Origin of the sequence: Paenibacillus tepidiphilus (assembly GCF_008635795.1) — a bacterium.
Lineage (GTDB): Bacteria > Bacillota > Bacilli > Paenibacillales > Paenibacillaceae > Paenibacillus_AQ > Paenibacillus_AQ tepidiphilus.
This window is the reverse complement of record NZ_VWRQ01000021.1, coordinates 1-56,144: the sequence shown is the minus strand read 5'-3', so window position 1 is coordinate 56,144 and position 56,144 is coordinate 1. Positions and strand designations below refer to the sequence as shown.

At 54.9% G+C, this 56,144-nt stretch carries 57 protein-coding genes and 1 riboswitch (1 of these 58 running past the window's edge); of the genes, 36 read left to right on the top strand and 21 right to left on the bottom strand.

What is annotated here, in order from left to right; all coding sequences use genetic code 11:
• Positions 1-2,373, top strand: the final stretch of a protein-coding gene (locus tag F1379_RS22930) for a rhamnogalacturonan lyase family protein (RefSeq protein ID WP_150274405.1). 4,020 nt of this gene lie to the left of the window's left edge; only the last 2,373 of its 6,393 coding nucleotides appear in the window; its start codon lies beyond the left edge, outside the window; its stop codon occupies positions 2,371-2,373.
• A 425-nt stretch (positions 2,374-2,798) separates the two neighbouring features.
• Here F1379_RS22930 and F1379_RS22925 read toward each other — a convergent pair whose 3' ends face one another.
• Positions 2,799-3,416, bottom strand: coding sequence for a hypothetical protein (locus F1379_RS22925; RefSeq protein WP_150274403.1), 618 nt, complete (start codon positions 3,414-3,416; stop codon positions 2,799-2,801).
• A gap of 412 nt (positions 3,417-3,828) precedes the next feature.
• On the opposite strand from F1379_RS22925, the gene F1379_RS22920 reads away from it, so the two are divergent.
• The 3 genes from F1379_RS22920 to F1379_RS22910 are packed head-to-tail and all read left to right on the top strand — an operon-like array spanning position 3,829 to position 5,317.
• Positions 3,829-4,419, top strand: coding sequence for a restriction endonuclease (locus F1379_RS22920; protein ID WP_150274401.1), 591 nt, complete (start codon positions 3,829-3,831; stop codon positions 4,417-4,419).
• 54 nt (positions 4,420-4,473) lie between these two features.
• Entirely contained in the window at positions 4,474-4,971 is a 498-nt protein-coding gene (locus F1379_RS22915; RefSeq protein ID WP_150274399.1) for a hypothetical protein, read from the top strand.
• A gap of 1 nt (position 4,972) precedes the next feature.
• Entirely contained in the window at positions 4,973-5,317 is a 345-nt protein-coding gene (locus F1379_RS22910; RefSeq protein WP_150274397.1) for a hypothetical protein, read from the top strand.
• Between the two features lie 222 nt (positions 5,318-5,539).
• Here the strand turns inward: F1379_RS22910 and F1379_RS22905 are convergent, their stop codons facing one another.
• Entirely contained in the window at positions 5,540-6,010 is a 471-nt protein-coding gene (locus F1379_RS22905) for a pyridoxamine 5'-phosphate oxidase family protein (protein ID WP_150274394.1), read from the bottom strand.
• Positions 6,011-6,145: 135 nt separating this feature from the next.
• Between F1379_RS22905 and F1379_RS22900 the strand changes: the two genes are divergently transcribed.
• Positions 6,146-6,508 carry a YciI family protein gene (locus tag F1379_RS22900; protein ID WP_150274391.1) on the top strand — a complete coding sequence of 121 codons (363 nt, stop codon included), beginning with the start codon at positions 6,146-6,148 and terminating at the stop codon, positions 6,506-6,508.
• Positions 6,509-6,600: 92 nt separating this feature from the next.
• Here the strand turns inward: F1379_RS22900 and F1379_RS22895 are convergent, their stop codons facing one another.
• Complete coding sequence (locus F1379_RS22895; protein ID WP_239004771.1) at positions 6,601-7,584, bottom strand: hypothetical protein; 984 nt, start codon at positions 7,582-7,584, stop codon at positions 6,601-6,603.
• Positions 7,581-8,078 carry an RNA polymerase sigma factor gene (locus F1379_RS22890; RefSeq protein WP_150274389.1) on the bottom strand — a complete coding sequence of 166 codons (498 nt, stop codon included), beginning with the start codon at positions 8,076-8,078 and terminating at the stop codon, positions 7,581-7,583. The genes F1379_RS22895 and F1379_RS22890 overlap by 4 nt, the downstream gene beginning before the upstream one ends.
• 243 nt (positions 8,079-8,321) lie before the next feature.
• On the opposite strand from F1379_RS22890, the gene F1379_RS22885 reads away from it, so the two are divergent.
• Together F1379_RS22885 and F1379_RS30580 are read left to right on the top strand one after the other, a co-directional pair.
• Positions 8,322-9,068 (top strand): CPBP family intramembrane glutamic endopeptidase, encoded by a 747-nt coding sequence (locus tag F1379_RS22885; protein ID WP_150274387.1) that lies wholly within the window; start codon positions 8,322-8,324, stop codon positions 9,066-9,068.
• Positions 9,069-9,276: 208 nt separating this feature from the next.
• A complete protein-coding gene (locus F1379_RS30580) occupies positions 9,277-9,864 on the top strand; it encodes a sugar O-acetyltransferase (RefSeq protein WP_162551259.1) in 588 nt (195 codons plus the stop codon).
• 86 nt (positions 9,865-9,950) lie between these two features.
• On the opposite strand, the gene F1379_RS22875 is transcribed toward F1379_RS30580, so the two are convergent.
• Entirely contained in the window at positions 9,951-11,078 is a 1,128-nt protein-coding gene (locus F1379_RS22875) for a glycoside hydrolase family 88/105 protein (protein WP_150274385.1), read from the bottom strand.
• A gap of 147 nt (positions 11,079-11,225) precedes the next feature.
• Between F1379_RS22875 and F1379_RS22870 the strand changes: the two genes are divergently transcribed.
• The 3 genes from F1379_RS22870 to F1379_RS22860 all read left to right on the top strand — a co-directional run bounded on the left by F1379_RS22870 (position 11,226) and on the right by F1379_RS22860 (position 13,997).
• A complete protein-coding gene (locus tag F1379_RS22870) occupies positions 11,226-12,065 on the top strand; it encodes an AraC family transcriptional regulator (protein WP_150274383.1) in 840 nt (279 codons plus the stop codon).
• A 212-nt stretch (positions 12,066-12,277) separates the two neighbouring features.
• Entirely contained in the window at positions 12,278-12,856 is a 579-nt protein-coding gene (locus F1379_RS22865) for a hypothetical protein (RefSeq protein ID WP_150274381.1), read from the top strand.
• 139 nt (positions 12,857-12,995) lie between these two features.
• Entirely contained in the window at positions 12,996-13,997 is a 1,002-nt protein-coding gene (locus F1379_RS22860) for a phosphotransferase enzyme family protein (RefSeq protein ID WP_150274379.1), read from the top strand.
• A gap of 148 nt (positions 13,998-14,145) precedes the next feature.
• Here the strand turns inward: F1379_RS22860 and F1379_RS22855 are convergent, their stop codons facing one another.
• Complete coding sequence (locus F1379_RS22855; RefSeq protein WP_150274378.1) at positions 14,146-17,634, bottom strand: glycoside hydrolase family 2 TIM barrel-domain containing protein; 3,489 nt, start codon at positions 17,632-17,634, stop codon at positions 14,146-14,148.
• A gap of 283 nt (positions 17,635-17,917) precedes the next feature.
• On the opposite strand from F1379_RS22855, the gene F1379_RS30575 reads away from it, so the two are divergent.
• From F1379_RS30575 to F1379_RS22840, 3 genes are all read left to right on the top strand, one after another.
• Complete coding sequence (locus F1379_RS30575) at positions 17,918-18,739, top strand: methyl-accepting chemotaxis protein (RefSeq protein ID WP_150274376.1); 822 nt, start codon at positions 17,918-17,920, stop codon at positions 18,737-18,739.
• A gap of 132 nt (positions 18,740-18,871) precedes the next feature.
• Positions 18,872-19,684 (top strand): helix-turn-helix domain-containing protein, encoded by an 813-nt coding sequence (locus tag F1379_RS22845; protein ID WP_150274374.1) that lies wholly within the window; start codon positions 18,872-18,874, stop codon positions 19,682-19,684.
• A 19-nt stretch (positions 19,685-19,703) separates the two neighbouring features.
• The gene (locus tag F1379_RS22840; RefSeq protein ID WP_150274372.1) at positions 19,704-20,624 is read left to right on the top strand and encodes a DMT family transporter; all 921 of its coding nucleotides are present in this window, start codon (positions 19,704-19,706) and stop codon (positions 20,622-20,624) included.
• An 83-nt stretch (positions 20,625-20,707) separates the two neighbouring features.
• Here the strand turns inward: F1379_RS22840 and F1379_RS22835 are convergent, their stop codons facing one another.
• Positions 20,708-23,065, bottom strand: coding sequence for an ABC transporter ATP-binding protein/permease (locus F1379_RS22835; RefSeq protein ID WP_150274370.1), 2,358 nt, complete (start codon positions 23,063-23,065; stop codon positions 20,708-20,710).
• A gap of 147 nt (positions 23,066-23,212) precedes the next feature.
• On the opposite strand from F1379_RS22835, the gene F1379_RS22830 reads away from it, so the two are divergent.
• Both F1379_RS22830 and F1379_RS22825 read left to right on the top strand, forming a co-directional pair.
• The gene (locus F1379_RS22830; RefSeq protein WP_150274505.1) at positions 23,213-23,887 is read left to right on the top strand and encodes a response regulator transcription factor; all 675 of its coding nucleotides are present in this window, start codon (positions 23,213-23,215) and stop codon (positions 23,885-23,887) included.
• Complete coding sequence (locus F1379_RS22825; RefSeq protein WP_150274368.1) at positions 23,884-24,936, top strand: sensor histidine kinase; 1,053 nt, start codon at positions 23,884-23,886, stop codon at positions 24,934-24,936. The genes F1379_RS22830 and F1379_RS22825 overlap by 4 nt, the downstream gene beginning before the upstream one ends.
• Before the next feature lie 153 nt (positions 24,937-25,089).
• Here F1379_RS22825 and F1379_RS22820 read toward each other — a convergent pair whose 3' ends face one another.
• Positions 25,090-26,211, bottom strand: a complete 1,122-nt coding sequence (locus F1379_RS22820; RefSeq protein WP_150274366.1) for a KamA family radical SAM protein — start codon at positions 26,209-26,211, stop codon at positions 25,090-25,092.
• A gap of 138 nt (positions 26,212-26,349) precedes the next feature.
• A riboswitch (cyclic di-AMP (ydaO/yuaA leader) is annotated at positions 26,350-26,496 on the bottom strand.
• 438 nt (positions 26,497-26,934) lie between these two features.
• On the opposite strand from F1379_RS22820, the gene F1379_RS22815 reads away from it, so the two are divergent.
• Together F1379_RS22815 and F1379_RS22810 are read left to right on the top strand one after the other, a co-directional pair.
• A complete protein-coding gene (locus F1379_RS22815; RefSeq protein ID WP_150274364.1) occupies positions 26,935-27,615 on the top strand; it encodes an HAD family hydrolase in 681 nt (226 codons plus the stop codon).
• A 99-nt stretch (positions 27,616-27,714) separates the two neighbouring features.
• A complete protein-coding gene (locus F1379_RS22810) occupies positions 27,715-29,181 on the top strand; it encodes a mannitol-1-phosphate 5-dehydrogenase (protein ID WP_150274362.1) in 1,467 nt (488 codons plus the stop codon).
• A gap of 1,042 nt (positions 29,182-30,223) precedes the next feature.
• Here the strand turns inward: F1379_RS22810 and F1379_RS22805 are convergent.
• Both F1379_RS22805 and F1379_RS22800 read right to left on the bottom strand, forming a co-directional pair.
• A complete protein-coding gene (locus F1379_RS22805) occupies positions 30,224-30,847 on the bottom strand; it encodes a YczE/YyaS/YitT family protein (RefSeq protein WP_150274360.1) in 624 nt (207 codons plus the stop codon).
• Complete coding sequence (locus F1379_RS22800; RefSeq protein WP_150274503.1) at positions 30,837-31,280, bottom strand: GNAT family N-acetyltransferase; 444 nt, start codon at positions 31,278-31,280, stop codon at positions 30,837-30,839. Before F1379_RS22800 ends, F1379_RS22805 begins: the two co-directional genes overlap by 11 nt.
• Positions 31,281-31,406: 126 nt before the next feature.
• On the opposite strand from F1379_RS22800, the gene F1379_RS22795 reads away from it, so the two are divergent.
• Positions 31,407-31,859 carry a MarR family winged helix-turn-helix transcriptional regulator gene (locus tag F1379_RS22795; protein ID WP_150274358.1) on the top strand — a complete coding sequence of 151 codons (453 nt, stop codon included), beginning with the start codon at positions 31,407-31,409 and terminating at the stop codon, positions 31,857-31,859.
• 418 nt (positions 31,860-32,277) lie between these two features.
• Here F1379_RS22795 and F1379_RS22790 read toward each other — a convergent pair whose 3' ends face one another.
• Positions 32,278-33,051 carry a DeoR/GlpR family DNA-binding transcription regulator gene (locus tag F1379_RS22790; protein ID WP_150274356.1) on the bottom strand — a complete coding sequence of 258 codons (774 nt, stop codon included), beginning with the start codon at positions 33,049-33,051 and terminating at the stop codon, positions 32,278-32,280.
• Between the two features lie 238 nt (positions 33,052-33,289).
• Here F1379_RS22790 and F1379_RS22785 point away from each other — a divergent pair, with 238 nt between their 5' ends.
• Genes F1379_RS22785 through fucU form a run of 4 tightly spaced genes read left to right on the top strand, consistent with a single transcriptional unit; the run spans position 33,290 to position 37,656 of the window.
• On the top strand, positions 33,290-35,056 hold the full coding sequence (locus tag F1379_RS22785; RefSeq protein WP_150274354.1) for an L-fucose isomerase: 1,767 nt from the start codon (positions 33,290-33,292) through the stop codon (positions 35,054-35,056).
• A 24-nt stretch (positions 35,057-35,080) separates the two neighbouring features.
• Positions 35,081-36,532, top strand: coding sequence for a rhamnulokinase (locus F1379_RS22780; RefSeq protein WP_150274352.1), 1,452 nt, complete (start codon positions 35,081-35,083; stop codon positions 36,530-36,532).
• 23 nt (positions 36,533-36,555) lie between these two features.
• A complete protein-coding gene (locus F1379_RS22775; RefSeq protein ID WP_150274350.1) occupies positions 36,556-37,206 on the top strand; it encodes a class II aldolase/adducin family protein in 651 nt (216 codons plus the stop codon).
• Between the two features lie 15 nt (positions 37,207-37,221).
• Positions 37,222-37,656 (top strand): L-fucose mutarotase, encoded by a 435-nt coding sequence (gene fucU, locus F1379_RS22770; RefSeq protein WP_150274348.1) that lies wholly within the window; start codon positions 37,222-37,224, stop codon positions 37,654-37,656.
• A 117-nt stretch (positions 37,657-37,773) separates the two neighbouring features.
• Here fucU and F1379_RS22765 read toward each other — a convergent pair whose 3' ends face one another.
• The gene (locus F1379_RS22765) at positions 37,774-38,016 is read right to left on the bottom strand and encodes a ferredoxin (protein ID WP_150274346.1); all 243 of its coding nucleotides are present in this window, start codon (positions 38,014-38,016) and stop codon (positions 37,774-37,776) included.
• 330 nt (positions 38,017-38,346) lie between these two features.
• Here F1379_RS22765 and F1379_RS22760 point away from each other — a divergent pair, with 330 nt between their 5' ends.
• Entirely contained in the window at positions 38,347-38,868 is a 522-nt protein-coding gene (locus F1379_RS22760) for a GNAT family N-acetyltransferase (RefSeq protein ID WP_239004770.1), read from the top strand.
• 134 nt (positions 38,869-39,002) lie between these two features.
• Positions 39,003-39,248 carry a hypothetical protein gene (locus F1379_RS22755; protein WP_150274344.1) on the top strand — a complete coding sequence of 82 codons (246 nt, stop codon included), beginning with the start codon at positions 39,003-39,005 and terminating at the stop codon, positions 39,246-39,248.
• Positions 39,249-39,258: 10 nt separating this feature from the next.
• Here the strand turns inward: F1379_RS22755 and F1379_RS22750 are convergent, their stop codons facing one another.
• Positions 39,259-40,086 carry a serine/threonine protein kinase gene (locus tag F1379_RS22750; RefSeq protein ID WP_150274341.1) on the bottom strand — a complete coding sequence of 276 codons (828 nt, stop codon included), beginning with the start codon at positions 40,084-40,086 and terminating at the stop codon, positions 39,259-39,261.
• A gap of 82 nt (positions 40,087-40,168) precedes the next feature.
• On the bottom strand, positions 40,169-41,002 hold the full coding sequence (locus F1379_RS22745) for a methyl-accepting chemotaxis protein (protein WP_150274339.1): 834 nt from the start codon (positions 41,000-41,002) through the stop codon (positions 40,169-40,171).
• 208 nt (positions 41,003-41,210) lie between these two features.
• Between F1379_RS22745 and F1379_RS22740 the strand changes: the two genes are divergently transcribed.
• Complete coding sequence (locus tag F1379_RS22740; RefSeq protein ID WP_150274337.1) at positions 41,211-42,122, top strand: hypothetical protein; 912 nt, start codon at positions 41,211-41,213, stop codon at positions 42,120-42,122.
• Between the two features lie 183 nt (positions 42,123-42,305).
• Here F1379_RS22740 and thiD read toward each other — a convergent pair whose 3' ends face one another.
• The 3 genes from thiD to F1379_RS22725 all read right to left on the bottom strand — a co-directional run bounded on the left by thiD (position 42,306) and on the right by F1379_RS22725 (position 44,764).
• On the bottom strand, positions 42,306-43,118 hold the full coding sequence (gene thiD, locus F1379_RS22735) for a bifunctional hydroxymethylpyrimidine kinase/phosphomethylpyrimidine kinase (protein ID WP_150274335.1): 813 nt from the start codon (positions 43,116-43,118) through the stop codon (positions 42,306-42,308).
• A gap of 118 nt (positions 43,119-43,236) precedes the next feature.
• Positions 43,237-44,232: a DUF4850 domain-containing protein gene (locus F1379_RS22730; protein ID WP_162551258.1), complete on the bottom strand. Its 996-nt coding sequence runs from the start codon at positions 44,230-44,232 to the stop codon at positions 43,237-43,239.
• On the bottom strand, positions 44,216-44,764 hold the full coding sequence (locus F1379_RS22725; protein ID WP_150274331.1) for an RNA polymerase sigma factor: 549 nt from the start codon (positions 44,762-44,764) through the stop codon (positions 44,216-44,218). The genes F1379_RS22730 and F1379_RS22725 overlap by 17 nt, the downstream gene beginning before the upstream one ends.
• A 194-nt stretch (positions 44,765-44,958) precedes the next feature.
• On the opposite strand from F1379_RS22725, the gene F1379_RS22720 reads away from it, so the two are divergent.
• Entirely contained in the window at positions 44,959-46,065 is a 1,107-nt protein-coding gene (locus F1379_RS22720) for a tetratricopeptide repeat-containing glycosyltransferase family 2 protein (protein WP_150274329.1), read from the top strand.
• A 112-nt stretch (positions 46,066-46,177) separates the two neighbouring features.
• Here the strand turns inward: F1379_RS22720 and F1379_RS22715 are convergent, their stop codons facing one another.
• On the bottom strand, positions 46,178-46,936 hold the full coding sequence (locus tag F1379_RS22715) for an SGNH/GDSL hydrolase family protein (protein WP_150274327.1): 759 nt from the start codon (positions 46,934-46,936) through the stop codon (positions 46,178-46,180).
• Positions 46,937-47,144: 208 nt separating this feature from the next.
• Here F1379_RS22715 and F1379_RS22710 point away from each other — a divergent pair, with 208 nt between their 5' ends.
• The 4 genes from F1379_RS22710 to F1379_RS22695 all read left to right on the top strand — a co-directional run bounded on the left by F1379_RS22710 (position 47,145) and on the right by F1379_RS22695 (position 49,781).
• Positions 47,145-47,549: a hypothetical protein gene (locus F1379_RS22710; protein WP_150274325.1), complete on the top strand. Its 405-nt coding sequence runs from the start codon at positions 47,145-47,147 to the stop codon at positions 47,547-47,549.
• Positions 47,550-47,556: 7 nt separating this feature from the next.
• Positions 47,557-47,964: a hypothetical protein gene (locus F1379_RS22705; protein ID WP_150274323.1), complete on the top strand. Its 408-nt coding sequence runs from the start codon at positions 47,557-47,559 to the stop codon at positions 47,962-47,964.
• Between the two features lie 196 nt (positions 47,965-48,160).
• Positions 48,161-48,532 (top strand): hypothetical protein, encoded by a 372-nt coding sequence (locus F1379_RS22700; RefSeq protein ID WP_150274321.1) that lies wholly within the window; start codon positions 48,161-48,163, stop codon positions 48,530-48,532.
• A gap of 16 nt (positions 48,533-48,548) precedes the next feature.
• The gene (locus tag F1379_RS22695) at positions 48,549-49,781 is read left to right on the top strand and encodes a sialidase family protein (protein ID WP_150274319.1); all 1,233 of its coding nucleotides are present in this window, start codon (positions 48,549-48,551) and stop codon (positions 49,779-49,781) included.
• An 81-nt stretch (positions 49,782-49,862) separates the two neighbouring features.
• Here the strand turns inward: F1379_RS22695 and F1379_RS22690 are convergent, their stop codons facing one another.
• Positions 49,863-50,966 (bottom strand): glycosyltransferase family 4 protein, encoded by a 1,104-nt coding sequence (locus tag F1379_RS22690; protein ID WP_150274317.1) that lies wholly within the window; start codon positions 50,964-50,966, stop codon positions 49,863-49,865.
• 87 nt (positions 50,967-51,053) lie between these two features.
• Here F1379_RS22690 and F1379_RS22685 point away from each other — a divergent pair, with 87 nt between their 5' ends.
• Positions 51,054-51,560, top strand: coding sequence for a DinB family protein (locus F1379_RS22685; protein ID WP_162551257.1), 507 nt, complete (start codon positions 51,054-51,056; stop codon positions 51,558-51,560).
• Between the two features lie 46 nt (positions 51,561-51,606).
• Here F1379_RS22685 and F1379_RS22680 read toward each other — a convergent pair whose 3' ends face one another.
• A complete protein-coding gene (locus F1379_RS22680) occupies positions 51,607-52,422 on the bottom strand; it encodes a sugar phosphate isomerase/epimerase family protein (protein WP_239004769.1) in 816 nt (271 codons plus the stop codon).
• Positions 52,423-52,670: 248 nt separating this feature from the next.
• Between F1379_RS22680 and F1379_RS22675 the strand changes: the two genes are divergently transcribed.
• Entirely contained in the window at positions 52,671-53,057 is a 387-nt protein-coding gene (locus F1379_RS22675; RefSeq protein ID WP_150274309.1) for a YkvA family protein, read from the top strand.
• On the opposite strand, the gene F1379_RS22670 is transcribed toward F1379_RS22675, so the two are convergent.
• On the bottom strand, positions 53,058-53,447 hold the full coding sequence (locus F1379_RS22670) for a winged helix-turn-helix transcriptional regulator (protein ID WP_150274307.1): 390 nt from the start codon (positions 53,445-53,447) through the stop codon (positions 53,058-53,060).
• Between the two features lie 149 nt (positions 53,448-53,596).
• On the opposite strand from F1379_RS22670, the gene F1379_RS22665 reads away from it, so the two are divergent.
• The 4 genes from F1379_RS22665 to F1379_RS30095 all read left to right on the top strand — a co-directional run bounded on the left by F1379_RS22665 (position 53,597) and on the right by F1379_RS30095 (position 56,001).
• On the top strand, positions 53,597-54,277 hold the full coding sequence (locus tag F1379_RS22665) for an NAD(P)H-dependent oxidoreductase (RefSeq protein ID WP_150274304.1): 681 nt from the start codon (positions 53,597-53,599) through the stop codon (positions 54,275-54,277).
• A gap of 329 nt (positions 54,278-54,606) precedes the next feature.
• Positions 54,607-55,023, top strand: a complete 417-nt coding sequence (locus F1379_RS22660; RefSeq protein WP_150274302.1) for a CidA/LrgA family protein — start codon at positions 54,607-54,609, stop codon at positions 55,021-55,023.
• A complete protein-coding gene (locus tag F1379_RS22655) occupies positions 55,020-55,709 on the top strand; it encodes an LrgB family protein (protein WP_150274300.1) in 690 nt (229 codons plus the stop codon). Before F1379_RS22660 ends, F1379_RS22655 begins: the two co-directional genes overlap by 4 nt.
• Positions 55,710-55,827: 118 nt before the next feature.
• A complete protein-coding gene (locus tag F1379_RS30095; RefSeq protein ID WP_203457161.1) occupies positions 55,828-56,001 on the top strand; it encodes a hypothetical protein in 174 nt (57 codons plus the stop codon).
• Positions 56,002-56,144 lie beyond the last annotated feature (143 nt).

The following is a 56,144-nucleotide window of genomic DNA, read 5'->3' as shown; positions in this document are numbered from 1 at the left end:
GCCAAGCGGGCTTATGTGGAGGGCAACGGCTACGGCTTTGCCGATACCGCCCTGGTCAAAGACGAGAACCGGGAAACCGGGGACGCGCTGACCGAGGACTTTACCCGTGTGAACGGCACCTCCTTCCTGGTGGAGCTGGAGCCGGCCAACTATCGGGTCACGATGACTGTCGGCGATGCACAGGAATCGACGAACACTGGTATAACGATTGAGCAAATGCCGAAAATGCCGGTGACGACGGTAGCCAAAGGCCAATTCACTGAACTGACGTATGACATTGCCCTGATCGACGGCGTCTTCGACTTTGCCTTCTCCGGCGGTACGCCGAAGATCAACGCTTTGAAGCTCGAGCGTCTGCCGGGGAACGGTGCAGGCGATCAGCCGGTATTATACCTGGCGAGTGATTCTACAGTAGCCAATTATGCCGAGAGCTACCGTCCGCAGGCCGGATGGGGCGAAACGCTGGGCGGTTATTTTAACCTGGATGAGATCAGTGTGGATAACCGGGCCGTCAGCGGCTTAAGCAGCAAGACGTTCCTCGTAGGCGGATATCTCAACGACATTCTGCTGGACATTCATGAAGGCGATTATCTGTTCATGCAATGGTCCCATAATGACTCCACGCCGTCGCGTTTGGAACGTTATCTTACTCCGGAGCAATTCAAGGTGTATTTGAAGGATTACATCAACGGTACGGTGCAGCGGGGAGCCACCCCGGTACTGGTAACGCCGGTCAACCGGCGCGATTTCACCGGAGAAACGCTCAACAAGAGCTTCCCGGATTATGTGAAGGCGATGAAAGAGACGGCGCAGGAAACCGGCACGCTGCTGGTAGACCTCAATCAGGTGAGCTGGGAATACTTCCAGGAGCTCGGTCCTGAAGGCACGAAGGATATCTTTATGTGGGTAGGTACGACAGAGGATAATACCCATCTCCAGATGAACGGTGCAATCAAGGTCTCTGAAATGGTGGCACGGCTGGTGCAGGAGCTGAACATTCCGTTGTCCGAGCTGGTGACTCTGGAAGGGGAGCCTTCGGACGGAAAGGCGCCGCATACAAAAGCGGCGGTGGAAGGCGAATCGCAAGGCGAATGGTATACCTCGGCGGTAAAAGTTAAGTTTACGGCGGCCGATGAAGATTCTGACGTCGAAGCGACTTACTACAAGGTTAACGGCGGTGAAGCGGCAAGCGGCACCGAGTTGACCCTGAGTGAAGAAGGCAACCACACCGTGACCTACTGGAGCGTCGATGTGGATGGCAACAAGGAGAACGAGCAGACGCTGTCCATAGCGATCGATCTCGCACCACCGGTCCTTGAGATTCATGGACAAACGGAATACACCATCGACCAGCAAGTGGAGATTGGCTATACGGCCTCCGATTCGGTATCCGGTGTACCGGCGCCGAGCGGTGTCGTATTGAATGCTCCGGCCTATACACTGGAGCCGGGACTCAATACCGTAACCGCTGCGGTCTACGACTTGGCGGGCCACACGCAGAGCGTTGATTTCAGCTTTGGCGTTACCGCGACCTTCGCCAGTCTGGCGGAGCTGACGCGCACCTTCGCCGCCGGGTCGGCAGACCCGGGTGCGGCAGCCATAGCCGAGCAGCTCGCAGGCAAGCTGCAGCAGGCGGAACAAGCGGCGACTGCGCATGAGGGCGCGAAGGCGCGCCAGCTGCTGGCAGCCTTCAGCAATGACGTCAGCGCTGCCGGCGAAGCCGTGTTCACAGCCGAGCAGGCGGCTGCACTGGGCAAGTGGGCGGCATGGCTCGCTCAGGCGACACCGCTGGCGAGCGGCGCTCCCGGCACACCGGTGCTATCCGACAATAACGGCCACGACACAGGACTGAGAGACGGGGATTACACCGTCACGATGAACCTGTGGTGGGGCAATAACGGCAGCCGGTTCAAGCTGTATGAGAACGGCGAACTGGTGAAGGAGGTAGCGCTGGCCGACCAGTCTCCATCGGCCCAGACCGTCAAGATTGACATTGCCGGCAAGAAGAACGGCACTTACGTCTATACCGGTGAGCTGATCAATGCACTGGGTACAACGAAGAGTGCGCCGCTCACGGTCACGGTGACTGATGCTTCACCGGGGCAGGCGGTGCTCTCGAACGACAACTGGGACGGCGACGGCAGCTTCAATGTCACCATGAACCTGTGGTGGGGTACGAACGCTACCGGGTATGAGCTGTACGAGAACGGCGTTCTGGTCGACTCCCAAAGTCTGGAGGCCCGTACTCCAGGTGCCCAGTCGGCGGTAACGCCGATTTCCGGCAAGGCTAAGGGAACCTATGAATACGAAGCCGTGCTGCGCAATACGGCAGGTGAAGCCCGTACGGCGAAGATGGTTGTGACGGTGCGGTAGCAGGAGCGATGTTAAGACAATAGGCAAATAGGCAGAACAAGAGAGGGCAGCCCGGTATGGGCTGCCCTCTCTTGCCTGGCATGGGGATTATCTATAGGGAATACAATTTTCCACTATTATGATTGGTAGGGTGAATCTTATCACAAGTAACGGCAAGTGTTTGAAGGAATACTTGCAGGAGCCTGTCAAATGTTTTAGAAGAGTGTAATAAAATCATTGAGTGTTGTCATAAAGAAATGCCATTCTTTACCCCGTCACTAATAATTAGCAAAAACAAAAAGCAAGTAAGGATTGCTTATTTACTCCCTTTTTCTAATAGGCTATTTTATTGTTAATAAATTAGTTATTTTGCGGAGTTAACAACAGTCTGGAACTCAGTCCGGTCCGATAAATCAAACCTACGGCACATGCTAAGACTCTGTCTTTTAACTTATTAATTTATACTTCTTGGTGAACCGTTTAAGAAAGAAGATGTTTGTATGAGGAATTATTCTGCCGACCTGTTCAGCTGTTAAATACACCTCACTGATTCTCTCATACATTCTTCCAAACATATTAAAGTGTTCCTTGCTTCGCTCTAAAAATAAGGAAACAGGCATCTGAACCCAATTAAGTTCGTCGTACATACTTGACTTCGGAAACTCATACATAATCCCCGTGTATGGGTCAGGAATCTCGTGAATGATCTCGCCGATAAAACGTTGCTTCATATTTGCGTGTATGTTTCTTACATAAACAACCTCATCCAACCGAAGATAACCGACATTTTTGCGCGCGTTTGATCTAATGAACAAGTTCCCTGTCTTGTTTATCTGGGAAATATCGTAGTTGTATAGAAAAGCAAAACAACCTTCGGGATTAGGAACCATCATCCGATCAGTATCACGCTTGTAAAGATTAACGGTTTGATGCAAATTATTTCTTTCAACTGAGTAGTTGAAAAAATCTCCTGTGTGATAGTAAGCCTTAGAACGATAGGGTTTTATATTAAACCCTTCGTTCGCATATCTAACTACTTGAACTATAAATTCTATAGCTCTCACTCCTCTCGTTATATGATTTGTTGCTACAATTGCTAACCATTGGGGATAGGTTCAGCCAATATCAGCAACATTGAAATAATTATACAGCATTCTTTATTTTATTATTCACTTCAGAATGCATTAGCATGTTCGAGTACTTGAGTACGGAACTCAGCCATTATGAGGAGCTAATAACCCTCCCTCTTTTTAATACTTGCCGTTTCAGATGGCGCGGTGAACCGTAATGCCCGTAGGGCGAAACTTATTATTTTGCAAGACAAATGATGTGAATTACTTGAAAGGCACCTCTAGTGGGTGCCTTTCGATTTGGAGAGCATTAATTTATGCGGAAGTTCTGGGGAGAGAACTTCTAATAGGAAAATATACCCATGCATAGTAAGATGGATAGAGAACAACTAGAGTGAGGTGTATTATGAAGGAAATCATATTGTTTCTACTTGCAGTTGTAGTGCTAAGTGTTATCGCAGGATTATTGCAGCCTCAGAAAAAGAAAAAGGACAGAACTCGACGTCCTACCAATGCAAATAAGAGGCGTCCAGAATCAACACAGCGGAAAGTTAACCGGAGCTCGAAATCTTGTCGACCAGATGAGGTCATTCTGTCCATGTCACTCGATGATCTTAACGGTACTGAGTTCGAGAGACTACTTGCACTATACTTTCGAGATCAGGGCTACGTAGTTTACGAAGTCGGAATCGGCGGAAATGACGGTGGAGTAGATTTGGTCATTGTGGACAAGCGTGGCGAGAGGACGGCAGTGCAGGCAAAATGCTATGCCGACCACAACATGGTTCCAGTGCAGACAGTTCGGGAACTTGTTGCCGCCAAGCGGAACCATAATTGCATTCTTACGGTACTTGTTACGACATCGGACTTGACTGGACCTGCGAAGAAGGAAGCGGAGCAGTTCAGGGTCGAGTATTGGCATGGTGGGGTAGTCGAAGAGAAGTTGCGGAGATGGGGGAAGTGGCAACCCAATCGTGGAAGGCGTAAAAAGGCATAATTTAAGATAAAGCCCCTTTTGCTCGAAAAATTCTTCATGGAGGATAAGAATACTATGTTAAAGCAGAGTTCTTCAGAATCAGACATACTCTTAAAGCCTTATGCAGAGCGTCAATTTATTGTGGTTTTAAGCGACGAAGAAGTAAAGGCTCAGCATAGGTATAAGGGAGATGTTGAGGAGGAGTCAGCGTTCGTCAAGGTGTTTAAGACAGCTAGAACGATATCTAAGTATATTTACCCGTGGCCATTGCATATTGCAGAAGCAACAATAGAAGTATACAAGGGTATACTGAAACTTCGCGAGCAGGGAATTGACACGTTATCTGTGTCTCAAAGTGAAGCCACCAAGTTGGTATTCCCGCTCGGGCATCCCAGATTTGGTGTTCTTTATGTGGCGCATCCTGCTGATGCGAATGTATATTTCCCTTTCGCTCAATTTCACCGTTTTACATTTGAACATAAGTTTTCAGAGGCTGTTACCCTACTTATGTCACTTGGGGCATCACATATTGAGGTGCAGCGTTACAGGTTGGTCAAAAGAATTCTCTTCTAAAATGGATATAGCTATTCCACAAGTAAACACTGGGGTAACGGCCGATGCCACAAAAGTCAGAAAATCCGGTTCCGAAATTTTGTTTACAGCAAACTTTGAGGGCAACCCATCTGCATCATTACCAGAAAGCCTAGTCTGGTATCATCATGAGCCTACATGGAAGCAGATTGCAGATGGGAGACTAAAGTATGGTATGAAGGACTTCTCGTTAACAGTAAGGTATGAGGATGACCTTGGCGTTAACACGGGTCTAAAACTTGCGGCAACGAAGGCAAACCTTGAAATTGGTGGTAGTTTTGAGGATCATCAATCCACCGTGTGGAAAATAATAGGTGAGTTTACATAGTTCCAAGAGAACCTCAGTTATGAAACGTCTAGACATCCAAGGCACCCAATCAAGTTCCTTTGATTTCGCTCTATGAGGATAGGAGGGACCCTAAAATAAGTAACGGCACAAAAGGGAGTGTACAGACACTCCCTTTTGTGCAAATATTGTATGATATCAAATGTCTACTTCATATTAATCTCAAGGCGAGAAACAAAGTTTGCTTATACCGGCATCGACCCCTTAATTTGCCGTCTTATTGACAAAATCAATCTCATTTCTGATCCCTTTATGGGCGTCATACCACAAGCCCTTTGTCAGGCGAATGCGCAGCAGGCAGGTGTTAGGGTCTTCGTCGTTATTGGCCTCGTTATACCACTCGGCGAATATGGTGCGCAGCTTTGCCATCATCTCCGTGTTCTTCTCGTCACATACCCAGCCCAGGTTCTCACCGATACCATCGGCCGTAAAGTTTTCGACGATGATACAAACGGCGACTTCGGGGTTCTGGGCGATCTGCTGCATCTTGCTTGAGGTCGCGTAAGTGACGGTGTAGAACGCGCCGTCTTCATAATAAGCGTCCACAATGCGGGCGGCGGGACGGCTTTTACCATTGGTCCCCGGTTCCAGCGCGATGGTAGACAGAGTGATCAGGCCATCCTTGTTGCCCGCTTGTTTTTCCAGCAGCTTCATGGCTTCGTCATACTTGCTCATTATATTACCTCCTAAAGTGTCGTAAGGCATACATTATTAAGCTTATCATTGTAAAATTTTAGTGCATGTGAAGAATAATACGATAAAATAAAATCGCATCGCTATCATCATGAGATTAAGAAGGAGGTGAGTAACATGCTCTTTATGATGATTGTCAAAGCCACAAAGAATTCGGAAGCCGGAAATCTGCCGAGCCCGGAGCTCACCAAAGCTATGACGAAGTACAATGAGGAGTTGGTTAAGGCAGGTGTGCGGGTTATGGCTAAAGGACTTTACCCAAGCTCACATGGAATTCGCCTGTCTTTTCCGGAGCCGGGTGGGATACCGATCGTTACGGATGGTCCATTTACTGAAACGAATGAGTTAGTCGCCGGGTTCATTCTGATCGATGTGGAGTCTAGGGAAGAGGCGCTGGAATGGGCCATGCGGATGCCTGATCCGCAGGGACATGGGGAAGGGCAAATTGAACTGCGTCAGGTATTTGAATTGCAGGAGTAAAGTTTATTAAAAAGCAAGTAAGGGCCATCCGCAGAGGATGGCCCTTAGACTTGCCGTTATAGACTGGCTGCAGCCGGTCTCTTAATCCGTTCTCACTTCATACTATCCCAGAAGCTCTGAAACGCTCCCGATTCGATTTCGAAGAATACCGGTGCATTGCCGTAGCGCACCAGGCCCTGGCCGAAGAGGGTCAGCTCGACCCGCGTCTGATCCTCCAGCGTCAGATAGATGACCTTGCGGTCTTCGCTGTCGTAAATGCCTTGCTCCGTCAGCGGCTCGGCGGCCAGCGGCCCAGCGGCCATCAGCGCTGACACGAAGCGGTCCAGCGCTTCGCCGCTGTCCAGCGGGACGAGCTGCTGCAGGCCGTTGTTCCAGCTGGCGAAGCTCTCCCACTGTGCCGAGGTGATGCGGCCTTCGAGGCTCAGCTTGCCGATCAGATCGGCGCCGCTGCCGATGGTAATGCCGTTGGTTTGCTCGTACAGCTCCGCAAACACCTGGCCGTCCACTTCCGTATAAGACATGATCCGGAAGTTCGTGTCATAGCCCTTCACGGCATAGATGTCCGTCTCGCCGATGTTGGAGGCCAGCTCGATGTAGGCATCCTTGCCGCTCCATTCATCAATGCCGCCGGTAGTGCGGCCGAGCTTGTCGCCGCGCAGCGCCGCTGCATCGGCGGAGTCTATGCGGGTGGCCGCCTGGGTGTAGACATTGCCTTGATACACAACCAAGGCAATCATATTCATCTGCGCCCCGGAGCTCATATCCGGCAATTCCATTTTGGGAATGACAACGGCGCTTCCGGAACCGTTGCCGCTGCCGGCGCCCGGTGTAACCAGCGCCACCTCGCTGGAAGCTGGACCTGCTCCGTTCAACTGCTTCCATACCGCCGGGGCGGACAATCCGATCCCGGCTGCCAGCACGATGCTTGCCGCAATATATACGCTCTTGCGCGGACGTTTCGTTTGTTGTCCACGGCCTTTGAGTTGTTCTTCCAATCTGCTCTTCATCTCTTCACTTGGCGTCATCTGATCCACCGCTTTCTTGTATTGTGTACGAAACTCCTGCTCATTCATCATGCTTCCGCTCCTTCCAGTTCCAGTCTTAACAGGTGCCGTCCGCGCTGAAGCCTCATCTTCACCGCCGACTCGCTGATCTCCAGAATTCTGCTGATGTCCTGGACGGGAATATCCTCGTAATAATACAAATGAATGACCGCTCTATACTTCACGGGCAGCGACAGCACGAGCTGGAGCAGCGCCATCTCCTCGGGCGCATCACCCGCTGCCGCCGTCTCGGCGCCGTCTAGCTTAATCTCGCGCCTCCGCCAGCTTCTGCCCAGCATGGTTTTACAATGGTTGGTGATCACGCGGATCAGCCACGCCTTCTGATGCTCGGCGTCCTTGAACACGGGTGCTTTTTCCATCAGCTTGATGAAGGTGTCCTGTGTGGCTTCCTCCGCATCCTCACGGTTCCCAAGGTGGGCCATGGCAATGCGGTACAGCATGCTGCCATACCTTTCAAAGCTCTTCATCACATGATTTTCCGGCCGGGTCATGCTTGAATGCTGCATGTTACTCTGCCCTCCTTTACCTATAACACTCTTAAGGACGATGTCCGGTCACATTTTGTTGGCGTCAACTGAAAATAGATGATTAACAGACCGCGCAAGCACGCTAAATGATAGGAGGGGCAGGGTTACTTCATACCGATTCCATTCAAGGTAATATGGTCCTGCAGTGCTGCCTGAAACGGTGGAAAAGAATGTCTTCTGTTCCTTTGGAATTTCCTGTATACTCCCGTCAGGAGGGATTTTATGAAAAAAATTGGTTTTTGCCTCATGATCGGTCTGCTGCTGACGCTGCTGATGAGTATCGCGTCTGCCGCCGCGACGATTATGGAGCTTGATGACAACGGGATTATGATCGCGCAGGGACTGGCATTTCTGACGATGGGTGTCGGTGTGACCGTTTATATGCGCAAAAGGGACCGCAGCATGGCAGCCTTCGGATTCGGCAAATGGGATATCCGTGAAGACGCCAAAGCGCTGTATTACCTGCCGCTGCTGGCTATTGCGCTGGTTCAGCCGATCATGGGCGGCATCGACCCGGACCTGACTGCTGTGAAGATCCTGCTGGTCGTTGTATTTTCTGCTTTGGTTGGCTATACCGAAGAAGTGGTATTCCGCGGCATTATGCGGGAGAAGCTGCGCAGCCGCGGTGCCGGATTCTTCATCGTGTTCAGCTCGATCTTCTTTGGGGTGCTGCATATGGCCAATGCCCTGAGCGGCAAAGATGCACTGAGCACAGCCCTGCAGATCGTCAATGCGCTGCTGATCGGCTTCATTCTGGCCTTGCTGCTGGAGCTTACCGGCCGCATCGTGCCGCTGATCCTGTTCCACTTCCTGTTTGATGCGCTGGCCCAGATGACCAACCCGGCCATCGATAACCATGAGGTCCTCGTTGTCTCCGTACTTAACGTCTTCTATCTGGCGTATGGCCTGTATATACTGTTCGCGCTGCGGCGCGGTAAAGCTGTTCCATATACTGCAACAGCGGCCTAGCAGATTACCGGCTCTGCATACTTGTACATATCGTAGCTGCTCTAGCGAGCAAACAAACAGCCAGCGTGTGCACGTCGGAATCGGCGCACGCTGGCTGTGTCGTTTATTGGAGTCAGCCAAGGTTTTCGCATTTTGACAGGCAGGGCGCAAACTGATACACTGCGTTTATGACAATAGTTTTAATAACTCTTTTTATAAGGAGGCCGCTATGAATATTGAAGCCATCAAACGAATGACGAACTCGGGTGAAATGTACGATGACGCAGCCGATGATGTAGCAGCAGTAAGGTCCTATGCTTTAAACAGATGCAGAGAGTATAACCATAAGGTAAATACCAATATGGGCTATGACATGTCTATATTGAAGGAATTGTTTGCCGAGGTCGGGGAGAATGTCTATATCGAATCCAACTTCCGCTGTGAGTTCGGATTTAATATTTCGATCGGCAACGATGTGTACATTAATCACGACATGATCATCCTGGACTGCAATGAGGTTAAGATCGGCAATGATGTGTTTATTGGCCCGCGGGCGGGGTTATATGCAGCCAATCATGCCGAAGATCCTTATGAACGGGCGGACAAAGGGGTATATGCGAAGCCGATTATTTTGGGGGACCGGGTATGGCTGGGTGGCGACGTTAAGATTACCCAGGGTGTGACGATTGGCGAGAACAGTATCATCGGCGCCGGAAGTGTGGTTACCAAGGATATTCCGCCAAATGTCATTGCTGCGGGGAATCCGTGCAAGGTTATTAGGCCCATCAAATTATTGGATCGCCCTTGGCGAAGATAGAGTCGTTCGCCCAGCGGCTGAGTATATACAAAGAAGGAGCGCAGCCCGAATGGGTACGCTCCTTCTTTGCATGCGCTTTAAAGCGATTAATTCGCCTTCTCTGCCAGACTCATCTCTACACACATCAGGATGAACGCGCCTGCGCCGTGCAGATCGTTCTCACTGGTCGGGCGGGCGATATAGTGGGCGTAGTCGCCGATGCCGGTGCCTATGCAGATGTTGCCGATCACCACATGTCCGTTCTCATCAAACTTCAGGGTGTCGATTACGCCCTGGTAGCCTTTCCAGGCGTATTTCAGATATTCGGTGTCCAGGTAACCGAACCGCACAGCCTTGGCGATAGCGTGAACGAACAGGGAGGTACAGGAATTCTCCAGCCAGTTGTCCGGCTGCTCACCCTTGTCGATTACCTGATACCATAGGCCGGTATTCTCGTCCTGATAACGGGTCAAGGCAACCAGCAGGTCTTGCAGAATAGTTACAAGCGCCGGCTTGTCTTTGTGGTCCTCCGGCATATGCTCGAACATTTCCAGCAGCGCAACCGGGAACCAGCCGATGGCGCGGCCCCAGAATTCCGGCGCCTGTCCGGTGACAGGATCGGCCCAGAACGCTTCCTTCGTCTCATCCCAGCCGTGGTACAGCAGTCCCGTTGCCGGGTCCAGGGTATGCTTATGCATCAGGAGGGCCTGATAAGCCATCAGGTCGAAATATTCCGGCGCTCCGAAGGTCCGGGCGTATTGAACGGCAATCGGCCCGGCCATATACAGTCCGTCCAGCCACATCTGGTTCGGATAACGCTCCTTATGCCAGAAGCCGCCGGAAGGATTAGTTGGCATCGCTTGAATCAGCGGCACGAGGTAATGCAGGGCTTGCTCATATCTCTTGTCACCCGTCTGCTCCAGAAGATTGAACAGCAGAACTCCCGGCTGGATATCGTCAAGCTCCTTCGGGTTGTGCTTCTTGATGCTGCCGTCTTGTAGCACCTGGCTGTTCACCCATGCCTTGAGATACTCCAGATACTGCGGCTTCTTCGTCTCGTGCCAGCATTTCTCCATCCCGGACAGGAAGACCCCCTGATGGTAATGGAAGCGGTCCGGCGGCAGCAGCTCCGGTTCATATTTGGCCATGAGCGCCTCGCAGGCCTTCTCCGCCCACTCAATAGGGCTTAGCTGTGTCTGCGGTTCCTGTACGCGGTTTGTTTCGGATAAGTTCATATCATGGTTGCCTCCCTCTTGGATTTAAGGCTATACTAACACAAAGATATGTACATATTTTGCCGGAATGCTTCGCTTCTTCTTATATCTTGCGGCAATTCCCGGGGATGCTCTAATAAATAAAATGGCAGGAGAGGAGGTAGAGAATTGGCGGATATTCATTTTGAGAATGGCGACGGGACGTTTACTGTTTCCCACCGGAAGGCGCGGAGTCATCACATGCCGGTCAGCCATTTTCACAGTACCTATGAAATCTTCTATCTCATGGACGGCCAGCGTGAATTCTTCATTAAAGACCGCACCATGGTAGTCAGCGCCGGGGATGTGATTCTGATCGCGCCGAATGTGCTGCACCGGACGGCCAATACGGAGCTGCCGGGTCATGAACGGCTGGTCGTCAACATTCATGTGAGCCATATGGCTGCGGTCAACGGCGCTTATGCGGAGGTTCTGCAGCCGCTCTTCGAGCGGGACTATATCATTGCCAGATGTCCCCTGCAGGATCTGCTGGCAATTGGCGCGCTGGCCCAGAATATAATCCGGGAGCTGCAGGAGATGAGGCCCGGCTACGAGATGTTCGCGCAGACGCTGGCGCTGCAGCTGCTGCTTATTTGCTGCCGCCATGTAGGAGAATCCCGCACGGCGGAGCAGCTGGAATCGCCCAGTCCGATGCATGAGCGCATTTCCGAGGTTGTCCGTTATATTAACAGCCACTACATGGAGGAGTTGTCGTTGTCACTCCTGGCGGAACAGTTTTATGTGAGTCCTTATTATTTGAGCCGTTTCTTTAAGGAAGCGACCGGCTTTACATTCATCGAATATCTGAACAGTGTCCGCATCAAGGAAGCGAAGAAGCTGCTGGAGTCGTCCTCGATGAAGGTGAACCAGATTGCCGCAAAAGTGGGCTTCGGCAGTGTCACCCATTTTGGCCGGGTGTTCAAAGAGGTGACGGGGCATGCCCCGCTATTTTACCGGAAGGGGAAGTAGGGGGAGTAAACGGGAAAGGTGTGCACTTATGCGATGTTTATGAGTGCTGTTGATATGCCGCTTTGAAGTGGTGGAATGGGCCGGTTGTTAATCAAAGATGTGGGAATATCCCGAGAAGTATATAATATCTATAAGTGGAGATAAAATGCATATTTTGTTCGGTGAAGTGAAAAGTAGCAAATTCACCACAAATAAAAAGGATGCGATCAAGCATGCTGCGAGTAAAACATAGCCGGCCCATACTTTTGTTGTTATTCATATGTCTATGTATATCAGGGTGTCAGGAGAATGAATCCGCTAAGAGCTATACCAAGCCCGGAAATTATATTACTCACGATAATTCACGCTTCAACTTCAGTGTGGATTTCCCTGATACTTGGGAGTATACAATCGACGGAATTGAGAACTACAAGCCTGAAGATACAGGATTACCGGAAGAACTGCCGCAGGCAGGTGTTAAAATTACTTTTGACAATGATCCCGAGCAAAGAATCTTTGTTTATGGCCAAAATGGAACAATTACTTGGGACGCGAGAGAGAACACAGTTCTAGAAGATATCACCACAGTTAGTGGTTTGAAAGGGAAGACCTATACTGATGTGAGTGACAATAAACTCGAAATTTATATTGTGTTTGATGACAATAATTTCCCTGGATACAGATCGCGATCAATAGGTGGAATTATCCGAATGAATAAAGACGTCTATGATCGAAACAAAGATGATATCGAGCTTATGATTAAGAGTATAAGGCTTAATAATAAGGCAGTTACAGATAAGGACATGCCATAGCGCTACCTCTCCAGGCAAGACAGCAATTAATGTCCGTTCATTAGGGCTGAGGTACGATACACTGAAAGCAAGTTCCTTGGGAAGGCGCTGTCTTGTGGTCAAATCCTACTGCCCGGGAACAAGGAAAAGGGGGAGTACGATGATTCAGATTACGGAGGCTTGGCTGGCAGCCATGGCGGACAGGTTCGGAGCCAAACTGGATGCGCTTACTTACATCGGCGGGGGCCGGGAAGATTCGGACGGGGTGCTTTACGGTTACCGGGACCCCGGGACTTCCAGGGACATGGTGCTGAAGATTCTCGCGATTCCGCATGAGAACCAGGCAAGGGCCTTCAAGGAAATCGATGAGCGTACGAGATTTGTGAATTTTCTGGGAGAGCATGGCATGGATATTGCTTATCCGGTGGCCAACCGGAATAAGCGCATTCTGGAGACGCTGGAAGTGGACGGATATATCCTGGCGGCGTATGCCATGCACCGTATTGAGGGGGATACGCCGAAGCCGGAGGAACGCACGAAGGATTTTTACATAAAATATGGCCAAACCGTCGGCAAGCTGCACCGGCTCACGCAAGGTTATCACAAATGGAAGGGCAATGCTCCGGACGGGGACAGGGACGGGGACGTGCTGAACTGGCACGATGAATGGAGCTTCTTCTATAACTGGTGCAAGGACGAGGAGGTGAAGCAGGGCTGGAGGCATGTCCGCAGTGAGCTGGAGCGGCTGCCGGTAACTCGGGAGGGCTTCGGCTTCGTCCACAATGATCCCCATATTGAAAATATCATGCTGGACCGCAGCGGCAGCATCATTCTGATTGATTTTGATGTCGCGAACTTTCACTGGTTCGCCAATGACATCGCCATCGCTTCGCAATTCCTGCTGTTCTCTCCTGCGGGCGGGATGAGCGGGCCGTTCCGGGATTTCGGTGTGTTCAAAGCCTTCTACCAGCATTTCATGGAGGGCTACGAACGGGAGCATCACCTGGATTCCGTTTTTCTGGAGCGTCTCGATCTGTTCATCAATTACCGGAGAATGCTAATGTTCACCCTGTCACAGCAGTGGCTGGAGCATGAGCCGGAGCAGCGGGCGTCGTGGAAAAAGATGATCGCAGAGAGCGGGCCGCTCGGGATCTTCGACTGAAGGCTGTCCCGTAACAGCCTCGCGTTCCGGCTGGCTCCATAAGCTTAAGCGGCGGCTTGCCGATGGACCGGCAGGTGCGCTGATACGCTAGCAACAGGAAGAGGGACTGTCATCAGGACAGCCCCTCTTGGCGCGTGCTTGCCGCATATTAAGAGAAACGGAACCACTGCAGATCGAAGCGGCTGCCCGGCAGGAACAGAATCGTCACGGTCTGCCTGCCGGTCACCGGCTCCAGCAGGAACTCCCGCTCCGTATACTCGTCTGCTCCGGCAAATTCAATCAGCTGCTTCGCATCGCCGTCCTCGCCGCTGAACAGAAAATGCAGCGTGTTATGCTCCAGAGCGGAACGTCCGCAAATGGTCAGACGCGTTGCGCCGTCCCCGCCGAAATCCATTCCCTCATACACCAGGGAGACATTGTTGCCGATGCCTTCAATGGCGTTCTCCGTAACGGTGAACGAATCGCCGTAAATCCGGCTGTTCTCCAGTGCGCTGAGGGTCTCGAAGGCCTTCGGCTTCGGCAGGAAGCGGAAGCCCTTGAGATGGATTTTGCGGCGGAGGACGAAGGTCAGGGACGTGATTCCGCGCAGTCGCCTCGGCAGCTTATAGGTCTCCTCCTGGTACACATTCCACTGCGTCGGCTTCTGGTAGCGCACCTCGGCCACCCGCTCTGCACCGGGCTCGCCCGGCAAGCCCTCCCAAATCTCAATCGGAAATTCCTCGCTGTCCAGCGAGAATATCGGCAGCACAATCTCATCCGCACCGTATTCCCCAAAGTCAATCCGCTCGAAGTGAATCAGGCTCTCGCCGTCCCGGGCGGTGGCGGCGCCGCGCTCATTGCCGTTAGTCAGGTTGCGGCTGGCCGCACTGTGGTACCCGCCGGATACCAGCTCATACGGGTTCAGGAACGGCTGGCCGAAGCCGGTCAGCTTGAACTCCATTTGCGAATAGAGCCGGACCCCGTCCCCGCCATTCGCGGTACCGCAGCGGATATACACATCGCCGTCTCCGAGCGCGCGGATAACCGCTTCCCCGCCATGTACCTGAATGGCGGCGTTGTTGGCGTCGATGCCCGCCGCATTGGTGATCCGCCATTCCACTTCCCGGTAGGTGGCATTCTCCGGATGCAGCTTCACGCGTACAGGTACTTCCGGCCGGTCCGGGGTAATCCGGTTGCCTTCCGGGCAGAGGATTTCCAGCTTGCGCACCGGAATCTCGATTTCCTGCAGGTCAGAAAGCACTTCTGCAGCCGCACAGGCTTCCAGCGGGCAGTCGGCGTACAGATAGCCGTCCTCATCCTCCTGCACGGGAAGCACCGGCAGCACAGACTGGAGCGCTGCTTCTCCTGCCGCAAGTCCAGGGGAGAAGGCGTGCAGGGTTACAGGTCCGGCATTCCGCGTAGCTGCGAGGATAGCGAGCAGCTTGCCGCTGAACATTCGGCGGCTCACGCCCTTATAAGCGTCGTAATCCGTGCTGTCTCCGTTGTCCAGCCCGACCAGCCGTGCCGGCCCCTCAACGCGGAAGTAGACGCGGTTGTTGGCATTCTCTACGGTCCGGCCGGCCGTGTCTTCGGCGGTGACGGTCACGAAGATCAGATCACAGCCGTCTGCGGACAGCGTTGTTTTGTCCGGTGTGAGGACAAGCCTGGCTGCATCGCCGAAGGAGGCTTGCTCGCCGGTGGCGATGATGCGGCCTTCTTCGTCATAGGCAACGGCCCGCAGCACACCCGGTGTGTACGGCACCTGCCAGTTGCCGACCAGTTGCTTGCCGTGGGCATGGTCGATGTCGAAGGTTCCCTGCGATATACCGTTCAGGAACAGCTCAATCCGCGGGGCATTGGAGGTCACACGCACATCAATGAGCTGTCCCTCCGAGAAGTCCCAGTAAGGAAAGATATGAATCATCGGATGACTCCGGTAATCCGTCCATTCGGCCTGATAGATATAGAAGGAATCCTTCGGGAAGCCCGCTGTATCGATCTGGCCGAAATAGGAGTTCTTCGTGTGATAAGGTGTAGGCTCGCCGATATAATCGAAGCCCGTCCATAGAAACTGTCCCAGCGAGAAGGATGCGTCACGGTCAGAAATGATGCAAGCTTCGGTGCTCCGGGCTCCCCAACTGGTCGAGCTGTTGCCCAGGGAGGAGCACTGCTCGTCGTCGTCGGCAAGGATCGGCTGGGCCAGCGGGAAATGGTACACACCCCGGCTCTGCACCGTGGAGCAGGTCTCGCTGCCGTAGATGAACCATTCCGGATGCTCCCGGTGATGCTGCTCATAATACTTCTCGCCGTAGTTGTACCCGGCGACCTTGACGATATCGGCGCATTTCTGGGCATTCTCCCAGGGCATGAAATTCGAGCCAATCGTCACAAAAGCGTTAACCCGCGGATCATGGAGCAGAACCTCATTCATCAGCTCGCGGGTAATTTCCTGGCCGCGCACATCGGCATGGGTATCATAAATCTCGTTGCCGATGCTCCACATCAGCAGACTCGGATGATTCCGGTCCCGCCGCACCCAGCTGGCGATATCGCGCTTCCACCACTCCGGGAAGAACCGGGCATAATCGTAGGGCGTCTTCGGGCGCTCCCACATGTCGAAGGCTTCCGAGACGATCAGGATGCCCATCTCATCAGCGAGCTCCATCAGCTCAACCGCCGGCATATTGTGCGCGGAGCGAACGGCGTTCACGCCCATTTCCTGCAGCAGTGCAAGCTGCCGGCGCAGCGCCGTCTTGTTGACGGCAGCGCCAAGGCTGCCAAGATCGTGATGCTGGCAGACGCCCTGCAGCTTCAGCGGGCGGCCGTTGAGGAAGAAACCACGTTGACTGTCCAGCTCAAAGGTGCGGAAGCCAAAGCGCTGCGACTCTTCTTCGATAATTTCTCCGCCGTCCAGCAGTTCTGTCCGCAGCGTATAGAGCTGGGGAGCTTCAATATCCCACAGCTGCGGCGAGTTCACCGTCATTCGGGTGCGGACAGGCGTTGCTTCATCCCGGCCGGCTTGCACAGCGGGGATGGCTTCTTCTACAGCAGTGACGACATTCCCTTCAGGGTCTTCAACAGAGTTCCGCAGCACCAGCGGGCCGGAGGAGCTGTTGCGGCTGCCTGCGATCAGCTCACTCTCTACATCAAGGGTCCATGACTCTCCCGCCGCAGGTCTGGCCGCAATGTAAATGCCGTCCGGGGCAAGATGGGTATCCGGGTAGGATTTCAGCCACACCGAGCGGTAAATGCCGGCCCCGGAATACCAGCGCGAGTTCGGCGATTCATGAATGACCTGTACAACAATCAGATTATCGCCTTCCTGCAGGAACGGAGTAATGTCAAATTCAAAGGTGGAATAGCCGTATTTCCATTCCCCGGCGAACTGGCCGTTGACATACAGCTTCGAGTTCATATAGACACCCTCGAAGCGCAGCGCAAGCCTGCCCTGTGCGGGAAGCTCGGCCAGGGTAAGTACCTTGCGGTACCAGCCTTCACCGTCCTCATACAAATTGAGGGTATCGTAGATCAGCCAGTCATGGGGCAGGCTGACCGGCTGCCAGGCTTCGGCGGCAAGCGCTTCCACCGCGGCGAATGCTGTTTGCAGCGGCTGCTTGCTGAAGTGCCAGCCGCTGTTGATTTTGCGTTTGATGCTCATGCGCCGGAATCTCTCCTTTATGCTTAAATATTGTGTTCAAAATCTTGTATACAAGATCATTTCGCCTTGATGATAAAAGACGGACTCTCTTTTGTCAACGGAGGATTATATGTTAACCCGGGCCTACCCGTTACGGACAGGAGGCATCACCTTGATAGTATACAGGAAGAGAAAGGTTCACCTGCTCAACCCGGCGGGCAGCGGCGGATTGACATCCGCTCTTTAGAAATGCGCCCCATATGACGATATACATTGTAAAAAACAGATGCTTAGGAGACTCCATATGAACAAATTAGATGCACTGGTCCTGTCCGCCCCGATGTTTAAACAGATTCATGCCCAGGATATTATGATCGGGATTACGGATAACGAGATATTTCACTATTATGCGCCCAGCAAGGTGCTGGATTTCGGCCTGGTCAAAGGCAGTCCCGTCCCGCCGGACGACCCTTCCCTGGGCAATGCCCTGAAAGGCCATGCTACCACGAACCGCCTGTCTCCGGAATTATACGGTGCAACTGTAATCTCTTCGGCAGTGCCGATCTATGGAGATGATGGCGAGATCATCGGCGCCTTTGCCATTGCCTATACGCTGGAGAATGAAGACAAGATGGAAGAGCTGACCGAAGGCATTAACCGGATCAGCGGGGAGCTGGTCGATATGGTGCAGAATGTGGCCGCCCAATCGGAAGAGTTATCCGCGACGACAGCGGAAATTCTGGCGAACTCCCGCAGAACCGTAGAAGAATCCAACGAGGTTAACAAGGTTGCCGGCTTCATCCGCGAAATTTCCGAGCAGACCAATCTGCTGGGCCTCAATGCGGCCATTGAGGCGGCCCGGGTGGGCGAGCAGGGAGCGGGGTTCGGCGTTGTCGCCGCTGAGGTACGCAAGCTCTCCGTCAATACCAAGGAAGCGACGAAGTCAATCGAGTCCTCGCTGGCAGCGGTGCAGCGCTCCATCCGCCAGATGGAGCAGGAGATCGAAGCGATTGCCGCTTCCTCCGCCGCCCAGGCTGAGCTGGTCGCCGGCTTCAGCGCGGCCATTGACCGGCTGAATGAAACCAGCAGCGAGATGGGGCGTTTCATGTCCTCGATCATTCAATAATATAGCGAAGGCACGAGGGACAGGAGAATATCCTGTCCTTTTTTGACGCCGAAACAGCAATATCATACAATACGTGAACCTGCGGGTGTTGTACAATTAATTCATAAGCCAGCTGTGTTAAGGAGGACAAAGATGAAGCAAGAGCAGCGCAGCATCCGGGCCGATGAGGCGCTCGGACTGGAGCTTTACCAGTTTAAAGGAATCAAGCAGAACTTCGCCACCCATTTCCACGATTATTACACCATCGGCTGTATTGAGGCGGGGGAGAGAATTTTCGTCTGCAACGGGCAGGAGCACCGGCTTCAGCCGGGGGACTGCATGCTGATTAATCCGTTCGACAAGCATAGCTGCGAGATGGTGGAGCTGGCGCCACTGCATTTTTACAGCTTCAATATCGGCAGGGAGAGCATGGGCAGGCTGATGCAGGAGCTCTCAGGCTGCCGCAGTCTGCCATACTTCAAGGTGAATGCCCTGTACACTCCGGAATGGGGAGAGGCCATGCAGCGGCTGAAGCTGATGATAGAGCAGAACCGGCCCGAAGCTGTCAGAAAAGAAGCCTACAAGCTGCTGATGCAGCGTCTGCTCGCAGCGTATTCGCAGCCGGCAGCGGCAGCGGACCGTCCAGAGGGCAACCGGAAAGTACAGCTGGTCTGCAGATATCTGGAGCGGCATTATGACCGTAATGTGACGCTGGATGAGCTGAGCGCGCTGGCCGGCTTAAGCAAATATCATCTGCTCCGCCTGTTTACGAGGGAAATGGGCATCCCGCCGGGACGCTATCAGCAGAATATCCGGATCGGGCAGGCACGGAGAATGCTGGTCCACGGCGCGATGCCGCTGGAAGCGGCACTCGGGACGGGCTTTACCGATCAGAGCCACTTTACCAACTATTTTAAAAATATGATCGGATTAACCCCGAAGGTGTACCGGGACTCCTTTCAATAAGGGCAGGGAAGTGTATAAGATGAACAGAAATGCCGGCGGACATCTGGTGGCGCTCCTGACGATTCTGATCTGGGGCACCACCTTTGTCTCCACCAAAGTGCTGCTGGAGGCGTTCAGTCCCACAGAGATTCTGCTGATCCGCTTTGTGCTGGGCTATGCGGCGCTATGGCTGATCTATCCGAAACCATTAAAATTGGAACATAAACGGCAAGAAATTTATTTTATTGGTGCAGGCTTGTGCGGGGTCATGCTTTATTATTTCCTGGAAAATATCGCGCTCACTTACACCTTCGCCTCGAATGTGGGGGTCATTATCTCAATTGCCCCTTTCTTCACGGGAATTCTGGCTCACTTTCTGCTGGATAATGAGAAGCTGAGCGGCAATTTCCTGCTCGGATTTCTGTTTGCCATTGCCGGAATTGTACTTATCGGGCTCAACGGTGCTGTGCTGCGGTTGAATCCGCTTGGCGATCTGCTGGCTGTCCTGGCGGCGGCCGTCTGGGCGGTGTATTCCATTCTGACCAAGAAAATCAGCGGCTTCCGGTACAACATCATCCAGGCAACGCGGCGGACCTTCGGTTATGGCCTGATCTTCATGCTTCCCGCCGTCCTCCGGCCCGGTTTCTCGCTGGAGCCGCGCAGGTTTGCAGAACCCGACAATCTGCTGAATCTGCTGTATCTTGGATTTGGTGCTTCGGCGATGTGCTTTGTTACCTGGAATCTGTCGGTCAAAATGTTGGGAGCCGTCCGCAGCAGCGTATATATCTATATCGTTCCGGTGGTTACGATCATTACTTCCGCACTGGTGCTGCGGGAGCGGATTACCGGGCTCGCCATGCTCGGAACGGCGCTGACCATTCTGGGATTGTGCCTGTCCGGAAGCAAGCTGAAGTATAGGCTCCGCCGGAGCGGCAAAGCTATGGAGCATCCGGAAATGTAATATTCGCGGTATAACAACAAAAGGACCCCGAGGGGTCCTTTTGTTATGAGCTGGTGCAGTACACGCAGGTTATTCGTAAGCTTTTACTCGCTGCGCAGAGCCGTCACCGGATTCTTCTTGGCCGCGAACTTGGCCGGGATGAACCCGCCGAGCATGGTCAGCAGCACGTTGATGACGATCAGCAGAATGGCGTGCACCGGATTAAGCTGGGCCACATTCGACAGGTCGGTAAGCGACTTGATGATCATGTTGGCCGGAATGGTCAGCAGGTAGGTGATGCTGATCGCCAGAATGCCGGAGAACGCGCCAATGATGAACGTCTCGGCATTGAAAACGCGGGTGATGTCCTTCTTGCGGGCACCGAGTGCACGCAGTACACCGATTTCCTTGGTCCGTTCGAGAACGGAGATGTAGGTGATAATACCGATCATGATCAGGGATACAATCAGCGAGATCGAGGCGAAGGCAATCAGCACCAGCGTAATGGCGTTCATGATGCCGCCCGACAGGTTAGTCACAATCGCCGCCATATCGGTATAGACGATCATTTCTTCTTCGGACAATCCTTCATTCCATTGATCCAGATAATCAACAATCTCTTCCTTGGCATTGAAATCGGTCGGATAAATCGAGACTGAAGACGGGATTCCCGTTGCCCCCAGCACCGCAAGCACTTCTTCCTGGGTCTGCGGAGCGCTTGGGGCTGCTGCCCCCATCATCGCCGCCTGGCCCATCATAGCGGATTGTCCTGCGGTCTTGGAGAAGACTTCGCCGGTCAGTACATTGACCTCGGCAGAGGCTTCCTGAGCTTTGACAATCTCTGAATTTTGGGCGTCTGCAATGAAGCGCTGCGCCAAATCATCGGAATACGCAATGCCCGCCGACATGGTGGACATCGGAGAATCCTCCTGCGCCCGGATAATGCCGGCGATTTTGACAGGAATGGCACTTTCGCTGTTATACATATCGGTCAGATTGGCGGAGGTGCCGTTCACCACGTAATGATCGCCGGATTGTGCATAATATTCGTTATTCGGGATCAGCCGGAATTCCTGGCCGATAATCTGGTCGAAGGCAATGCTGTCTGCATTGAAGTCCAGGCCAAGCGTTTCGACCGTGGATACATTGAGCCGGTTATAGCCATCGACAATCAGTACGAGATCCGTATCATTGGCCGGGAAAGAGCCTGCCAGCAGATCATAATATTTCTCCAGATAGCTGCCGATCTCGCCGTCCTGCTTGCTCGGGAACGAAGAGAAGCCGGCTGTTTCTACGGCCGTCGCCGTTGTCCCGTCGGACTTCAGTACATTCATGTTGACCGTGCGGGTGAAGGAGGTGCCGTCTACCAATGTCGGATCAATCTTGGCGATATAATCCAGATACTCCTGGGTAATCACATTGGTATGCATAATCGTGTTCTCGCTCGGATCATACGGATAGATTTCCGTACTGTCGGTGAACTCCGTGAGACCGCCTGTCGGATCTTCGGACATGGTGGCCGCCCGGTCCATGCTGACGGCGGAGTGGTTGATCATAACCGGGAAGTTCGACAAGGCCCCGGCTTCATAATTGTTGATCTGTTTATTGAAGCCATTGGACAAGGACAGAATCAGGGCGATGCCGATGATCCCGATGCTCGATGCGAAGGCCGTCAGGGTCGTCCGCCATTTCTTGGTGAGAATATTCTTGCCGGACAGCTTCAATGCAGTCATGAAGCTCATCGAGGTCTTCTTCAGGTTATAGGCGGAGCTGATCTTCTGGTCGGGCAGCGGGTTGGTGTCGGAGATGATTTTGCCGTCGCGGAATTCCACGGTACGGTCGGTATATCTTGCCGCCAGCTCGGGGTTATGCGTAACCATAACAACAAGCTTGTCCTTCGCAATCTCCTTGATCAGCTCCATGATCTGTTCGCTGGTTCCGGTATCCAGAGCGCCTGTCGGCTCATCGGCGAGAATAATGTCCGGATCATTCGCCAGGGCACGGGCGATTGCTACGCGCTGCATCTGGCCCCCGGAGAGCTGGTTCGGCTTCTTATGCACATGGTCCTTCAATCCGACCCGCTCCAGCACCTTCAGCGCCTTCTCCCGTTTCTCCGCAACGGACACGCCGCTCAGCGTCATCCCCATTTCCACGTTGTCCATAATGCTTAAATGCGTGATCAGGTTATAGCTCTGGAAAATAAAGCCGACGCTGTTGTTGCGGTACGCGTCCCAGTCGCTGTCCGCAAAGTTCTGCGTCGATTTGCCGTTGATGATCAGATCGCCGCTGTCGTACTGGTCCAGCCCGCCGATAATATTGAGGCAGGTGGTTTTGCCCGAGCCGCTGGGCCCGAGAATCGCCACAAATTCATTCTCCCGCAGATTAAGGCTGACATTGTCGAGTGCCACCTGGGTGAAGTCTCCGGTGGTGTAGCTTTTGCTGATATTCTTTAATTGAAGCATGGGCGAACCTTCCTTTCAAATCAAACTTACAGTTGAGATGAAAGGATCATAACACACAAATATGAACTGAACATCAACTGGCCCGTCCGGCGGCATGATAATATAATTTAGACATAGACAATGCTATAGAGAAAAGTGGTGAACAGGATGATTACCATCCTCGTGGTGGAAGACAACGAGACGCTGTGCCAGCTGATCTGCACGGTGCTGGGCAAGCAGGGGTACAAGGCGGTTGCCGCCGAAGACGGACAAAGCGCGCTTGATGTAATTGAAGCGGAGCATATTGATCTCGTGATCTCCGATATAATGATGCCGAATGTCGACGGCTTCGAGCTGATCGGGCGGCTGCGCAGTGCGGGTTACAATATGCCGGTGCTCATGATTACGGCCAAGGACAGCTTCCAGGATAAAAAACGCGGCTTTCTCGTCGGCACAGACGACTACATGGTGAAGCCGATTGATATTAACGAAATGGTACTGCGCGTGGGCGCGCTGCTGCGGCGGGCGCAGATTGTGAATGAGCGCAGGCTGACGCTGGGCGAGGTTACGCTGGATTATGATTCCGTAACGGTATGGCGCAGCGGCGAAAGCGTATTGCTGCCGCAGAAGGAATTCTATCTCCTCTACAAGCTGATCGCCTATCCAAACAAAATTTTTACCCGCCAGCAGCTGATGGATGAAATTTGGGGCCTGGACTCGGAGACGGACGCCCGGACGGTCGATGTGCACATCAACCGTCTGCGCGAACGGTTCCGGGATGTTCCGGAATTCGAGATTGTGACGGTGCGGGGACTCGGCTATAAGGCGGTCAAGCAGTCATGAAGAACAGCAGGTTCGGCAATCTGTGGGTGGCACTGGTGCTGCTGGTCTTTCTCATTCTGCTCATCTCCATGGGCTTCACGCTGATCCTCACCGTGGTCATTGTCAAGTTCAATCTGGTGGAAAAACGGCTGTTCGACACCTTCTGGTTTCTGCTCGTCATCCTGCTGTCGGGCATTCTCACCGGAACCATCATTACTGCACTGATGGGGAACCGGATTCTGTATCCGATCAGCAAGCTGCGGGAAGCGACCCGCGAGGTCGCCAAGGGCAATTTCAGTGTCCGTTTGTACGAGAATTACAAAATTGAAGAGTTCGCCGATATGTCGCGGGACTTCAACAAGATGGTCCAGGAGCTGCAGGGGATTGAGACGCTGCGCAATGATTTTGTCACCAATGTCTCCCATGAGTTCAAGACTCCGCTTACGGCGATCGAAGGCTATGCCATGCTGCTGCAGAGCAAGGATCTGCAGGAGGGGGAGCGGGAGGATTACGCCGGCAAAATCATCGGCAGCACCCGGCAGCTGTCGCAGCTTACCTCTAATATTCTGAAGCTCTCCAAGCTGGAGAATCAGGAGATCATAATCGAACAATCGCAGTTCCGGCTAGACGAGCAAATCCGCGAGGCCATCCTGCTGCTGGAGCCGGAGTGGAGCCGCAAGCAGCTCAGCCTGGACATCCGGCTGACAGACACGGAATATTTCGGCAGTGAGGAGCTGCTGATGCAGGTGTGGCTGAACATCATCGGCAACGCCGTCAAATTCTCGCGTGAAGGCGGCAGCATCTCAGTGGCTCTGGCCGAAGAGAATGACGGCTTCCGGGTGGAAGTCGCGGACACCGGCATCGGCATGCGGCCCGAGGTGCAGAAATATATCTTCGAGAAGTTCTATCAGGGTGACAAAGCCCGGACCCGGGACGGCAACGGCCTGGGCCTGCCGCTGGCCAGGCGCATTGTGGACCTGTGCCAGGGCAGAATCTTCGTGAAGAGCGCGCCTGGCCTCGGCTCCACCTTCAGTGTGGTGCTGCCGAAGGAGCGGCAGGATCAGCTATAGAGCGTGATGCGGCCACTGCGGCGGCCACTTGTGCGGTGGCCGCCGCTTCCTGGCTGCTGTGCAGGCCGGCTTATGACCGCACCTTGGGGCTTTAGTTTTCGTTGCCCCCGGTCAGCTAATTACCCCAACACGCCGCCCGGCCCGGTACATGTATCAGCTATGCAAAGGCACCTTGATGCCGCGGGATGTATATTTCTCGCTGCCCGGCAGGTCGTCGAACCACTCGGCATCCGGCGGGCAATCCAGGATCATGAATTTTCCGTATTCTCCCGCTTTGGATTGATGGTACTTGAGATAGGCCTTGCCGTCCTCAATGGCGAGTATCTCGATTTTACCGCTGGCGTGGCTCATCGAGAGGCGGACCCGTTTGCCGAGTCCGGAAGTGCGGGCCTTCGCTTCCTCCACAATCCGGTATACCTGCGCCAGCGGCAGGGCAAAATCGCGGTTGCCGGCGATCGGCCGGTTGATGAAGAAATAATAGGGCGTGACCCCAGCCCAGGATAATTGGTCCAGCAGTTCGCCCAGCACCCGGGGATCGTCGTTGATGCCCTTCAGCACAGGCGTCTGGTTAACGACAATTGCGCCCGCTTCATGCAGCGCGGTGAAAGCCTGCCGGGCCTGCGGGGTAATCTCGCGCGGATGGTCGATATGGGCCATGACATAAATGCGCTTGTCGGCAGTGGAATAGGTGCGGATCGTCTCCAGCAGTGCATCGTCCAGATAAATGCGCATGGGATTAAACACGGGCAGCTTCGAGCCTAGCCGGATGATCCGGACATGGTCGATGGCCCGCAGCTGTTCAATGATGGAGCGGAGCTTGGGTGTGGAGAGCATCAGGGAATCTCCGCCGGTGAGCAGCACATTGTTGATTTCGGGATGGGCTGCAATATAGCGGATGCCTGCAGATACGTCGGTTTGTGCTTCCTGGGCTTCGCCCCGGAAGAGGCGTTTACGGAAGCAATAGCGGCAATAGGCGCCGCAAATTTCGGAGACGACCAGGAGGGCGGTGGTGCCGTACTTATGCTGGCAGCCGGGGACGGTGTAATTGCTTTCTTCGTCGGAGGCATCCCAGCAGCCGTATTCCAGCAGCTCCCCTTCGCCCGGGATTACGAGCCTGCGGATCGGATCATGGGGGTCCTCCCAGTCAATCAGTGACAGGTAATAGTCGTTGACCCGGAAATCAAAGCGGTCGGCGACTTTTTTTAGCTGTGCTATTTCGTGAGTTGGCAGTTGCTCCAGCTTGGTTACATCCGTTATGTACTTGACCTTCTGCACTTCTTATCTCTCCTTATGCCGCAAATTTTGCGCACGGGAGGGGAGCCTTGCACAGCCAACATGGTTGCCAGCAGGGTCATGAATCCAAACACAAAGAGACCCTGGGCAAGGGTCTCGGCGATGAATTTCCTGATAGAAAGCAGACCCATCCACTGCTGACGAGGTTAGCTGACGGACTCGGGTAAGATGGTACCCTACATGCGGAACTCCGCACTGATTCGCCCCAAAAGACTGGTTCCCCCGCTTTCCGGCCCGGAAGGACTGGAAATTAAGCGTAAATCCAGTATAACCCAGCCATTTTTGAAAAGTCAAAGATTAATCTCCCGCCATAATTTTCTTCAGGCACGGTTTGGTATGGACCAAGCGAAGGTTGAAAAAAATTTCAGACTAGTGTCTATACCCTGATTTGTACACTGCGGCAGGGCCGCAGCTGCAGACTGGGTCGGTCAGCCGCTGATTGCTTGCGGGGCAAGGCTTTGAAGAGGGGGAGACTCTTTTTTGTGAAACAATTGGTAAGCGCTTACTGGAGGTAATCCGCGCCTGCTGCTGCCTGCCTTCTGTAACCGCATCCATGGCGGTTTGGACAAGCTGCCCGCCTTGACGCCGCTTTCCGGGCTTTGCTATGGTTTATAACAAGGACGACAGGCCGGCGGGGCTCCCGGCTCACGGAACTGCCGGAAGGACAGAAGCCGTGCCTGACCCATCGATGAGGGAGATGATTTCATGATCAAAGCACTGATTTTTGACTTTGACGGAACGATTATCGACACAGAAACCGCCTGGTACACGGCGATGCGCGAGGCCTATGATACGCATGGCGTAGAGCTGACCCTGCAGCAGTACTCGGCATGTATCGGCACCAGTCTGCACAGCTTCAATCCCTATGAATACCTGATGACCGATCTGGGCCTGCCCATCGACCGGGAGGAGTTCCGGGCCGGTGTCCACCGCAGACACAGCCAGTTGATGGAGCTGGAGACGATGCGGCCGGGCATTCGCCATTACTTGGATTCGGCGCGCGCCGCCGGCCTCAGAATCGGGCTTGCGTCAAGCTCGTCGCTGGAATGGGTGGAGAAGCATTTGGAGCTGCTGGGTATCCGCGACTATTTCGAGTGTATCCGTACCTCCGATGATGTGGCGAAGGTGAAGCCTGATCCGGAGCTGTACAACCAGGTGCTGGCCTGCTTCGGCATCGGACCGGACGAAGCCGTAGCTATCGAGGATTCGCCTAACGGAGCGAGAGCTGCGGCTGCCGCCGGAATCGGCTGCGTGGTCATTCCCAATGCGATCACATCGTTTCTGGAATTTGATATGCCGCGCCGCCAGATCGAGAGCCTGGAGCTGCTGGAGTTCGGAACGGTCATGGACCGCAGCTGCTTCAAGAACTGCGATGTGCAGGTGTAGCAGAGCACAGCGGGGTTCAATGAATCCCCGGTTATTACCTGTGAGCTTATGCGTACGTCAGTAATGCCCAGACCATGCTTGACGAAGGGGGAAACCAGCTTGAGAGCCGTTCATTTCGGAGCGGGCAACATCGGACGCGGGTTCATCGCACCGATGTTGTCGAATTCCGGTTATAGAGTCTGTTTTGTCGGCAGGAATAAGCAGAGGATCGCCGCGCTGCAAAAGAGGGGCCGTTATCCCGTGACGCTGGCTAATGAGAACAGGGACCGTTACATGGTCGAAAATGTGACCGCCATTGAGCTGAGCGACGCGGATAACGTCGCCCGTGCGGTGGCGGCTGCGGAAATTGTCACCACGGCTGTGGGACTGACGGCACTCCAAGATATTGCCGGCGCCATTGCGCAGGGCATCGAGAACCGGATTTCGGCCAGCGGAGCGCCTCTGCCGCTGCATGTGATAGCCTGTGAGAACGGAGTCGGCAGCGGCCAGCAGCTGAAGCGACATGTCTACCGTCATCTGCCGCCGCGCCTCCGCAGCCGTGCCGATGCCTGCGTGGCCTTCCCGAATGTAATGGTGGACCGCATCGTGCCCGTGCAGGCTCATTCCGATCCGCTGGAGATCCTGGTCGAGCCTTTCAGCGAATGGGTGATTCCCCGCAGCGGCATGCTCGGCAGCTTCAAGGAGATCAAAGGGGTCCACTATGTCGATTCGCTTGATGCCTATCTGGAGCGCAAGCTGTTCACGGTCAACACCGGACATTGCTGTGCGGCCTATTTCGGCTATCTCAAGGGCCATGACAGTATCCAGGCAGCGATGGCCGACGCGGAAGTAGCATCCCGCGTGCGGGGAGTGCTGCAGGAAACGGGAGAGCTCTTGATGCACAGACACGGCTTTGACCGGGCTGCGCACGAACGGTACACCCTGCGGATTCTCGAACGGTTCGCCAACCCTAACGTTCACGATACGGTTGCACGCGTCGCCCGTTCGCCGCTGCGTAAGCTTGCGCCGGGTGACCGTCTGCTCCGGCCCGCCTTGCTGGCGCATGCTGCGGGCTTGCAGACGCCGGGCCTAATCTCGGCTATTGCCGCAGCGCTGGCTTATGCCCATCCCGGAGACGCAGAGGCGGCGGAGCTGCAAGCGGAAATCGGAAGCAAGGGGATACATCATGTCATCGCCGGCCGGCTGGGCGTGCCGCAGGAGCATCCGCTTCATGAGGCCATAGCCCGGGAATATCTGCGTCTTTCCGGGGGGAAACATCAGGCGGTAAGTTACGCCGAAACTCACGCTGATTCTCAGGTCGAAACTCACGATGATACACACGTCGGAGCTCACGCCGAAACTCACGCTGGAACTTACGCCGAAACTCACGCTGGAACTCACACCGATACTCATGTTGGAACTTACGCCGATACTCATGTCGGAACTCACGCCGATACTCATGTTGGAACTTACGCCGATACTCATGTCGGAACTCACACGGATACTCACGAAGATATTCAAGCCGAAACTCACACCGATACTCACGCCATAAATCTCCCGATAAATTCGTATAACAAGGATAATTAAGTGTGTTTCATTCTTGATGAGTTAAGTTAGTTTATCGGACTTTACATGACGTTCTGCTGTAACTTCTTTTGGGGAATGGTGGGCCGCTTCCGGCAGTGTATGGTGAGAATGGTGAAGATCCGCGCTGATGTCTTTTTTATTCGGGGAATGGTGGGATTTTGTAATTGCCAGTACCATGTATTGTTAGGGTGGAAGAGTTTTGTCGCTGCCGAACTTCTATAGGGGAATGGTTTCCCATTCCCTGCTGCCCGTCTCCTCCCCACTCCAGCGGTTCGAATACGGCGGGAGCCTGCTAATACGAGTTATCTGCGGAACGTTTCAGGGGCAGGTTCCCGGTGCACCAATGCACCAGCTTCCCAGCTCACAACTTCCCAGCTCACAACTTTCCTAAGAGCACCGGCCCTGTTGAGTGGTTCAATGCTCCAGAGATTTAAGTGGATTTCCGCCACCTAATTCGGCTCTGAGAGCGCCATAAAGAAGTCTAAGTGGAAAACGGCAAACTAATTTCATTGATTTTGAGGCCTACGGCTCAAAACCCAATAATTAGGTTGCATATTTCCACTTAGACTCCGTAAAATCTCGAAAAACCCGAAATTAGTTGGCGATTTTCCACTAAGGGGAGCTTTGAGCTGCAGATAGAGGCGGTTGTTACTTCGAGAGCAAATGAAAATCCGGACGCAGCCCGTGTCCGGATTTTTCGCCGCAGCTTGTATCCAGATACCACGCCCCAGCCCGTGTCCGGATTTCTCGCCGCAGTTTGTATCCAGATCTCGCCCCAGCCCGTGTCCAGATTTCCCGCTATAGCCCGTATCCGGGTTTTCACGCCATTGCAGAGGGTTCCATATGAGGGAACAACGGGAAATGTTCCCGCTATTTCAGCAGCCCAACGTTCAAAGAAGTAAATAACGGGACGCGCTGCCCCGTCCGTCGGCATTCACGCCTCCCCTTCTTCAGTCCCGCCAGCAATGCGCTTGCGTACCGTCGGCATTTTCGCCGCCGCTGCTTCAGTCACGCCTGCAATGCGCTTGTGTGCCTTCGGCATTCACGCCGCCGCCTCCTCAGTCCGGCCTGCAATGTGCTTGCGAACCAGCGGCATGAACAGCTGCAGCAGCGGTCCGCCGATGGCGACGGACACCAGTGTGCCGATGCCGATTGGGCCGCCGAACAGCCAGGCCAGCGCCAGATAAACCGCATAAATCAAGGTCTTGGCGGAGAGCAGGCTAAGCTTGTATTGCTGCTGGAGAAGCAGCATCAGATGATCCAGCGGGGTCGGCGCGAACGATGCGGTCAGATACACGGCCGTGCCGAGTCCGATCAGCACCAGACCCAGCGCGAGACAGATCAGCTTGCCGGCGAGACCGGAAGGCTGCACCAGATCGCCGAGCAGCAGCATCCACAGATCGATGCCGAGCCCGGTAATCAGCGAAGTGACGACTCCGAGCAGCAGCGGCCGGCTGCGTGCCAGCAGCGAATTGCCGAGCAGCATTAGCATAGCCAGCACAATCTCCCAGCTGCCCACGGTCAGCCCGACACTCTGCGAGAGGCCGACCAGCAGGGCATCGAAGGGGGAGGTGCCCAGTGCGGAGAGAATCGTCAGGGCGATTCCGAGCGCCAGCAGCAGGATTCCCGATACATAAAGGCCGCCGCGCAGACGTTTACCTGGCATCACCCAGCTCCTTCATCATCACGTAATGGGGGATGCCGTCTTCCATGAATTCAGGAGAGGCAATGGAGTAGCCGAGCTTCTCATAGAAGCCGGCGGCATGGGTCTGCCCGTGCAGCTTCAGCTTCCGCCAGCCTTGCGAGCGGGCCGCTTCTTCCAGCGCGCCGACTACGCTTTTGCCCAGGCCATACTTGCGGAACGGCTTAAGGACACAGATCCGCTCCAGCTTGCCGTAGCCCGTAGCCTCCCGGATTCTACCGGTAGCAGCCGGTTCCCCCTGATAATGGACGACCAGGTGCCGGCAGCGCCCGTCCAGCCGGTCAAATTCGTCGAACTCATCCGCCAGCGGGACGCCCTGCTCTTCGACGAACACCTTTTTGCGAATATCAAATACTTGCTGCAGCTGCTCTTCTGAGTCAATCAGTTTAACTGTAATCAACGGGTTCCAATCCTTCTTTCTGAGCGATAATACGGGACAAATCCGGTTTGCACTTCCGTATGAACTAAGCTACACTATTATTATTGCAATTGCAACAAAAATAAAGTGCGCGGAGGCCAGAATATGAAGGAAATATTGCGCGAGATCGGCATGATCGCCCGGGCGCTTGATTCCATCAGCAACATCGAATTCAAGGAAGTGGAGCTTACACGGGGGCAGTATCTGTATCTGGTGCGCATCTGCGAACAGCCGGGTATTATTCAGGAGAAGCTGGCAGAGATGATCAAGGTGGACCGGACCACGGCAGCACGGGCCGTTCAGAAGCTGGAGCTGCAGGGGTTGATCGAGAAGCGCAGCGACCCGGATAACCGGAAGATCAAGCGGCTGTACGCTACGGATAAGGGGAAGGAAGTCTACCCTTTTTTGCAGAGAGAAGGGGTGCATTCGGACAAGGTTGCGCTCAAGGGATTGTCGGAGGAAGAAGTGGAGGCGCTTATGGGACTGCTGACCCGGGTCAGGCACAATGTGGAGGCCGATTGGGAAGAGGTCAAGAAAGGCAATAAGCGGCAGTATTAGGCGGGCTGACAGGATTAGCAGAGTTTGGTTTTCAGAGCTCATGAATGTGCGGATGCCAAGATCAATGAAGGTCCTGCTTAAAGAACAAGGCCGTCCACAAACGCCGGGCACAATAAACCCGCTGATTCCAGGACGTTTCTGTACGGCCGCTGGCGGTAAACGGCAAGCTGTTTATTTTGAAAAAAGATAACCTTCTCGCATAAACGGTTACCGTTCTGTTCAGGGCGGCGTAGCCATGTCTACTTAGTAAGCGCATACATGAAAGCGGCTAATCAATCTTGCGGAACACGGCCCACAGCAGCAGGAGCAATAATGCTCCCACGCCGAGCAGCGCCCAGGGAACCCAGTAGGCTGCGGAAACTGCGGAGAGGTTGACGGATACCACTTGCGATTCACCTCCATACGGCCGGGCAGGCCGCTAGTTCAGGGCAGGAGCGTAGATGAGCGATACCTGGTATTTGTTCAGAAAATCAATCCATTCCGCCGAAGGCTTCTGATCGGTCACGATATAATCCACCTTGTCGAAGCTGAACAGCTTGACGAAGGCGATACGGTCGAACTTGGAGTAATCCGCCAGCAGAATCACCTTGCTCGCCTGCTGCTGCATCAGAATCTTCAGCTCGGCTTCCGCCTCGTTGGAATCGCTCAGGCCGCCGGTCATTGACAGCGCTTTGCAGCTGAACAGCGCCACATCCACATTATACCGCTGAATCGTATGCGAGGCGCTCGGACCGACAAAAGAATTCGTCTGCGCGCCAAGCACACCGCCTGTGGAAATCAGCTTGTGACCGGAATGCTGGAATTCCGACAGGACAACCAGCGAGTTGGTGATCAGCGTCAGATTGCTGCGGGCTTCAGTAATCCGCTTCAGCGCTTCAAAGGCGGTGGAGCTCGTATCGGTCATCAGGCTGTCGCCGTCCCCGATCAGCTCCAGCACATTGGCAGCAATGGCACGCTTCGCCTCCAGATTCACCGCGTGACGATGCGAATAGGACGGATCTTCGTTGGTGTGCACGTTCAGGATAGCGCCGCCGTAGCTTTTCTTCGCCACACCTTCATTGTCCAGCTTCTCCAGATCCCTGCGGATCGTCTCCTCGGATACCTCGAAGTCCCGTGCCAGATCGGCGACGAATACCTTCTTGTGTTTATGCAGCTTGTTGATAATCAGCTCACGCCGTTCGAATGCTTTCATACTTGCCCCCTGAAGAATGAAATCTGGGATTCTCTATATTTCTTTATATTTACTATAACCGATTTCCTGAAAAAAAGGATATCCCACAATAAAAACCACATAAATAATTCATAAACCACATAAAAACACAAAAATATTGTGGTTTTATGTTGACAGTAAGGATTAGCCATTTTATGATGGAAGAGTTGAAAGCGTTATTATATGAATCCTTTTATCCTGCTGAGGAGGCTGTGAACAAATGGCAACTCATTATCCGAAAATAGGCATCCGTCCGACCATCGACGGCAGACGGCGCGGTGTACGTGAATCCCTGGAAGAGCAGACGATGGGGCTGGCTGAGCGGGTAGCCGCATTCCTGCAAGCATCGCTGCGTTATCCGGACGGCACGCCGGTAGAGTGTGTGATCGCCGATACGACGATCGGCGGCGTTCAGGAAGCGGCGGCGGCCCAGGCCAAATTCGCTGCGGCGAATGTGGGCGTCTCCATCACCGTAACTCCATGCTGGTGTTATGGCTCAGAGACGATGGACATGAATCCTTCGATTCCCCACGCGGTGTGGGGCTTTAACGGAACGGAAAGACCGGGCGCCGTCTATCTGGCCGCCGTGCTTTCCGCCTATGCCCAGAAGGGCATTCCGGCGTTTGGCATTTATGGCGAGGATGTGCAGGATTCCGGCAGCGAGGAGATTCCGCAGGATGTAGCGGTGAAGCTGCTGCGCTTCGCCAAGGCGGCGCTGGCTGCGGCCCTGATGAAAGGACGCTCTTATCTGTCGATGGGCTCGGTATCCATGGGCATTGCCGGGTCCATCGTGAATGAGCAGATGTTCCAGGATTACCTGGGCATGCGCAATGAATACATTGATATGTCCGAATTCGTCCGCCGCTTCGAGGAAGGCATCTACGACCAGGAGGAATACGCCCGGGCGCTGGCCTGGACGAAGGAGAACTGCAAGGTGGGAGCCGACAACAACCCGCCGCAGCTTCAGGTCAGTGAGGAGGACAAGGAACGCCAATGGGAGACGGTGGTCAAAATGACCCTGATCGCCCGCGATCTGATGGTCGGCAATCCGGTGCTGGCCGAGATGGGCTTTGCGGAGGAAGCGCAGGGGCATAATGCACTGCTGTCGGGCTTCCAGGGGCAGCGCCAATGGACCGATCACTTCCCGAACGGGGATTTCATGGAGACGATTCTTAATTCCTCCTTCGACTGGAACGGCAGACGGGCTCCATACATTGTCGCTACCGAGAATGACAGCTTGAACGGTGTAACGATGCTGTTCAATTATCTGTTGACGGGCACGGCGCAGATCTTCGCCGATGTGCGGACATACTGGAGCCCTGCGGCGGTGAAACGCGTAACCGGCTATGAGCTGGAAGGCCGGGCAGCCGGCGGTCTGCTGCACCTGATCAACTCCGGCTCGGCGGCGCTCGACGGAACCGGTGTGCAGCAGAAGGACGGCGAGCCTGTCATCAAGCCGTTCTGGGAGACGACAGACGAGGAGGTCAAGGCAGCGCTGGAAGCGACGCTGTTCCGCCCGGCCTCGCAGGAGTATTTCCGCGGCGGCGGCTTCTCCACCGACTTCCTGACCAAGGGCGGCATGCCGGTGACGATGGCCCGGCTCAACCTGGTCAAGGGACTTGGTCCGGTGCTGCAGCTCGTGGAAGGCTACACGGTGGATGTGCCGGAAGAGGTGCACCGCACGCTGGACGAACGGACCGATCCTACCTGGCCGACGACCTGGTTCGCGCCGGTGCTGACCGGCACTGGCTCGTTCAAGTCAGTCTACGATGTGATGAACAACTGGGGCGCGAACCACGGGGCCATCAGCTACGGCCATATCGGCGCCGATCTGATTACCCTGGCTTCCATCCTGCGCATCCCGGTCAGTATGCACAATGTGCCGGAGGCGGATGTATTCCGGCCGCGCGTCTGGTCGCTGTTCGGCACCGAGAGTCTGGAGGACGCCGACTTCCGTGCCTGCCGCAATTTCGGCCCGCTGTACTAGCAGCGGAGCAGGGCGGTGCATGAGATGAGCGAATTCAAACGGGTGCTGGCCGTCGATCTCGGTGCAAGCTCGGGAAGAGTCATTGCCGGAACCTATGACGGGAAGGGAATTGCGATGGAGGAAATTCACCGTTTTCCCAATACACCGGTCATGCTCGGTGGGCATTTGCACTGGAATGTGCTGGAGCTGTACCAACAGATCAAGCAAGGTGTCAAGCTGGCCTGCCGGCGTTATCCGGACATCCTCAGCGTCAGCGTGGACACCTGGGGTGTGGATTACGGCATCCTGGACGGAGAAGGGCAGCTGCTGTACACACCGCATCATTACCGGGACCGGCGGATGTACGACGTGCGTGCAGAGCTGGAGGAGCTGCTGCCGCCGGAGGAGCAGTTCCGCTTAAGCGGCAATCAGCCGGACCCGATTAACACCGTGTACCAGCTGTTTGCCGACTGGCAGAGTAATGAAGCGCTGCGCTCAGGTGCAGAGCGGATTCTGCTCATGCCGGATCTGTTCCATTATTTCCTCTCGGGCGTTGCCGCTGCAGAGCGGTCCATCCTCAGCACGAGCGGGCTGCTTGCTGCGGGCGCGGCGGAGCCATCCGGCGAAGTATTCGCCCGGCTGGGGCTGCCGGAGCGGCTGCTGCCGGACGTCGTGGAGGCCGGGACGCTTATCGGCACGCTGCGGCGCGAGCTGTGCGAAGAGCTGGGCTGTCCGCCGCTTGCGGTCATTGCCGGCGCCTCGCATGATACAGCGGCTGCGGTGTCGGCCGTTCCGTACCGCAGCAAGGAACGTGCCGCCTTCATCAGCTGCGGCACCTGGTCGCTCGTCGGCATGGAGACGGAGCAGCCGGTATTGTCGGAAGCCTGCTACAGCCAAGGCTTCACGAATGAGGGCTGCTTCGGCGGCGGCAACCGGCTGCTGAAGAACATCACCGGCCTGTGGCTGCTGCAGGAGACCCAGCGCACCTGGGCCGAAGCCGGCGAAGACTACAGCTTCGCCGAGCTGACAGAGCTGGCGGAGCGCGAGCCGTCGCCGGGCAGCCTCGTGGACCCGTGCGACCCGCAGTTTGCTCCGCCGGGCGACATGCCGGCGCGGATCAGGGAGTACTGCCTGCGCACCGGCCAGGCAGTGCCGGAATCGCGCGGCGCTGTCGTGCGCGTTATTGTGGAGAGTCTCGCCCATGCATACAGCGAAGCGATTGCAGCGCTGGAGGTCCTGACCGGCCGGAGCGTGGATACCGTCCATATGGTCGGCGGCGGCATCAAGAACAAGCTGCTGTGCCAGCTGACCGCCGACGCCACCGGCAAGGAGGTTGTCGCCGGTCCGGCGGAAGCCAGTGCGCTCGGCAATATGCTGGTGCAGCTGGCCGCGCTGGGTGAGCTGGACCCGGCGCACGCCCGCGAAGCCGTGGCGGCCTCGGAGACGCTTGAGGTATACCGACCGGTGCGCGGCGCAAGCATACCGGGTTCAATTTAAGCAGGATGTGGAGGAGCGTACCTATGGATAAACAGGAACAACAGCTGCGGCTGCGAATTTGCGACATCGGCCGCAATCTGTTCAATAAGGATTTTATCGCCGCCAATGACGGCAATATTTCGGCGCGTCTTAATGAACGTGAGATACTCGCTACGCCGACCGGCGTCAGCAAAGGCTATCTGGAGCCCCATATGCTCGTAAAGGTCAACCTGGAAGGCGAAATTACCGAGGCCTTTGAAGGCTACCGGCCTTCCACGGAAGTGAAGATGCATCTGCGGATTTACCGCGAGCTGCCGGAGATGAACGGTGTCGTTCATGCCCATCCGCCTTATGCCACCGCATTCGCCATTAAGGGCGAAGCACTGGATAAGATGATGATGCCCGAGTCGGTCATCGCGATGGGCGATATCCCGCTGGCCGCTTACGGTACGCCGTCAACCGAAGAGGTGCCGGATTCCATCATGCCTTTTCTCGGCAAGAAGACGGCGGTTCTCCTCGAAAGCCACGGCGCCCTGTCGTGGGGCAAGGATGTCATGGCCGCTTATATGAACATGGAGCGGCTGGAATACACGGCCAAGCTCACCTTCCTGACGCGGATGATCGGCGGCGAACGGGAGCTGCCGCCGGAGCGGATCGAGCAGCTGGTTGCGCTAAGATCGTTCTACGGCATGTAAGGGAGGCGCAGCACTATGCTCTGCAACATCCCGAAGCTGCTCTCGCCGGAGCTGGTGAAGCTAATGATGGAGATGGGCCATGGCGACGAGCTGGTATTGGCCGACGCCAACTTCCCCGCACACAGTCTGCATTCCCGGGTTATCCACTATGATGGCATCGGCATTCCGCAGCTGCTCTCGGCCATCCTGGAGCTGCTGCCGCTTGACCATTATGCGCAGCAGCAGGCAGCGCTGATGGGCGTCGTTCCGGGCGACACTGTGGTGCCGGTCATTTGGGACACCTATAAGGAGATCATCGCCGCCCATGATGCGGAAGCCGTGATCGGCGAAGAGGAGCGGTTTGCCTTCTACGAGCGTGCCAGGAAGGCCTATGCAGTGGTCATTACCGGAGAAGAGGCGCTGTACGGCAACCTGATCCTGAAAAAAGGCGTTATCCGCAGCGGGAGCTGACGGGTTACTTTGGTCAGATTCAAGTTCAAAGAAGAAGCTGAAATAAAGAGAGAGCAGCGATTCTCCCGTTGGTGGAGGATCGCTGCTCTATGTTTCGGGTCTATTGGCGGCCAGGGCTTAGGATGCCGAAGCAAACGGTGCATCGCCTAATATGATGCAGTTCGTCGGGCAGCTGTCCACGGCATCCTGCAGTTCATCCAGCAGGTCCTCGTTAATGGCGGTTACTCCGCGGTTACCGTCACCCTCAAAAATCACTTCGGCGAATCCGTCATCATCCAGATCAAAGATGGCGGGGGCTGCAGAATTGCAGGCGCCGCAGGAAATGCATTCTTCCTGGTTTACGGTGGCAAATTGGCTCATTGCTTACATCGCTCCCTTGGTCACAATAATGATCAACTACAGCTCTCAATTATCTTGTCATTTGACAGCGATTGCAGCTAGGAAAAAATTCACATCAAATGGCTTGAATTTACAATATATTTGATCAAGCAGCGGACAAATAGTATATTGTCCAGGGCAGCGTTCACCGGTGTGGAGTAAGATGTAATACCTTACTTATTAATGTGCTAATCAAGGGCTCTCCGGTCTGTAACCCTGGCAACTCCGGCGCGCGACCAGCGCCCAGCGGCCCAACGGGCGCCCGAGCTCCCCCGGCCGCTGCCACAATCAACCAAAGGAAGGACTCTGATAATGCACAAGGACGATTATTCAGCTTATACCATGCATGCAATGACCGAACCTGAAGCGCTCAGCATAGCGGAATGGAGATATGAAGCACCCTATGAGTTTTACAATGTGACGGGAGAGGTGGAGGAGGTGTTGGCGGAACTGCTGGACGGCTCCTATTATGCCGTGCGCGGCAACGCGGAAGAGCTTGTCGGGTTCTTCTGTTACGGGCAGGCGGCCCAGGTTCCCGGAGGCATCCGTCAGGGGCTATACGCAGGCGAGCATGTGCTCGATATCGGACTGGGTCTCAAGCCGGAGCTTACGGGCCAGGGCAGGGGACTACCTTTCCTGCAAAGAGGCATCGAGTTTGGCATCAAGCGCTTTGCGCCGCATAAGCTCAGACTCAGTGTCGCTGCGTTCAACGCCCGGGCGATTGCCTTGTACAGCAAGGCGGGATTTACTCCAGCAGGCAGCTTCGTCAACGCTGCCGGTGAATGGACGACCACATTCCAGCTGATGGAAATGGAATGCCGCCGCCCGGAATAAGAGCTCAGCGCCAGGTATTTCATCACCATCCGGAGCATCGCTTACACAGCCCGGTAACATTTGCATTGACCCGGGGAATATGTTCTAATTTTAAGTATATTCATCCCATTAAATCATTCCAAGGAGGCGGTATTATGTTCAAAAAGCTGATCAAGAAGGTTATGCATTCCGTAGAGCATAGCAGTCATCGGCACTCAAGCAGCCATCGGGGAAGGCGGGGGCACACCCATTATTCCAGCTCCGGACGGGGGCGGGTAAACTACCGTCATTCCAGCAGCGCCGGGGCGCGATACGGAAGAGGTTCATCTTCGGACTACCGCCAAGGCGGTCACAGAGGGCATAAGTACTACAAGAATCGCTACGGCAGCCATTCCAGTTAACTTTGTCCGATCAGGCTTTGAGTTCCGGGAGACTCCGCTCTAGATCGGAGACCAACTCGGAGGTATGGAGATAGGGCTTATCCTCTTCAAGCAGCCGAAGCAGGATCTGCTTCAGCGGCAACGACAACGCCAGCTCATCCATCCAGTCCGCCTCTGCCGCATCATGCCCGGGATCAAACCTGGAGTAGAGCATAAAGAGCATCAAATCGCCAATGTCGGATAAATCCGACGGTATACTAGCAGGCCGGGGCGGCGTAACGCCGTTCCGGCCTGCTTTGCCGTGCGGGTGATCGGCCGGCAGCGGCGAGCCCAGACGTGCGGCCAGCCCGAAATCAATCAGGTACAGCTCACCGGCATGCATAATGACATTGGGTATCCGGATGTCCATATGCGCGTAGCCGCGGTCATGAACATGCCGTACGCGCTCAAGCAGCGTCAGGGTCCAGCGAACCGTATCCTGTTCGCCGAAGGTCATGCGCTCGCCAAAGATCAGATCCTCCAGCGTCTGCCCTTCCACCAAATCGGTAACCAGCCAGCAGGAGCGCTTCTCCTCAAAGTAGCCGCGGCAGGCCGGGATATACGGGTGATCCAGCGCCTGCAGCACATCCCGCTCGCGGGCCAATAGCCGCTGGCCGATCCCTTTCTTGCTCGGCTTGGCCTGCTTGAGCGCCACAGTCCGCTGCTCCAGCCGGTCATAGCAGCGGTAGGTAATCCCGTAGCTGCCGACTCCGAGCGGGGATATTACCGTGTATCTCCCTGCAAGAACGCTTCCTTCCGGAAGCGGGTAGTCCGCCCAGGCCTGCAGGAAATTTTGAATAAAGGTATACAGCCTACTCACCCGCCGTCCTCCAAATTTGCTCCATTATATCACCCGTGAAACATGGCCCGCCACTATTGCCGGGAGGACAGCAACCATCTGCTTACTGCGCGTTGACTTCGATAATTTTGCGGATCAGGGCCTTCAGATTCTGATTGGTCGCATTGAGCTGATCAATCGTCTCCATGAAATCGGTGACCAGCTGAGCCTGTTCCAGAGAGGAGGAGGCAATTTCGGCGACTTCACTTTCCATCAGCTTCATGGAGCTTTGCACCACCTTAAGCGATTGCTCGATGCGGCCTGTTGCTTCTTTGGTATGTACGGACATTTTGCGGATTTCATCGGCGACAACGCCGAATCCGGCCCCGGCCTCACCTACACGCGCCGCTTCAATGGCGGCATTAAGCCCCAGCAGATTGCTCTGCTCGGAGATTTCACGGATAAAGCTGGCCACCTCAGTGACTTTTTTGGAGTCCTCAACGGTCTGCTTGGTATTGGAGAGAATCTCTTCCGTTGTGGAGCTCAGCTCCTGGGAATGCGCGGCAACATGCTGAATGCTGTCCACCAGCCGTCCGGTGATGGCTTCTGCTTCTTCCATCAGCTGTCTCAGCTGATCCTGATTGCCCATGCTATAGGTCAAGCTTAGACTGGCAACGACTGCACCCTCTTCCTTGACCGGAATGAACACGGCGTCGAACGGCATGCCGAACAGCTCAGCAGGAAAATGAGCATAGGATTTTTCTTCGCCATCCTTCAAATCCCGGAATTCTCTGTTCTCATCATTCAACGGGTCACCGGCCTTGAAATCAAGCGGCAGGGACTCACTCTTGGAGAAGTACAGAAACTTCTCACGGTCATACAACGAAATCGCGCAGTCTTCGCGAATGGCTTGCTTGAGATAGGGCATAGCGGCAATAAGCACATCTGTGATATTCATGGGGAAGGTTCCTTCTTTCTAAAGTTTAGTTAATTATTATTTTTAGGTATCTATATGTTATCGACCAGAGGTGCTGAAATGTTTACTCCGGCCGGGCAGCCAATCGTGAAGACAAGGCAGAGTGGAGAATTGGAGGCGATCTCTGTTAGAATAGAGGGAGTACCAAGAACAGGACCAACAGGCATCATTTATAAAAGGAGAAATGAAAGTGAGCGACAAATTAAAGCAAGCGTATGAACGTTTGGGACTGCCTGAAAACGTATCCAGGGAAGAGATTAACAAGAGATTCGATTTGCTGATCAAACGGCAGCGTTCCAAAAAAAATGACGACGAGGAAAGATCGGCGCCGGAAGAGGATTTCCAAACCTTCAAGTTTATCCTCGACACCCTGGACAAGCAGGAAATTGCTGAAGCCGAGGAGCAGCGTTTGGCCAAATACGGCAAATTGTCGGGCGTTGCCAGCAAGACGGAGCGGTTCTTCCGCCTGTACCGGACGCATGTTATTATCTCCGTGATTGCAGTCATTGTACTGGCCATAGCCGGTAATGCCATTTATAACAATATTCAGCATAAAAAATATCTGGCCTCCCTGCCGCCACTCGACGCGTCAGTCATGTTCCTCGGCAATTTCGGGGTGCAGGACCCGGACGGCGAGACAGCGCCCTTGGAGCAGGCTTTCATTGAGCAATATCCGGAATGGAAGCGGGTGAGCGCGACTATCACCTATCTGCCTAAAGTCGGAGAGGGCGCAACCGGCTTCGATATGAACTATATGCAGAAGGCTGTAGTCGAGCTGGCAGCCAACCGGCCGAATATTCTGATTCTGGACGAAGAGACAGTGGAGTGGATCGGAGGCCAGGAGGGCTTTCAGGATCTGCAGCAGCTGGTGACGGATGGAACGCTGGCCAAGGATGATCCCCGGCTGAAATGGGGCACCAATTCCGAGACCGGCCAGGAGGTGCTGTATGCCGTGGATATTACGGACTCGCCGTTTGTGGCGGCGCTGCCGATCAACCGGGCGACCCAGCGGATTCTGATCGGTGTGCTTGCAGACGATGAAGTCAAAGCCAAAGCGCTGGGTCTCATCGCACATATAGCCGGGGAATCCTCCCCGGAATAATAAGCGCAGCTGGGCACTACCGGCAATGTCAACGCAGAGCTGCAGCAGCAGTTTGTCCATAACTGAGCCGCCCTGCAGAGAACACCATCCGCCTAAGAAGCTAAGTTAACTACTCGCAACAAATAGGAGCTGCCCCAAGCCATTGCATCGGCTACGGGGACAGCTCCTATTTGGCGATGGGGCCTAGTTCTCCAGGCGGTAGCCGCCGTGGAAGACAGGGCCTACATATTGATTAAAGGCATAGCCGCTACGGATCGCTGCCGAGACGAAGTCCTTTGCCTTGGCAACGGCATCGTGAACGGACAAGCCGTTCGCCAGACCGCCGGTAATTGCGGCGGCGAAGGTGCAGCCTGCACCGTGATTATGCGCCGGTTCGATCTTGACCGATTCCAGGACAGTGAAATCGGAGCCGTCGAAGAATACATCGATGGCCGTGTCTCCGCCGAGCGCCTTGCCGCCTTTCACAACGACATTCTTCGTGCCGAGCTTGTGAATCAGGCGGGCGGCTTCTTTCATATCCTCGATGCTGCTAAGCTTGCCCAGTCCGGAGAGCACGCCGGCCTCGAACAGGTTAGGGGTAGCAACGGTGGCGAGTGGAAGGAGCAGGTCACGGATTGCGTTGGCGCTCTCCGGATTCAGCACTTCATCTTCGCCTTTGCAGACCATAACCGGGTCGATTACGACATTTTGCTGCCGGCTGGCTTTGATTGCCTGCTCGGCTACCTGTACGATCTCCACGCTGCCGAGCATCCCGGTCTTCATCGCATCGACCGGACCGCCGGCGAATACCGTCTTGAGCTGCTCGGCGACGATTGCCGCATCGACCGGGTAGACATTGTGGTGCCAGCCGTTATCCGGGTCCATCGTTACGATGGTCGTCAACGCGCTGAACCCGTAAGTGCCGTATTCCTCAAAGGTCTTGAGGTCGGCCTGAATGCCCGCGCCTCCGCTGGAGTCACTGCCGGCAATGGTTAACGTTTTGATGATTTTTGACAAAGCAAACGTCCCCTTCTAATATACGGATTGTTGAAGTCTGACTGTGATGCATCAATAAACTCTCCGCTATTATAACACCAAACGACTCCAGCGTCCGCAAATTCACCTATAAAATGAGCTATTCCACAGGCAGCTGCAGCGCCCCTTGGTGAGTCTGGAAGAAGCTGAGCACGGTATCGCGTGTCCCGTCCATTACAGAATCCGGGGAGAGCGTGAATTCCAGCCGGCGGATGTGATAGCCCCATTCCCCTTCTTCATAATAGAGAGCACCTTCTTTCACATAACCGTCTGCGTCAGCTGCTTCAGTATAGCGCACCATCCGCTGCTCCGGACCCAGAACCTCCTGACGGGTAAAGTTCAACGGCTCCATGCTGTAGCCGTACGATTCGGCCCATGCTGTCTTGCCCGGAAAATAACTGCCGATCGTGACGACGGCACAGCCGTGGCAGCCCCAGTTATTGTCGGTATAATGCAGGGTTTGCTGCGGATTTTCCGGATCTGTGAACGTGGTTCCGTAAGAGCCGTTCGCCCCAATAACGGCCGAGGCCTGCCAGCCCTTCGGGGCGAGCAGCAGATAGCCGCTGCCGCCAACGGCGTGGTATACGAGCGCCGCCTGCAGTTCGCCCATCAAGCCGGCTGGCAGCGCGTCCGTCATCTCCGGCAGCCCCGGCGGCTCGGCTGTGGAGGGCTGGCTGCCGTCATCCACGCTCGGAACCGCGAGAATGGTGGAGAGGGGCAGCGGCACCGTTCCCGCGCCGCCCTCCGCAGCGGGGAAATCCACCAGCGGCTGCGGGGGCTCGGCTGCGGGGTTCGGCGTCACGGGAGCTACACTGTCGCTGCCCCCTTCCGCCGCCGGGGCTGTTCCCGCCGGCAGCGGTGCCGCTGCCTCCGGCCCCCACGTGACCGCGCCGAACCAGCCGCTGCTGTAGCCGGCCAGCAGCAATACAGCCGCCAGCGGCAGCAGCGCGAGGCTGTAAGCCCAGCGGCGGGAACGGCTGCGCGGTACTTCCTCCAGCCGCTGCAGTACATTCTGCTGCAGCTGCGGACTAAAGCTGCCGTCCGCAAACGGCTTATTCTTCATTTGCTCTTCCCAATCCTTATTGCTGTTGCCCATCATCCTTCAGCTCCTTCTCCCAGCCTTGGGCCGCTTTCCGCCGGGCCCGCTGCAGTCTTGATTTGACAGCGGACAGCGACAGGCCCAGTGTGGCTGCCATTTCCTCCATCGACATGCCGTAATGGGCGTGCAGCATCAGCACCTCGCGGTCTTTGCGGGGCAGCCTCAGCACCAGTGCCCATACATCCCCGTGCAGCGATTGCCGCAGAAACTCCTCCTCGGCTGAACGTTCTGCGCCGCTTGGCTCCGGAGTATCCTGCAGCGTCACCCTGCGGATAAAGCTGCTGCTGCGGAAGGTCAGAAAGCGGCCTCTGGCAATGCGCAGCAGCCAGGTCTTGACGGAGGCGTCACCGCGGAAGCTGCCCATATATTTATAGGCCCGGATAAAGGTCTCCTGGGCGATATCGTCGGCGGCGCTACGGCTGCCGGAGAGAAAATAAGCATAATTCCAGATATCATCCCCGTACGTATCCATCAGCGCCTGCAGTTCGCCGGGTTCCATCAGGGCAGTCTCATTGCGCCTGCTGTTCATGCTGTTCCTCCTTCTCTACTCTTTATTGACCCTTGCATCCGCAGAAAAGTTGCTTGCTGCAAGTGATTTTGCAGGAAAAAAGATAGGCCTGCAGGTTCCTCGCCGGATGTAGGTGAGTACAAGAGTTCCTTACGGAAGCAGGTGCATATCAATAAAGTAGCACTAAATATGCGTTCAGGAGGAACAAGGGACTTATGATCGAAATCAGCCTGTGCATGATCGTCCGCAATGAAGAGAACAGTCTGCCCCGCTGCTTGTCATCCATGAAGGGGATCGCCGACGAGATTATCATTGTCGATACCGGCTCGACCGACCGGACCAAAGAAATCGCTGCATCCTTCGGTGCCGTGATCCATGATTTTGCCTGGGTTGATGATTTCTCCGCTGCCCGGAACTTCGCCTTCAGCAAGGCGACAAAGGAATACATCTTCTGGTTCGACGCCGACGACTTCCTCAAGGAAGAGGATCAGGCGCGCTTTCAGGAGCTGAAGCGCACGCTGCCGCCGGAGGTGGACAGCGTCAGTATGCAGTACAATCTGGCCTTTGACAGTGAGGGGCAGGTGATTACTTCCCTGCGCCGCAACCGGCTTGTACGCCGCAGCTGCAACTTCCGCTGGATCGGTCCCGTGCATGAATATCTGGAGGTGTACGGCAATCTGTACAGCAGCGATGTCAGCGTGACCCATGAGAAAGACAAAGCCTATACGGACCGCAATCTGCGGATTTACCGCAAGCGGGAGGAAGCCGGAGAGAGCTTCTCGCCGCGTGATCAGTTCTATTATGCCAACGAGCTGCGCGACCACAGCTTGGCTGCGGAAGCGTCCGCTTATTATGAGAGGTTTCTGGACGGGGGCCAGGGCTGGATCGAGGACAATCTGCAGGCCTGTCTGCGCCTGGCCGAATGCCGCCAGCAGCTGGGCGACCCTGACGGGGCATTTGCAGCGCTCTGCCGGGCGCTGCGGTATGACAAGCCCCGGCCGGAGCTCTGCTGCCGGCTGGCTGCATGGCATCTGGACCGAGGGCAGTACACTCCCGCCATCTACTGGTACGAGACCGCGCTGCTGCTGCCGCGCCCGGCAGAGTCCATGGGGATGTGGAACGGGGCTTATGACACCTGGCTGCCGAATCTGCAGCTGGCGTTATGTTATGACCGCATCGGAGATCCGGAGAAGGGCAATCTCTACAACGAAACAGCGCTGTGCTACCAGCCGAATCATCCCAGCATGCTCTATAACCGTGAGTATTTCAAACAAGTGCTCGGCGACAAATATGTATCGCTGCAGCCGCAGCCGGAAGCCTAACGGGTTTATAAACCAATACAAAAAGCCTCCCGAAATGCTGCTTTCGGGAAGCTTGGACGGCAATGCCGTGAGACTGAAGGGAAGGCTGAATGCTTGCGGCCCGTGCCTTAAGCTAATGCCTTGCAGCAGGGTGGAAGCCGCCGTCCTGCAGCAGGTGCGGTTCGCTGCTGCGGATGAAGCTCAGTACCTTGTCGTATATAATGCGGTGTCCTTCACGGTTCGGATGGATGCCGTCCACACAGATCAGTCTGGTAAAGTCCGGTTCCTGCAGGAACGCACTGCGGATATCGATCAGCCGGGTTCCGGTATTTTCCGCCACCTTCATGATGGTGGAATTGTATTTCTCCTGCCACCAGTAGATTTTCGTAACGCTGCCGAGCCACTTCAGAATATTGACCTCCGACTTCGGATTACTGCCGCTGACCCATTTGAAGTAGCTGTCGGCGTTCAGCGGAGGAAGATTCATCAGGACTGGCACGATATTCTGGCCCTTGAGGTAATCAATCATGTCCAGGAGCATCGCTTCAAATTTCGGAAAAGCGGTTTTCGGATTATGCTCCGCGTCGGGATTAAGCGCGATCTCTTCCCAGTGGAAGTCGCAATCATTGCCGCCGTATTCAATCAATACGATATCGGGCTTATCCTTCACGACATCCCGCTGCAAATTGCCGAAGCCCTTCATCAACGTGTTGCCGAACCGTGCGGTGTTGCGCAGTCCGCCCTTCAGCTTATCCTGGAGCAAGGAGACATAATTGTCCTCCAGAATAACATATTTGCTTCTTGATTCATCGTAAATGACACCTTTGGAAATGGAATCGCCGCTGACCAGTGTTTTAAATTTCGCCCCGGCTCCCTCTGTCCAAGTATTCATTGTTATCATCGCCTCATCTTTGCCTGAAGATTCCTATGTTTTATTAGTGTACTGCTGCAGGCAGGGGTATGCCTATACACAGATGTCATGGTTTTTGCCACTGCCCAGCCTCCCCCCGAAAGAAACAGGCCACAAAGGTCCAAACAACTGCAGCAATCCGCCATATGCTGATTGTAAGTTCACTATCCGATATGAAGGAGGTTTGGTTATGGTACAGCTTGTCGATTTCAGTAAAAGCACCGTGAACAGCTTCAGCCAGTCGCTCGCCGTTCCGGTTGCTGCGGCGCCCTCCAGTACGCTGCTTACCAACTTTGGGTTGTTCGTTACGCAAGGGGGCAATGTGCTGCTGAACGCTACGATCGGAATGCAGTCTGTCGGCGGCTCGCCGATCCTGATGTTTATACTGGCACGGAACGGCACGCCTATTTTTACAATTCAAACCCAAATCAGCAGCGCCGGAGATTTTGAGGACGTTACTTTCAGCTATGTGGATACTAATATTCCCACAGGCTACTACAGTTACACCATGAGTGTCTCGCTGGTCAATTCTGCCGCTGTGAATGCGGCCAATGTGGTGGGTCCCGCCGATTTCTCGGGACTCTCGATGGGGTGAGCGGAGAATGGCGCAGATTATTGATTTCGGTAAAAATGTTCCGTCCAGCTTCAGTCAGACGACATCATTTTCGGTTCAAGTATTGCCCAACAGCACGATTCTGGGACAGTTTGGCCTTAACGTGGCCGCGGGAGGGTCCGCTCTGCTACAGGCGACAGTCGGGCTGCAGAACACCGGCGGGACGCCTGGTGCCGATTGCATTTATACCATCGTCCGTAACGGAGCGGCCATCTTTTCGATACGTGCAGGAGGCATTCCGGCGGAAGTCTTCGACGGGGTTAGCTTTTCGTATATGGACAGCGGCCTTCCAGCCGGCTATTACGCATACGGACTCACCGTTTCCGCCTTCACCGGTGCCGCTCCGCCGAACGTTGTCGGACCGCTGGTCTTCTCAGGAATGTCACTGCTCATGTAATGGTCCGGGTAGGGATGCGCAAGCATCCTTTTTTTAATGCTGCATTCCCCTGCATGTTCTATAAACCTTTCGCTCATTGGACAAAATCCGTCAACATAATCATATAAAAGCGGTCATTTGAAGATGGGAGGAAATATTATGCGAACAATCGTTAGAAGAGCTTGCTCTTCCGGCGGCAGGAGGGGGGGGCAGGAGCATGCCGTATACCACAGGCGCCGTCTATAACCCGCCGGCTGGCCTGAATCATATCGACCGGATTCAGATTTCCTGTCTGAATGATTCCACGATGGTGCCGATCAATTTGAATCTGCAGATTTTTCATTTCCGCGGCGTCAATTTCACCCGTTTCCCGGTCGGAGAGGCGTTGTTCCAGATCAACGCCCAGCAGCTGATTGTACAGACCTACTCAGTCAATATTGCAGATTACTATGAAGTGCAGATGAATTTCTACAGTGCAGTCAACACGATGATCAACGTGTTCGCACTCGATGCCGCAGGCAATGTATTGGACCGGATTTTGCAGCCTGAGCTTACATACATTGACCGGTTGTCCATCATTCCAACATGACCAAGGGGGATAGGCCATGGTAAATGTCAATGTGACCGCAGCGCTTCCGGGTAACCATATCGAGCCCTCGATTGTGGTCAGCTTGCTTAACCCGAACATCATGTGCGTGGTGGCGGTGGATGACAGCACCGGAACGGCGCTGACGGGATTCTACCGGTCGGTGGACGGCGGCCAGACCTGGTCGAATACCATTTTGCCGCAGGCGCCGGGCTTTATGAGCGCAGAAGCACCGACGATAGACTACACCTTCCCAAGCACCTTTATCGTTGCAGTCCATTTTTTCAATGAATTCAATGACGGTACGATCGCCACCTACACTTCCTTTGATGATGGGGCAACCTTTAATCCGCCGGTCATTGTCCGCAGAGGGTATGGAACTTATCTGCATAATGATGAACCGTTTCTGGCTTCCGACTTTTCACCCTCCAGCCCGTATCTGGGTAATGTGTATGTCGGTTATACACCGCTATATAATCTGGCAGTGAATTCAGCGATCTTCTTCCAGCGCTCATTGGACAAAGGCTTGACCTGGGAGCCTCCGATCCGCATCTCGGACCCGCGCGGCCGGATCGAACGCGCCGCGCTGGTCGTGGGGCTCGCAGGTCAAGTGTACGCGGGCTATATTCTGATCGGCGGAGGACCGACCTATGCGCTGGTGCGTGTATCGCAGGACGGCGGAGCAACCTTCAGCCCGCCTGCCAACCGCGGGGCCACCTTTATTGCCAATACGGTGCCGGTGCCCAGCCCATTGCCTGTGCCGGGGTATGCCTTCCGCGTGCAGACCAATCTGGCCCTCGGGGCCGATATTTCGGATGGCCAGTTCGCAGGCTCCGTATATGCGGTTTGGAATGATTTCCGGCAGGGCTATGCTGACATTTTCTTCTCGCGTTCACCGGACGGTCTCCTGTGGTCGGCGCCGGTCAGTATCACAGGCTCACCGCCCGGCTCCCAGAATTTCTCGCCCTCCATTACAGTCTCGCCCTTTAACGGTACGATCCGCGTGATTTATTACACGAACCGGCTGAACGGTTTCCTGCTCGATGTGTTTGTGGCGGAGTCGATCAACAGCGGCCTGTCCTTTGTGAACACCAGACTTACGGATGTATCCACCAATCCGAACGGCAATTCACCGACCCCGGTTCCGCTGATCGGAGATTATATTACGGCGGCCACCCAGTTCCCCAACACGCTGGCGGCAGTGTGGAATGACTCCCGCCTCGGCAAGCAGGATGTTATCTTCGGCCAATAGAACCGCTGCTTTTATAGAACCCGAGAAACAGGACAGCAGCAAATCCGGTAATTCTGGATTGCTGCTGTTTGGGTTGCAGGTTCAGCTTTTGCCGGTCCGGAAGATGCCCGATAAGCGGGATCTGGCGGACGCGCGCGGCTGCTGGGCTGCGCTACCCGAGAGAAATCGGAGGACGGCCTCTTCCAGCTTCTTCACGCTGTTCTCCCAGGTCCATCCCGCCGAATCGATCTCACCCTGCCGGGCCAGGCGGGCGCGGAGCGGGTGGTCCATGGCCAGCCGGGCGACATCCGAGGCCAGCCGGTTCTCATACCGGTACGAGAGCAGGCAGTTCTCCTCATGGCGGGCATATTCGAGATTGCCGCCGGAGTAGACCGATACGAGCGCGGCGCCGCAGCGCATCGCCTCGAGTCCGGGCAGGGAGCCGGTGTCGAAGCTGCTGGAGCTGACGAAGATATCGGCGCAATTGTAGTGGTAGCACAGCTCCGCATCATTCGGCGGCGTATAAAAGCGGTATTTGCCGCTTGCCTTCATCGCCTGCAGGGAGGGGGAGCTATAGAACTCATCCGGCGGGCTGATGAAATTGATATTCACATGCGGCAGGTTCTGCTTGACGGCGTCCAGCTGCTGCACCAGATAGCTCTGCTCGCGGTGCCAGGAGAAGCCGTTCTCCTCCTTGCGGAGAATGGCCGTGATGTTCAGCGGCTCCTGCAGCCGGTGGCGGATGCTCAGGTTCCGGAAAGCGGCACTGATCCCGACCGGTACGATGCTGCCGGTAATGCCATGGCCCAATTCGATCAGCTCCTGCTGCCATTGTGACAAAACGATCAAATTGGGAGTGATATGATAAGAAGGAAAGGATTTCTCGTTCTCCGGCAGAAACAGCGGTTCATAGCAAAGAGAAAGCCTTACATGTACACCCTTACCGTTGCTGCTGGCCGCTTCGGCGACCGGGACAGTGGTGTAGAAATTGGATACGATGACATCGGCATATGGGAAATCCGTCTCCCGCAGCACTGTGTGATCGGTGCGGAGCAGCGTGGAGTGGACCGTATACGAAACATCACCCCCCAGCGGCATGAGGATCACAACCTGGTGGCCCATGGCCGTAAGGCCGTTGGTAAGCTCAACCAGCATCCGCTGCGCCCCGCCATGGCATAGGGTGAGAATGGGAAAGGTGAATCTCAAGGCTGATCGCTTCCCTTCTGTAAATGGGGTGTACAGGCAAGTTAAGCAAGCGTTTTGCCATTATTTTATTCAGGGGAGGCCATGAAGGTGAGCGAAATCATTACAGAGTGTATGCGGAGACTGGAACAATCCTTGGGGTACATCGAAAAGGCGGTCGGAGAGCTGCCGGAGGACAAAATCTGGCTCCGCCCAAGGCCGAAAATGAACGCCATCGGCAATTTGTGCCTGCATTTGGCAGGCAACGAAGCACAGCATATCGGCGGGGCAATCGGCGGATCAGGAACGGTGCGGGACCGGCGCGGAGAATTTCTGGCCCGCGGGGGAATGAGCGGAGCCGAGCTGCTGGACCGGCTGCGGACAGTCAGGGAGGAGAGCCGGTGTGTGGTCCGGCAGCTTACGGGCGGTGATTTGGAGCGGGAGGTAACGGTGTATTATCCGGAGGACTCCGGCGTGCAGAGTTACCGGTGGAGCATTCAGAAGGTACTGATCGGTACGGCAGAGCATTATGCTTACCATACCGGCCAGATTGTGCTCGCCGCCAGATGGCTGCAGGACGAGGATATCCACCTGCTGAACTGGAAGCATTATGAATAAGGCCGGCTGGTGGTCTTCCAGGCTCCGCCGGCCGCTGAGCTTCGTCTTACTTATCGCGCAGGTGATTTAGCAGCGACACGGTTTCCTTGATTTCGCTGCCAGTGATCTCCTCAAGAGAAACATCGATCATCGGTTTATAGCTCTGCAGCTTGTTCAGGAACCGTGCGGTATGGAACAAGCCCTGTCCCGATTTGCCATGGCGGATGTGTTCACCTTCGGCATAGATATCCTTCAAGTGGGCCAATATGATCCGGTCGCCATACAGCTCGAACGCCTGGTCGACGATCTGGTCCTGACGCTCTACATCGGCTCCGATCAGGTTGCAGGGATCAAAGACGATGCCGATGGCGCTGGAAGGCACTTCATCCAGAATACGCTGTATTTTCTCCGGACTGGACAGTGTGTGGGAGGATACACCTTCCAGTGCCAGGAAGACGCCCCATTTCTCCGCTTCTTCAGCCAGCTCTTCAACAGTGGATTTGAAGATATCCCACCCGATACTCTCGTACCGCTCAGGATCGGACGCCTTGAAGGTGGTCAGGCCGCCGCTTTCGGTAGCGACCATAGGTGCGCCGAAGTGACGGGCATACCGTAAATGCTCCTTGAACCGGTTAATCTCTGCCCGGCGGACCGCCGGATCGGGATGAATCGGGTCGATATAGCAGCCGAGCACCCCGATGCGGATGCCCGCACGGTCGAAATGCTCCCCGATATAGTTGGCCAGGCCCGGGCTGAGCTTGCCTGTAGATAAGTCAATATCGGCAATGGCCTTGGACAGCGCAAGCTGCACAAAGTCGATGCCGTAGGTTGCCAGCTCGGCGGTAAGTTCCTGAAGCGGAAGACGACCGGCCGTATGCGCCAAAGTTCCGTATCTGATAGCAAACCTCTCCTTCCACAAAATGCGTAATAGTCTCACATGATCCATACTAAAGTATGCGTTTTTATAGTGGCAATACTAAACTTTTTTACCTGGGCTTCCGGAGCCGGGGCTCCTGCAGCAAGCCGGGTTCGTTTCAATCCGGCAGATCGGCGGTATGTAAGTTCATAGGCAGCAGGTTAGCTGCATACAGGTTAGCTGCATAACGGAAGAAATTCAGGAGGGATGAATCCATGAAGGAGCACAGGCAGCAATTGCCGGCTGCGGCGGGGAGTGCAGAGCTTACCGAGGCCTTCCAGTACAAGCGGGAGAACGAAGCGCTGGTCAAAAAGAGCTTCTGGAGCAAGCTGCGCAAATTTGCCGGCCGGATTCCGTTCACCAGAGATGCCGTGGCCATGTATTACTGCGCCCTTGACGCCAAAACTCCGCTCTGGGCCAAGGGCATTGCCTTCGGGGCACTGGCCTATTTCATTTCACCGCTCGATACGATTCCTGATGCCTTTATCGGCCTCGGACTCACCGACGATGCAGCGATTATCGCCGCCGGTGTCCGTGCTTTGGCCGGTCAGGTGACCGATGAACACCGGCAGAAGTCAGAGCATTTCTTTGATGAAGAATAACTACATCGGCAGCTCTTTATCACTTGAACAGCTCTCTGCGGAGAGCTGTTTGCTTTGATATTCCAGCCCCCATACTTTCATCTGCTGAATAATCGGGATCAGTGTCTGCCCGAACGGTGTCAGTGAGTACTCCACCTTCGGGGGGATCTGCTGGTACACTTCGCGGTGAACGATGCCGTCTTCCTCCAGCTCGCGCAGCTGCAGGGTCAGCATACGCTGCGTAATGCCGGGACAGATTCTGCGGAATTCGTTGAACCGCTTGCAGCCGTCCATCAGATGATACAGCAGCACACCCTTCCATTTGCCGCCAATGACACCCAGCGTGAATTCCACGGGGCAGGCCACTCCGCCTTCCGGACACTCGCCAAATCCGCCTTTGCGCTCCCTCATGCTGGAACACTCCTTACAGTATCAATTTGTATACTACATATCAAAAATGTGCGTACTTCCAACTCTGCTGTATATATTTTAAGATTAGCTCGTAAGCAAGTGCCAGTCAATTCAATTTCCCTTGCCGGGACGAAAGGGTGTAATGAACGATGGAAGCAACAGCGACAGCAGCAATCAAGGAAGATATTTTAGCGGCCTTTGCCTTTAGACATGCGGCCAAGGAGTTCGACAGCAGCCGCGTAATCAGCGAAGAGGATTTTCAGTTTATTCTGGAGACCGGACGCCTCTCGCCAAGCTCCTTCGGATTCGAGCCGTGGCGCTTCGTCGTGGTGCAGAGTCCCGAAATCCGGGAGAAGCTGAAGCCCCATGCCTGGGGGGCGCAAAAGCAGCTGCCTACAGCCAGCCACTTTATGCTGATTCTGGCCCGTCAACCGCACGACATGAGCGCCGGCTCGGCTTATCTGCGCAGCATGACGGAAGGCGTGCAGAAGCTTCCGGCGGACGTGGCTGCAGGCAAGGAGAAGGCTTTTGCCGCTTTTCTGGCGAACGACTTTGCGCTGGCGGGCAATGACCGGGCCTTGTTCGAATGGGCGGCCCGCCAGACCTACCTGGCGCTCGGAAATATGATGACTGCCGCCGCACAGATCGGCATCGACTCCTGCCCGATTGAGGGCTTCAATAAAGCGGCTATCGAAGAAATTTTGACGGCGGAGGGCATTATGGACCCCGGGCATTTCGGTATCGCCTGCATGGCCGCCTTCGGCTATCGCCTGAACGAACCCCGCGGGAAGACCCGGCAAAGCGCTGATCAGGTCATTCAGTGGGTGTAAGCGACAGCGGCATAATCAGAAGTTCTTCTAAGCATTCGCTATAGTTATGAGCAGCTCTTTCTGCAGGGAGCAGACCTTTCGCACAAAGCAGACCTTTCTGAACGTTGACGGCTTAGCCGTATGCAATCGGAAGGGTCTTTGTGTTATTAGCGCATTCACACATAGTCGGGCAATCAGAGATCGATAATTTCTGAAATTTGCTTGAAATCTGCTTGAAATCCGCTTATTGTAATTGAAAATTTACTGAAAGGTCTGATAGTCTTATAAAGTCAGCCGTTTCGGAAGTCATATCATGCTCTACATTTCAAGATTGAAGGGATTCCTGCATCGTGAAAATCATTCGTATCATTGTCCAGATCGGTGTGCTGTATGTGTTCTTCCTGGCCGGGGAGTTTCTGCAGAAGCAGCTTCAGCTTCCTGTACCGGGCAGTATTGTCGGACTGCTGCTGCTGTTTGCCCTGCTCTTGCTCAAGATCGTGCCGGTAAAGATGATTGAAGAGGGCTCCTCCTTTATCCTTGCTTACCTGCCGATGTTCTTCATCCCGGCAACAGCGGGAATTATGAACCATTTGGATATGTTCAGCGGCAGAGGCCTGCTCCTGATCGGCATTCTGGTCGTCAGCAGCGTCATTACGATGGCGGTGACGGCCCATTCCAGCGAGTGGATTGCCAGCCGCAGCAAGGCACTGGGGAACCGCCGGACATTTGTCCCGCTGATCCGCAGCAAGAAGGAGAAGGAAGCATGAACGTGCTGCTTGCCCTGGTCTTTATTCTGCTCAGCGTCGGTGTCTATCTCCTCATGTCCATGCTCTATAAACGTTACCGCCTGCCGGTTCTGCTGCCTGCCTTGACCGCAACTTTTACATTGGTTGTTCTGCTGCTCGGCCTGCATATTTCATATGAGACCTACATGATCGGCGGGGAGTGGATCAACCGGCTGCTCGGTCCGGCGGTGGTATCCCTGGCGTATCCTCTCTATAAACAGCGCCACGTGCTGTGGCAGAATCTCCCGGCCGTGCTGGGCGGGACGTTCACCGGCCTGCTGGTCGGCATGTTCAGCGGTCTGCTGCTGGCGCTCTGGTTCGGCTTCTCCAAAATGTATGTACTTTCGGTGCTGCCGAAGTCGATTACGACAGCGGTGGCGATTCAGATATCCGGCAATCTCGGCGGGGATGCGTCGCTGACCTCGGTGTTCGTCATGATTGCCGGCTTCACCGGTGCCATTGGCGGTCCCTACATTATCAAGCTGTTCCGCATCCGCGGCGAATCGGGGATCGGCATCGGATTGGGCACGGCCTCCCATGCCCTTGGCACCGCCAAAGCGCTGGAATACGGCGAGCGGGCTGTCTCAATGAGCTCTGTAGCCATGACGGTCTCTGCCATCGTCGGTTCCATCGTCGGCCCGGTGGCCGCCTGGATGCTGTATCACTAGGCTCCGGAGACTGCCAAGACGAGTGCGGGCAGAAATAATGTTTGTAAATTTGACTATCGGGTAACTATAACTATGGGAAAGACAGTAACACTCATATAACCGATAGGAGGGAATTGTCATGCCGGACTACAGTCAAGACGAAGCGGAAATCCGCAATAAAGAGAACAAAGACGGTGATTCACTGGCCGAGCGCAAGAAGATGGAGAATGGTGTGGACATTGAGCCCGAGGCCGACGATTGGGTAGCCAAACCGGCCGAAACCGCCCATCCCGACCCGCTTCCCAAAAATTAAAGATACTGATTTGCCAGGCAGACCATCCTTCGGGGTGGTCTGTTGTTGTTATGGCTTTAGCCAGTTGAGTGCGTGAAACGCGCGAAACAAAAAACCACCCGCTATGCGGGTGGAGGGACTGAGGGTTTGACCACTAAGACCAT

What these genes read in the sequence shown, in the direction of transcription:
- F1379_RS22920 (WP_150274401.1), top strand. Translation starts at nt 3,829, where the DNA reads ATGAAGGAAATCATATTGTTTCTACTTGCAGTTGTAGTGCTAAGTGTT.
- F1379_RS22915 (WP_150274399.1), top strand. Translation starts at nt 4,474, where the DNA reads ATGTTAAAGCAGAGTTCTTCAGAATCAGACATACTCTTAAAGCCTTAT.
- F1379_RS22910 (WP_150274397.1), top strand. Translation starts at nt 4,973, where the DNA reads ATGGATATAGCTATTCCACAAGTAAACACTGGGGTAACGGCCGATGCC.
- F1379_RS22905 (WP_150274394.1), bottom strand. Translation starts at nt 6,010, where the DNA reads ATGAGCAAGTATGACGAAGCCATGAAGCTGCTGGAAAAACAAGCGGGC.
- F1379_RS22900 (WP_150274391.1), top strand. Translation starts at nt 6,146, where the DNA reads ATGCTCTTTATGATGATTGTCAAAGCCACAAAGAATTCGGAAGCCGGA.
- F1379_RS22895 (WP_239004771.1), bottom strand. Translation starts at nt 7,584, where the DNA reads ATGATGAATGAGCAGGAGTTTCGTACACAATACAAGAAAGCGGTGGAT.
- F1379_RS22890 (WP_150274389.1), bottom strand. Translation starts at nt 8,078, where the DNA reads ATGCAGCATTCAAGCATGACCCGGCCGGAAAATCATGTGATGAAGAGC.
- F1379_RS22885 (WP_150274387.1), top strand. Translation starts at nt 8,322, where the DNA reads ATGAAAAAAATTGGTTTTTGCCTCATGATCGGTCTGCTGCTGACGCTG.
- F1379_RS30580 (WP_162551259.1), top strand. Translation starts at nt 9,277, where the DNA reads ATGAATATTGAAGCCATCAAACGAATGACGAACTCGGGTGAAATGTAC.
- F1379_RS22875 (WP_150274385.1), bottom strand. Translation starts at nt 11,078, where the DNA reads ATGAACTTATCCGAAACAAACCGCGTACAGGAACCGCAGACACAGCTA.
- F1379_RS22865 (WP_150274381.1), top strand. Translation starts at nt 12,278, where the DNA reads ATGCTGCGAGTAAAACATAGCCGGCCCATACTTTTGTTGTTATTCATA.
- F1379_RS22860 (WP_150274379.1), top strand. Translation starts at nt 12,996, where the DNA reads ATGATTCAGATTACGGAGGCTTGGCTGGCAGCCATGGCGGACAGGTTC.
- F1379_RS22855 (WP_150274378.1), bottom strand. Translation starts at nt 17,634, where the DNA reads ATGAGCATCAAACGCAAAATCAACAGCGGCTGGCACTTCAGCAAGCAG.
- F1379_RS30575 (WP_150274376.1), top strand. Translation starts at nt 17,918, where the DNA reads ATGAACAAATTAGATGCACTGGTCCTGTCCGCCCCGATGTTTAAACAG.
- F1379_RS22845 (WP_150274374.1), top strand. Translation starts at nt 18,872, where the DNA reads ATGAAGCAAGAGCAGCGCAGCATCCGGGCCGATGAGGCGCTCGGACTG.
- F1379_RS22840 (WP_150274372.1), top strand. Translation starts at nt 19,704, where the DNA reads ATGAACAGAAATGCCGGCGGACATCTGGTGGCGCTCCTGACGATTCTG.
- F1379_RS22835 (WP_150274370.1), bottom strand. Translation starts at nt 23,065, where the DNA reads ATGCTTCAATTAAAGAATATCAGCAAAAGCTACACCACCGGAGACTTC.
- F1379_RS22830 (WP_150274505.1), top strand. Translation starts at nt 23,213, where the DNA reads ATGATTACCATCCTCGTGGTGGAAGACAACGAGACGCTGTGCCAGCTG.
- F1379_RS22825 (WP_150274368.1), top strand. Translation starts at nt 23,884, where the DNA reads ATGAAGAACAGCAGGTTCGGCAATCTGTGGGTGGCACTGGTGCTGCTG.
- F1379_RS22815 (WP_150274364.1), top strand. Translation starts at nt 26,935, where the DNA reads ATGATCAAAGCACTGATTTTTGACTTTGACGGAACGATTATCGACACA.
- F1379_RS22805 (WP_150274360.1), bottom strand. Translation starts at nt 30,847, where the DNA reads ATGCCAGGTAAACGTCTGCGCGGCGGCCTTTATGTATCGGGAATCCTG.
- F1379_RS22795 (WP_150274358.1), top strand. Translation starts at nt 31,407, where the DNA reads ATGAAGGAAATATTGCGCGAGATCGGCATGATCGCCCGGGCGCTTGAT.
- F1379_RS22790 (WP_150274356.1), bottom strand. Translation starts at nt 33,051, where the DNA reads ATGAAAGCATTCGAACGGCGTGAGCTGATTATCAACAAGCTGCATAAA.
- F1379_RS22785 (WP_150274354.1), top strand. Translation starts at nt 33,290, where the DNA reads ATGGCAACTCATTATCCGAAAATAGGCATCCGTCCGACCATCGACGGC.
- F1379_RS22780 (WP_150274352.1), top strand. Translation starts at nt 35,081, where the DNA reads ATGAGCGAATTCAAACGGGTGCTGGCCGTCGATCTCGGTGCAAGCTCG.
- F1379_RS22775 (WP_150274350.1), top strand. Translation starts at nt 36,556, where the DNA reads ATGGATAAACAGGAACAACAGCTGCGGCTGCGAATTTGCGACATCGGC.
- fucU (WP_150274348.1), top strand. Translation starts at nt 37,222, where the DNA reads ATGCTCTGCAACATCCCGAAGCTGCTCTCGCCGGAGCTGGTGAAGCTA.
- F1379_RS22765 (WP_150274346.1), bottom strand. Translation starts at nt 38,016, where the DNA reads ATGAGCCAATTTGCCACCGTAAACCAGGAAGAATGCATTTCCTGCGGC.
- F1379_RS22760 (WP_239004770.1), top strand. Translation starts at nt 38,347, where the DNA reads ATGCACAAGGACGATTATTCAGCTTATACCATGCATGCAATGACCGAA.
- F1379_RS22755 (WP_150274344.1), top strand. Translation starts at nt 39,003, where the DNA reads ATGTTCAAAAAGCTGATCAAGAAGGTTATGCATTCCGTAGAGCATAGC.
- F1379_RS22745 (WP_150274339.1), bottom strand. Translation starts at nt 41,002, where the DNA reads ATGAATATCACAGATGTGCTTATTGCCGCTATGCCCTATCTCAAGCAA.
- F1379_RS22730 (WP_162551258.1), bottom strand. Translation starts at nt 44,232, where the DNA reads ATGGGCAACAGCAATAAGGATTGGGAAGAGCAAATGAAGAATAAGCCG.
- F1379_RS22725 (WP_150274331.1), bottom strand. Translation starts at nt 44,764, where the DNA reads ATGAACAGCAGGCGCAATGAGACTGCCCTGATGGAACCCGGCGAACTG.
- F1379_RS22720 (WP_150274329.1), top strand. Translation starts at nt 44,959, where the DNA reads ATGATCGAAATCAGCCTGTGCATGATCGTCCGCAATGAAGAGAACAGT.
- F1379_RS22715 (WP_150274327.1), bottom strand. Translation starts at nt 46,936, where the DNA reads ATGAATACTTGGACAGAGGGAGCCGGGGCGAAATTTAAAACACTGGTC.
- F1379_RS22710 (WP_150274325.1), top strand. Translation starts at nt 47,145, where the DNA reads ATGGTACAGCTTGTCGATTTCAGTAAAAGCACCGTGAACAGCTTCAGC.
- F1379_RS22705 (WP_150274323.1), top strand. Translation starts at nt 47,557, where the DNA reads ATGGCGCAGATTATTGATTTCGGTAAAAATGTTCCGTCCAGCTTCAGT.
- F1379_RS22700 (WP_150274321.1), top strand. Translation starts at nt 48,161, where the DNA reads ATGCCGTATACCACAGGCGCCGTCTATAACCCGCCGGCTGGCCTGAAT.
- F1379_RS22695 (WP_150274319.1), top strand. Translation starts at nt 48,549, where the DNA reads ATGGTAAATGTCAATGTGACCGCAGCGCTTCCGGGTAACCATATCGAG.
- F1379_RS22675 (WP_150274309.1), top strand. Translation starts at nt 52,671, where the DNA reads ATGAAGGAGCACAGGCAGCAATTGCCGGCTGCGGCGGGGAGTGCAGAG.
- F1379_RS22670 (WP_150274307.1), bottom strand. Translation starts at nt 53,447, where the DNA reads ATGAGGGAGCGCAAAGGCGGATTTGGCGAGTGTCCGGAAGGCGGAGTG.
- F1379_RS22665 (WP_150274304.1), top strand. Translation starts at nt 53,597, where the DNA reads ATGGAAGCAACAGCGACAGCAGCAATCAAGGAAGATATTTTAGCGGCC.
- F1379_RS22655 (WP_150274300.1), top strand. Translation starts at nt 55,020, where the DNA reads ATGAACGTGCTGCTTGCCCTGGTCTTTATTCTGCTCAGCGTCGGTGTC.
- F1379_RS30095 (WP_203457161.1), top strand. Translation starts at nt 55,828, where the DNA reads ATGCCGGACTACAGTCAAGACGAAGCGGAAATCCGCAATAAAGAGAAC.